At 40.1% G+C, this 40,503-nt stretch carries 35 protein-coding genes and 1 pseudogene; 30 read left to right on the top strand and 6 right to left on the bottom strand.

What is annotated here, in order from left to right; translation table 11 throughout:
- Window positions 1–40: 40 nt before the first annotated feature.
- The 4 genes and pseudogenes from ACEW8U_RS20885 to rplS form a co-directional block, all read left to right on the top strand.
- A pseudogene (locus ACEW8U_RS20885) lies at window positions 41–604 on the top strand (30S ribosomal protein S16); the annotation flags it as partial.
- A gap of 297 nt (window positions 605–901) precedes the next feature.
- A complete protein-coding gene (gene rimM / locus ACEW8U_RS20890) occupies window positions 902–1,432 on the top strand; it encodes a ribosome maturation factor RimM (RefSeq protein WP_373523993.1) in 531 nt (176 codons plus the stop codon).
- On the top strand, window positions 1,432–2,139 hold the full coding sequence (gene trmD / locus ACEW8U_RS20895) for a tRNA (guanosine(37)-N1)-methyltransferase TrmD (protein ID WP_373523994.1): 708 nt from the start codon (window positions 1,432–1,434) through the stop codon (window positions 2,137–2,139). Before rimM ends, trmD begins: the two co-directional genes overlap by 1 nt.
- A 64-nt stretch (window positions 2,140–2,203) precedes the next feature.
- A complete protein-coding gene (rplS, locus tag ACEW8U_RS20900) occupies window positions 2,204–2,575 on the top strand; it encodes a 50S ribosomal protein L19 (RefSeq protein WP_373523995.1) in 372 nt (123 codons plus the stop codon).
- Window positions 2,576–2,715: 140 nt separating this feature from the next.
- Here the strand turns inward: rplS and ACEW8U_RS20905 are convergent, their stop codons facing one another.
- Complete coding sequence (locus ACEW8U_RS20905; protein WP_373523996.1) at window positions 2,716–3,201, bottom strand: hypothetical protein; 486 nt, start codon at window positions 3,199–3,201, stop codon at window positions 2,716–2,718.
- A 350-nt stretch (window positions 3,202–3,551) separates the two neighbouring features.
- Here ACEW8U_RS20905 and gltX point away from each other — a divergent pair, with 350 nt between their 5' ends.
- The 6 genes from gltX (at window position 3,552) to ACEW8U_RS20935 (ending at window position 10,643) form a co-directional block, all read left to right on the top strand.
- The gene (gene gltX, locus ACEW8U_RS20910) at window positions 3,552–5,090 is read left to right on the top strand and encodes a glutamate--tRNA ligase (RefSeq protein ID WP_373523997.1); all 1,539 of its coding nucleotides are present in this window, start codon (window positions 3,552–3,554) and stop codon (window positions 5,088–5,090) included.
- Between the two features lie 5 nt (window positions 5,091–5,095).
- A complete protein-coding gene (locus ACEW8U_RS20915; RefSeq protein WP_373523998.1) occupies window positions 5,096–5,302 on the top strand; it encodes a hypothetical protein in 207 nt (68 codons plus the stop codon).
- A 134-nt stretch (window positions 5,303–5,436) separates the two neighbouring features.
- Window positions 5,437–8,202, top strand: coding sequence for a carboxypeptidase-like regulatory domain-containing protein (locus tag ACEW8U_RS20920; protein ID WP_373523999.1), 2,766 nt, complete (start codon window positions 5,437–5,439; stop codon window positions 8,200–8,202).
- Window positions 8,203–8,256: 54 nt separating this feature from the next.
- Complete coding sequence (locus ACEW8U_RS20925; RefSeq protein ID WP_373524000.1) at window positions 8,257–8,919, top strand: porin family protein; 663 nt, start codon at window positions 8,257–8,259, stop codon at window positions 8,917–8,919.
- A gap of 67 nt (window positions 8,920–8,986) precedes the next feature.
- Complete coding sequence (locus tag ACEW8U_RS20930) at window positions 8,987–9,568, top strand: NifU family protein (protein ID WP_373524001.1); 582 nt, start codon at window positions 8,987–8,989, stop codon at window positions 9,566–9,568.
- Between the two features lie 4 nt (window positions 9,569–9,572).
- On the top strand, window positions 9,573–10,643 hold the full coding sequence (locus tag ACEW8U_RS20935) for a DUF3810 domain-containing protein (protein ID WP_373524002.1): 1,071 nt from the start codon (window positions 9,573–9,575) through the stop codon (window positions 10,641–10,643).
- Window positions 10,644–10,812: 169 nt separating this feature from the next.
- Here ACEW8U_RS20935 and ACEW8U_RS20940 read toward each other — a convergent pair whose 3' ends face one another.
- Together ACEW8U_RS20940 and ACEW8U_RS20945 are read right to left on the bottom strand one after the other, a co-directional pair.
- Window positions 10,813–10,977: a hypothetical protein gene (locus ACEW8U_RS20940; RefSeq protein WP_373524003.1), complete on the bottom strand. Its 165-nt coding sequence runs from the start codon at window positions 10,975–10,977 to the stop codon at window positions 10,813–10,815.
- Between the two features lie 161 nt (window positions 10,978–11,138).
- Window positions 11,139–11,855 (bottom strand): pyridoxine 5'-phosphate synthase, encoded by a 717-nt coding sequence (locus ACEW8U_RS20945; protein ID WP_373524004.1) that lies wholly within the window; start codon window positions 11,853–11,855, stop codon window positions 11,139–11,141.
- Between the two features lie 61 nt (window positions 11,856–11,916).
- On the opposite strand from ACEW8U_RS20945, the gene ACEW8U_RS20950 reads away from it, so the two are divergent.
- The 11 genes from ACEW8U_RS20950 to trxA all read left to right on the top strand — a co-directional run bounded on the left by ACEW8U_RS20950 (window position 11,917) and on the right by trxA (window position 21,146).
- The gene (locus ACEW8U_RS20950; RefSeq protein WP_373524005.1) at window positions 11,917–12,366 is read left to right on the top strand and encodes a GatB/YqeY domain-containing protein; all 450 of its coding nucleotides are present in this window, start codon (window positions 11,917–11,919) and stop codon (window positions 12,364–12,366) included.
- A 12-nt stretch (window positions 12,367–12,378) separates the two neighbouring features.
- Window positions 12,379–12,921: a CvpA family protein gene (locus tag ACEW8U_RS20955; RefSeq protein WP_373524006.1), complete on the top strand. Its 543-nt coding sequence runs from the start codon at window positions 12,379–12,381 to the stop codon at window positions 12,919–12,921.
- Window positions 12,902–13,492 (top strand): aminodeoxychorismate/anthranilate synthase component II, encoded by a 591-nt coding sequence (locus tag ACEW8U_RS20960; RefSeq protein ID WP_373524007.1) that lies wholly within the window; start codon window positions 12,902–12,904, stop codon window positions 13,490–13,492. The genes ACEW8U_RS20955 and ACEW8U_RS20960 overlap by 20 nt, the downstream gene beginning before the upstream one ends.
- Window positions 13,493–13,582: 90 nt before the next feature.
- Window positions 13,583–14,248, top strand: coding sequence for a CBS domain-containing protein (locus ACEW8U_RS20965; protein WP_373524008.1), 666 nt, complete (start codon window positions 13,583–13,585; stop codon window positions 14,246–14,248).
- Window positions 14,249–14,262: 14 nt separating this feature from the next.
- Window positions 14,263–15,138: an NAD kinase gene (locus tag ACEW8U_RS20970; protein WP_373524009.1), complete on the top strand. Its 876-nt coding sequence runs from the start codon at window positions 14,263–14,265 to the stop codon at window positions 15,136–15,138.
- A gap of 128 nt (window positions 15,139–15,266) precedes the next feature.
- Window positions 15,267–16,019 (top strand): DUF6089 family protein, encoded by a 753-nt coding sequence (locus ACEW8U_RS20975; protein WP_373524010.1) that lies wholly within the window; start codon window positions 15,267–15,269, stop codon window positions 16,017–16,019.
- Between the two features lie 82 nt (window positions 16,020–16,101).
- Window positions 16,102–16,839, top strand: coding sequence for an isoprenyl transferase (locus ACEW8U_RS20980; RefSeq protein WP_373524011.1), 738 nt, complete (start codon window positions 16,102–16,104; stop codon window positions 16,837–16,839).
- A gap of 5 nt (window positions 16,840–16,844) precedes the next feature.
- Complete coding sequence (locus ACEW8U_RS20985) at window positions 16,845–19,544, top strand: outer membrane protein assembly factor (protein ID WP_373524012.1); 2,700 nt, start codon at window positions 16,845–16,847, stop codon at window positions 19,542–19,544.
- Complete coding sequence (locus tag ACEW8U_RS20990; protein ID WP_373524013.1) at window positions 19,544–20,080, top strand: OmpH family outer membrane protein; 537 nt, start codon at window positions 19,544–19,546, stop codon at window positions 20,078–20,080. The genes ACEW8U_RS20985 and ACEW8U_RS20990 overlap by 1 nt, the downstream gene beginning before the upstream one ends.
- A 17-nt stretch (window positions 20,081–20,097) precedes the next feature.
- Entirely contained in the window at window positions 20,098–20,643 is a 546-nt protein-coding gene (locus ACEW8U_RS20995) for an OmpH family outer membrane protein (protein WP_373524014.1), read from the top strand.
- Window positions 20,644–20,837: 194 nt separating this feature from the next.
- The gene (gene trxA / locus ACEW8U_RS21000) at window positions 20,838–21,146 is read left to right on the top strand and encodes a thioredoxin (protein WP_373524015.1); all 309 of its coding nucleotides are present in this window, start codon (window positions 20,838–20,840) and stop codon (window positions 21,144–21,146) included.
- Here trxA and ACEW8U_RS21005 read toward each other — a convergent pair.
- Both ACEW8U_RS21005 and ACEW8U_RS21010 read right to left on the bottom strand, forming a co-directional pair.
- Window positions 21,136–21,519, bottom strand: a complete 384-nt coding sequence (locus ACEW8U_RS21005; RefSeq protein WP_373524016.1) for a DUF2784 domain-containing protein — start codon at window positions 21,517–21,519, stop codon at window positions 21,136–21,138. The genes trxA and ACEW8U_RS21005 overlap by 11 nt on opposite strands.
- Window positions 21,520–21,615: 96 nt before the next feature.
- Window positions 21,616–25,194 carry a hypothetical protein gene (locus ACEW8U_RS21010; RefSeq protein WP_373524017.1) on the bottom strand — a complete coding sequence of 1,193 codons (3,579 nt, stop codon included), beginning with the start codon at window positions 25,192–25,194 and terminating at the stop codon, window positions 21,616–21,618.
- 378 nt (window positions 25,195–25,572) lie between these two features.
- Between ACEW8U_RS21010 and ACEW8U_RS21015 the strand changes: the two genes are divergently transcribed.
- Window positions 25,573–26,166: a hypothetical protein gene (locus ACEW8U_RS21015; RefSeq protein WP_373524018.1), complete on the top strand. Its 594-nt coding sequence runs from the start codon at window positions 25,573–25,575 to the stop codon at window positions 26,164–26,166.
- 111 nt (window positions 26,167–26,277) lie between these two features.
- Here ACEW8U_RS21015 and ACEW8U_RS21020 read toward each other — a convergent pair whose 3' ends face one another.
- Window positions 26,278–26,589 (bottom strand): hypothetical protein, encoded by a 312-nt coding sequence (locus ACEW8U_RS21020; protein ID WP_373524019.1) that lies wholly within the window; start codon window positions 26,587–26,589, stop codon window positions 26,278–26,280.
- A 242-nt stretch (window positions 26,590–26,831) separates the two neighbouring features.
- Here ACEW8U_RS21020 and polA point away from each other — a divergent pair, with 242 nt between their 5' ends.
- From polA to ACEW8U_RS21060, 8 genes are all read left to right on the top strand, one after another.
- Entirely contained in the window at window positions 26,832–29,648 is a 2,817-nt protein-coding gene (gene polA, locus ACEW8U_RS21025) for a DNA polymerase I (RefSeq protein WP_373524020.1), read from the top strand.
- A 167-nt stretch (window positions 29,649–29,815) separates the two neighbouring features.
- The gene (gene radA, locus ACEW8U_RS21030; protein ID WP_373524021.1) at window positions 29,816–31,201 is read left to right on the top strand and encodes a DNA repair protein RadA; all 1,386 of its coding nucleotides are present in this window, start codon (window positions 29,816–29,818) and stop codon (window positions 31,199–31,201) included.
- Between the two features lie 707 nt (window positions 31,202–31,908).
- Window positions 31,909–33,234, top strand: a complete 1,326-nt coding sequence (locus ACEW8U_RS21035; RefSeq protein WP_373524022.1) for a S8 family serine peptidase — start codon at window positions 31,909–31,911, stop codon at window positions 33,232–33,234.
- A gap of 199 nt (window positions 33,235–33,433) precedes the next feature.
- Window positions 33,434–33,661 carry a hypothetical protein gene (locus ACEW8U_RS21040; protein WP_373524023.1) on the top strand — a complete coding sequence of 76 codons (228 nt, stop codon included), beginning with the start codon at window positions 33,434–33,436 and terminating at the stop codon, window positions 33,659–33,661.
- Window positions 33,662–34,421: 760 nt separating this feature from the next.
- Window positions 34,422–37,553: a WD40/YVTN/BNR-like repeat-containing protein gene (locus ACEW8U_RS21045; protein WP_373524024.1), complete on the top strand. Its 3,132-nt coding sequence runs from the start codon at window positions 34,422–34,424 to the stop codon at window positions 37,551–37,553.
- A gap of 249 nt (window positions 37,554–37,802) precedes the next feature.
- Window positions 37,803–37,997, top strand: coding sequence for a hypothetical protein (locus ACEW8U_RS21050; protein ID WP_373524025.1), 195 nt, complete (start codon window positions 37,803–37,805; stop codon window positions 37,995–37,997).
- Between the two features lie 445 nt (window positions 37,998–38,442).
- Entirely contained in the window at window positions 38,443–39,399 is a 957-nt protein-coding gene (locus ACEW8U_RS21055; protein WP_373524026.1) for an NAD(P)-dependent alcohol dehydrogenase, read from the top strand.
- A gap of 400 nt (window positions 39,400–39,799) precedes the next feature.
- Window positions 39,800–40,201, top strand: coding sequence for a hypothetical protein (locus ACEW8U_RS21060; protein ID WP_373524027.1), 402 nt, complete (start codon window positions 39,800–39,802; stop codon window positions 40,199–40,201).
- The last annotated feature ends 302 nt before the right edge of the window (window positions 40,202–40,503 follow it).

Consider the following 40,503-nt stretch of genomic DNA (forward strand, 5'->3'; position numbering starts at 1 on the left):
GATGGACGGGATCCATCAATTCACTAAATATCAAATTTATATGGCAGTAAAAATCAGATTATCGCGTAGAGGCAGAAAAAAAATGGCCATCTATGACGTAGTAGTAGCTGATGCTAGAGCTCCACGGGATGGACGCTTTATCGACAAATTAGGGACTTACAATCCCAACACTGACCCTGCATCCATTAACATCAACAATGAGCGCGCTCTTAAATGGTTGTTGAATGGTGCCCAGCCTACAGAAACTGTAAAGGCAATGCTCTCTTACAGAGGTATCTTGTTGCAAAAACACCTTCAGATAGGTGTCTTAAAAGGTGCTATCACCCAAGAACAGGCAGATGAAAAATTCGAAGCTTGGAAAGAAAGCAAAGAATCTACAATTACAGGAAAAGTTGACAAACTTACTCAGTCCAAAGCTGATGCACGCCAGAAAGCAATGGACGCTGAAACAGCTAAAAATCAAGCCCGACTTGATGCTATTAAGAAAAGAGAAGCTGACGCAATTGCCGCAGCAGCTCCACCGGTAGCTGAAGCACCTGCAAAGGAGAAAGCTCCAGCGGCACCCGCTGAAGAAGAAGCTCCTGTAGCAACTGCTAAAGAAGAAGCTCCAGTAGCAACTGCTGAAGAAGAAGCTCCAGTAGCAATTGCTGAAGAAGAAGCTCCAGTAGCAATTGCTGAAGAAGAAGCTCCAAAAGCATCAAAAGAGGAAGAAGCTCCGGCCGTACCCGCTGAAGAAGAAGCTCCAAAAGCATCTGCCGAGAAAGAAGCTCCAGTAGCAACTACTAAAGAAGAGGCTCCAAAAGCATCTAAAGAGGAGGAAGCACCTGCAGCACCTGCTGAAGAAGTAGCTCCAGAGGCATCCGCTGAAGGAGAAGAGCCTAAAGCATAATTAAATCCTACCATGAACAAAGACAGTTGTTTTCAATTGGGCTATGTAGCCAAAGTTCATGGGCTTTATGGAGAAGTGAGTATAGTACTGGATGTCGATTATCCAGAGGATTATGAAGATCTCAAGCATATCTTCATCGAGCAAAAATCCAGATTGGTCCCTTTTTTTATCGAGCATTTTGTATTGCAGCACAATAACAAAGTCTTGGCAAAATTTGAAGATTTCGATTCGGTGGATGATGCAAATAAGTTAGTGGGGTCAGCTTTGTTTCTCCCATTAAAAGAACTGCAGGAGTTAGATGAAGATCAGTATTATTATCACGAACTCATTGGGTTTGAAGTGTTGGACGAAGCACTTGGAAATATAGGGGAAGTCAAAGTCATTTATGACCTTGAAACCCAGGATTTATTGGGTGTTGACCATCAGGGTAAAGAAGTTCTGATTCCTATCAAGGACGGAATTATTCAGAAGGTTGACAAAGCAGAAAAGAAAGTTTACTGCTCATTGCCCGAAGGATTGCTTGACATATACTTGGAAGACTGATGCGGATAGATATCATCACAGTTGTTCCGGATTTATTGGAAGGTCCTTTTTCTCATTCTATACTCAAAAGAGCAGAAGAAAAAGGACTCGCAAAGGTTCGGATACACAACATAAGAGATTATTCCAGCGGCAAACAAAAGCAGGTTGATGACTATGCTTTTGGAGGTGGCGCAGGGATGGTCATGATGATAGAACCTATTGCAAAATGTATCGAAGCACTGAAAAGCGAAAGAGATTATGATGAGGTCATTTATATGACCCCCGACGGAGAAACATTCAACCAGCCAATGGCCAATGAACTCTCTCTCAAAGGTAATATAATCATTCTCTGTGGACACTATAAAGGCGTGGATGAGAGAATCAGACAAAAATGGATAACCAGAGAAATCAGCATAGGTGATTATGTCTTATCTGGGGGAGAATTAGCAGCAGCTGTAGTAGCTGATGCAATTATCCGACTTCTTCCCGGTGTCTTAAATGATGAGACCTCAGCATTGACAGATTCCTTTCAGGATGGGCTTTTGGCCCCTCCAGTATATACCAGACCAGCGGAATATGATGGAATGAAAGTGCCTGATATTTTATTGTCAGGTCATCAGTCCAAAATTGATTCATGGAGGTTTGAAGCATCGGTTCGCCGGACAAAGGAAAGAAGGCCTGATTTATTGGAAGGCAATGAATTCCAAGGCGATTTAAAGTTTGAATGAAATAATTGAATCTATCAAAAATAGCTCTGTGGTAGCGAACCACAAGCACATAAAATATACAGCTATGAGCGAACTAATTAAATTTGTAGAGGCGGAATACAGTGAGGCTAGAACCAAACTTCCATCTTTCAAAGCAGGAGATACCATCAATGTCCACGTGAGAATCACCGAAGGAAACAAAGAGCGTATTCAGCAGTTCCAGGGAACTGTCATCCAAAGAAAAAACCCCAATTCAAATGGAGAGACCTTCACTGTAAGGAAAGTATCCAACGGAATCGGTGTTGAAAGAATTTTCCCTATCCTTTCTCCATCCATCGAAAAAATCGAATTGTTGAGAGAAGGTAAGGTAAGAAGAGCGAGGTTGTTCTACTTAAGAGGCCGTCAAGGAAAAGCAGCCAAAATCAAGGAGAAAATCAGACACAGAAAAGACGCTTAATTGTCTTTATCTCAAAAAAAGGAACCCAATCGGGTTCCTTTTTTTGTTTTGCATTAAATGAAAAAAATCCTTGTTTTAGTATCCCTGCAATTCTTCCTAGGACATGGTTTTGCAATTGCTCAATGGAAGATCTCTTTTTATCAAAAACTTTCTGACTTATTGGGACAGGTTTCAAATGAAAACTTTGTAATCACTATTACCGGTATCCCTAAATTTTCATAAACTTCAATACAGTTAGGATCATTATTTCTAATAGCTGCTATCTCTACATCAGATGCAATCCTATAATTAAAAAATATAGAAGAAGCTTCCAAGCCTTCCAAAATATTTTCATCTATGGGATAATCCGGTATTATGGCTTCTACCACATTTTTGTATTCTATTGGAGGGCGTGGGTGGAGTACAGGTGCAGCCATAGGAATGCTAACATTCTTTCCGATTTTGATTGACTCAGAAAATTCAATCCAAATGGATTTTTTATAACAGTCAGTAAACCTTAGTCTATAATATCCCCCTGGTATCCTACCTTCAATACATTGATCCGCAGGATCTGTTTCATGGTTTAGGCAACCACAAGCCAATACGAACAGTATCCCAAGACAAAAGTTTTTCAATAATCCTTTCATGGCAGTAAATTGACAAATTACGATTTCTATTAAAGACGTAATTCTGAATACAAATGCGACAAGAGTGAATTAATTTTTACCATCTTTTAGTAAGCTGATAGAATTTCTCCAAATGAAACTTAGAATCACTCATAGGGGGCCGCTTTTCCCTGGACAATAAATATTTCATTTTATTGTTATATTTAACAATTTCATGAAAAATAATTGGTTAATCAAAATTCATTATTCTTTGCCAATATCAATGGCCATAATTAAGGTATCCTCATCTTTTCCTATCTTTGCAGCCTTAATCCAATAAATAATATTTACATGTGGAAATATTTCGCATGATACAAGAATAAATCAATACCATGACCAAGGAAGTACGCGTAAGATTTGCACCTTCTCCTACCGGAGCATTACATATCGGTGGGGTGAGAACCGCCCTATACAATTACCTTTTTGCAAGAAAAACCGGCGGTAAATTCCTGCTGAGAATCGAAGATACGGATCAGACACGTTTTGTACAGGGCGCTGAGGAATACATCAAAGAAGCCTTGGATTGGTTGGGAATAGGTCCTGATGAAAGTCCCTGGAATCCGGGAGATTGTGGGCCTTACCGTCAGTCGGAGCGCAAACCCATGTACATGCAATATGCCATGGACCTGATCGAAAAAGGGCATGCCTATTATGCTTTTGATACTTCAGAGGAACTCGAAGCGATGAGAGAAAGATTGACCGCAGCCAGGGTAGTTTCTCCCCAGTACAATTCTATTACCAGGACCCAGATGAAAAACTCTCTTACCCTTCCTGAAGATGAGGTCAAAGAAAGATTAGCATCTGGAGAAGCATACGTCATCAGGGTCAAGATCCCAAGAAAGGAAGAAGTAAGGTTAAATGACATGATCCGCGGTTGGGTTATGGTGCATTCCAGTACCTTGGATGACAAAGTTTTGATGAAATCAGACGGTATGCCGACTTATCATTTGGCAAATATCGTGGATGATCACTTAATGAAAATCACCCATGTGATCAGAGGAGAGGAGTGGTTGCCTTCTGCGCCATTGCATGTGTTGTTGTATAAATATTTTGGATGGGAGGATACTATGCCCCAGTTTGCACATCTTCCGCTTTTGTTGAAGCCTGATGGAAATGGAAAACTTTCCAAGAGGGATGCAGATAAGCAGGGTTTTCCTGTTTTCCCCATGGATTGGACTGATCCAAATACAGGAGATAAAGCAATTGGATTCCGTGAACAGGGTTATTTACCCGATGCTTTCCTCAATTTCCTTGCGTTTCTAGGTTGGAATCCAGGTGACCACAAAGAACTGTTCTCATTGGAGGAGTTGATAGAAGCTTTTTCTATCGAAAGGATAGGCAAATCAGGTACAAAATTTGACATCAATAAATCGAAGTGGTACAATGAACAATACCTCAGGGCTAAATCAGATGAGGAACTTGCAGCATACCTCTTGTCAGATCTTGAAAAAGAGGGTATAAGTTTGGATTTGGCTAAAGGTGCCCAAATTGCTCACATTATAAAGGAAAGGGCAACTTTTCCGGCTGATCTTTGGAAAGAAGGAAAGTTTATGGTCAATGCCCCAACGGATTTTGACGAAGAAGTGGCTTCCAAAAAATGGAACAATGAAGCGGTAATCGTGTTGGGTACCTACAAAGAAAAACTGAATCTGTTCGCAGGAGAATTCACTCCAGCATCTGCAAAATCCATGTTGGAGGAAGCAGCGGAAAAAAACGGCATCAAATTGGGTAAAATCATGCAGGCGGTAAGATTGGCTGTGACAGGGGTTGGTGCAGGTCCGGACCTGATGGCTGTTTTCAGCATCATTGGTAAAGAAGAATTGGCCAAACGGATTGGTTTTGCGTTGAAAACTTTAAAAGTAAACAGTTAATTATCATGGCAAAGAAATCCAAAAAAGAAGAAAACCCAAAAGTACATAAGGATCTTGATGGTTTTAAGATGAACATCAACTCCTTTGGAGAGATCTCAAGTAGCTTTCCAATAGATAAAATCAACGAATTCCTCAATCAGAACGTAGAAGACAAGAAGCTGAAGGATCGAGAAGATATTGAGGATATTAAAGATGGAAAGAAGAAAAAGTAAAATTTTGTTAAAAATCCATAACGAAAATAAAAAAGCACAATTTCAATAAGATTTTGTGCTTTTTTTTTAACTAAACTTGACGATTAAAAATAATATGAGTATAATTCAGACTTAATTATTAGTACATTATTTATATGAAAAAGCTGACCTGTATTTTATTTTTGTTTTGTATTCCTTTTTTAGGTTTTGGACAAACTGGAACCATCATAGGAAAAGTGACTGACTATCAGACAGGGGAACCGCTCCCTTTTTGTAATGTCTTTATCAATAATACCACTATTGCTACTACAACGGATTTTGACGGAAATTATGAATTGAAGGACTTGGCGGAAGGAGAGTATGAAATTGGGTTTTCCTTCATCGGTTATCAGGCTATCCAAAAACCGGCTTCCCTCAAACCCGGGGGACAACTGACCATCAGTGTAGCCTTGGTGTCTCTTGAACAGGAGCTTTCAGATGTGGAAATCAAAGCTTCAAGAGACAGGGCATGGGAAAGGGATTTAAGAAAATTTAAAAATTATTTTTTGGGTAATGATAATATGGCTGCCCAATGTGAAATTCTTAATCCATGGGTAATTGATTTTCCGGATGACAATAGCAATAACAATTTCAAGGCCGTTGCATTTCAACCTATTGAGATCAAAAACAACGCCTTGGGTTATTCACTGACTTTTGACCTCAAAGAGTTTGCCTTTACCCCCCAGTACAGTATCATTTCAGGTGCTACGAGATTTGTGGAAATGGAAACCGATGATGCCAAAACCCAACAGCTTTGGCAAAAAAATAGGTTAGATACCTACCTGAAATCCCCTGCGAACATGTTCAGGGCAATGATCCAAAACAACCACAATCAAGAGGGATTCTATCTTTATGGAGACAAGCCGGGAGGCTCCGCAAGTCAGAATATGAGATCGGATGTTTTTTCCAGTGAACTTGGAAAATCCATAGTGGAATACAAACCTGAAAACCTGGTAAGTGCAGGCAGAAAGCCGGGTGAATACCGAATTCTGATGAAAGGAAGGATTGAAATTCACTATGAAAAAGGCTATTCAACGGTCAATACTTATAAAGATGCTCCTTATCCAATCTCCTGGCTTGAAGTAAAGGGTAATTATGTGAATATATCTTCTAATGGCATGGTGCTAAATCCACAGGATGTAACCTTCTCCGGGGATATGGATAAAAGAAAAGTGAGCGCTTTACTGCCCATGGACTATAAACCTACGCTTGCTGATAGGATTGATGTCCAAATTGCAAAAGATGCCAATAGCTTACAAGAAAAAGTCTATTTGCATACTGATAGACCATATTACTACCAGGGTGATCAATTGCTGTTTAAGGCTTATTTCCAATATGCCAATCCTGAATTGAAAAGGGAACTGAGCAAAATTCTATATGTAGAACTCATATCAGGGGATAGGGATTTGATCATTCAGAAAAAATTCAAAATAGAAAACGGACTTGCTGTTGGAGAAATTTTTCTTCCGGATACTTTGAAGCAAAAGGAATATTACCTTCGGGCCTATACTTCCTGGAACAGAAACTATGGACCTGATGCCTATTTTGTAAAAGCTCTTCCAGTGCTCTCTGCTTATGATAGAATTTTGTCATCTGAAAATCCCCAAGATCTAAACCTTCCGATAAAATCAACTTTTGTTTCAGAAAAGGAAAGTTATGGAAAAAGAGAGAAAGTGTCTTTGCAGGTTTCTTTAAAAGATGAAAGTGGCAGACCGGTTTCTGCCAATCTTTCAGTTTCTGTTAGGGATACTCATTATGCTTCTGTTATTCCTGAATCATCTAACCTTGAGAATAGCCTGAAGGTGATGGAGGTTCCTAAAAATATCACAACAGAGAAATTTACTTATCCCCTTGAAAGGGAATGGAATGTTTTTGGAAGATTTTTGAACGAGAAAGCAAAGCCTGCTGCTACGCCATTTACCGTTTATTTTAATAATTTTGAAGGGACAATGGAGAAGGAAACCGATAAAGACGGCACCTTTGTCCTTGAAGAAATGGATTTTTATGGACCGGTTGATTTTGCCTTTTTGGCTTTGGACAAAAAAGGAAAAGCATTTGGCACTTTTGAGCTCACCCCAAGACTTAACCCACCTTTTTTTGTTCCTTCTCACATTACCTTTCCCAAGATCACTACCACCAATGAATCAATTTTTGAAGGACTAGAGGATGAAGAAGAAACTGTAACTCTGGAACAGGTAACCATAGAAACCGAAAAAGAGGACAATACGAGGCGGGCAATATATGGGAAAGCAGACCATGTGGTCAGTGGAGACAAACTTAACAAAAACGGTACTGTCAGTGATTTGCTCAACAGTCTTAAAACTCAGATTCCTGGCATGTCAGTCACGACCACTTTACAAATTCGGATAAGGGGAGGTGCCACTTCTGCCAACCTTTCCATGGAACCTTTGGTGATGGTCGATGGTGCCGTGATGCCTTCGGGGCTAGGGACAAGGGCTGCAGATAATATTGCTGCAATCAATCCCAACGACATAGAAAGGATTGAAGTGGTCAGTAGAATGAGTGCTATGATGGGTGATTTGGGAAGAAATGGTATAATTGCCATTTACCTCAAACGTGGAGGCTCACAAATGCCGGTTTTAACTGGAAATACCCCGGGATTGAACAGTCTTGAGATTGATGGGTTTGGCTATGGAGGAAGTTTTGTTCCATTTGATTATAGTTTAGAAGAGGAACACCCCGAAATTGACCAACGGGTGACACTTTATTGGAATCCTTATTTGGTCACAGACTCAGATACAGGACAAATCAATTTGGAGTTTCATACCAATGATTCTGAAAGTCCAAAAATTGTGGTTATAGAGGGTTTGACCATTGATGGTAAGCCTGTCCATGCTACTCATCTAATTCTCTCAAAATGATAAATCCTGAGTACTTCAGGTTGAAAAGATTGATAAACAATCCTAATTTTGGAAATGCATCATAAAAGCTTGTTTCTTTTGTTTTTGATTTTATTGGGAGTCTCGGAAGCTTCCGAGGCCCAGACAAGTTTTGGGATTAGAGGAGGATATTCTTCTTCAAATATAACTTACAGGTATGCACCTGGTAGACCACCGGTCCGGACTTCTGGCATTACTGCACCGACATTTGCATTTGTCATGGAGCATTTTACCAATAAAAATGCAGGAATACAGATTGAACTTCAGTATTTAAAGTTGGGCTACACCCAAGAAGATGAAGTTTCTTTAGCTGTCAACCAATCTGAATGGGAATATCTAAAAGTTCCATTCCTATCCAATTTTTATGCAGGAAGAGGTGGCAGATTCCATATCAAACTGGGGCCACATTTTGGATATCTGTTAAATGCCACCGACACCCAAAGGAATTTTGAAGGGCCGACATTATTACCTACTTATGGAGGGCCACAAGATGATCCGAGGAAATTTATGTACGGACTGACCGGTGGGGCTGGATTATCTAAATTGTTTGGAAAAAGTACCTTGGAAGGAGATGTTAGGTTTTCCTATGAATTTGGTAGACCTGAAAGACAGGACAGGATTTTTGATATGAATTCCACCAATATTGAGATTACTTTGACCTACCTTTTTCAGGTAGCAAAAACAAAACTTCAAAATTAAACCCGAAAGGAACTTATCTACTGCTTTGTTGGTATAAGGAGGTAAGTATCCAAACAATTGACCAATCATGTTACAAGCACAGAAAAGACCCGTTCATATTTACTTAGAGGCTAATCCAAATCCTAATTCTTTGAAATTTGTAGTGAATTTTATGTTGGCAGATGAAGGGGTGAGTTTTGATTATCCAGATCAGGCCAGCACTGAAAATTCTCCTTTAGCCCATGAGTTATTCAATTTCGCTTCTGTAGACAGGGTATTTATTGCTTCAAATTTTGTCACTGTTACCAAAAAAGGAGATTTGGATTGGATAGAGATCCAGGATTTCATCAGAGATCATATCAAAAAATATCTTGAGGCAGGTAAAGCCGCTGTTCAGTTCAATTTTGATAAGGACCCTCTTTTTGATGAAAATGATTCTGAAACTGTTAAAAAAATTAAAGGCATTTTGGACGAATATATCCGTCCAGCTGTGGAACAGGACGGCGGTGCTATTGTATTCCATAGTTTTCAAGATGGAATTGTTAAAGTATTGTTGCAGGGAAGCTGTTCAGGATGTCCTTCGAGTACGGTAACCTTGAAAGCAGGTATTCAAAACCTGTTGACCAGAATGCTTCCTGAAGTCAAAGAAGTGCAGGCAGAGGGAGTTTAATTTGATGTTTCGAGGGAATTGGACGTGGACGATTTTGGGCCTGATCAGTATTTTGATCAGGCATTTTGCCATTAAATACCCTGAGAAGACCGAGGTAATATATTCCAGAACCCTATTCCCAGGAATCAGAAATCTGGTGGACAAAACCATTTCCCAATTGCCTTTTGCCACAGTATACATATTTGTTGCTTTTGTTTTTGTATTTATTGGGATCTATATCTTTTATCTTATTGGAAAAGAGGGTTGGAAAAACAAATTGGGATATTCCATTAGGTCTTTGAGCAATTCCCTGGGCGCACTTATATTTCTTTTTTTGATCCTGTGGGGATACAATTATCATAGGATTCCCATTTTTGAGCAAATAGGGATGAAACCTTTGCCCCTAAATCAGGAACAACTTATGGGTGAATTGCAGCTGACCCGAAATATCCTGAACCAATTGCGGTACAATATTGAGGAGGATACTGTCGCCATAGAAAGTATCATGGACTATCCCGATCTGGAAAAACTGGTTAGGGCCAATATGAGAGAAAACCTCTATTTGTTGGGGCTGAATTTTACCGGAGAACCTCGAACCAAGCAATTCTATCCTGCTGGCTTTATGAGAAAGATGGGGATTTTGGGTATTTATTTCCCATTTACTGCCGAAAGCTATATTGACCCAACCTTGCATCCATTGGAAAAGCCTTTTACCATTGCGCATGAAATGGCGCATAGCTATGGCGTGACGGATGAGGGAGAGGCTAATTTTATCGGATGGGTGATTTGCTCCAATTCTGATGACCCCTTGTTGCAATATTCGGGACAGCTGAGGTTGCTTCGCTATCAGATGAATGACATATATAGAATATCCAAGGAAGATTATACTGCTTTTTATAAAACTTTATCCGCAGGTATCCGAAATGACCTGATTTCCATTCAGATCGCCCAACAAAAAATCAAACCCTTCAATCTGGACATTAGCCGTAAATCCAATGACCTTTTCCTCAAAACCCAAGGCGTAAAAGCCGGCGTCAACAGCTATCAGCAATTGCCTATGTTGGCCTTTGCATGGAGAAATAGTTTGAATGAGTAGATCAGAATATAAATGGAGGCAATGGGTTTTTGAAAAAATTTAACTAATCATTTCCAAATTTCAGGATCTTGGCTTGTAGATAATACAGCTAATACTATAACCCTGCTTTCTTCAACTGTAAAATGAATAGCATATAGGAACCGATAGACCAATCCAAATCTAGATTTTTTTACCTGATTTGATAATGTAGGGGATTTACTTGGATCAGACTTAATTTATGATCTATTTCTTCAATAAATTCTATCCCTAAAAATTCTCTTTTTTGTTCATACCACTTCGCATATTCTAAAATATCATGTTCCGCTTCAGGTTTGATGATTAATTCAAACTTCATAGCTGCTTTTTCACTCGGGATTTAACAACTTCATAACTTTCGCCCGAAGTTGTCATCTTTCATAAACCAACTGTTTTAATTAATATTTCTTGAATTTCTCAAATTCCTTAAGGTATTGAAAACCCAAATCTAAAATCTAAAATCTCACGTCTCAAATCTCCTCACTCCTCCAACTGCCTCCTATACATCTGAATTGTATTCTCCAATCCAAAGTACAAGGCATCACAAATCAAGGCATGTCCTATCGATACCTCCTCCAAAAACGGAATGCTTTTTTTCAGAAAGTTGAGATTATGCAGATCAAGGTCATGTCCGGCATTCAAGCCCAAACCTAGTTCCTTGGCAAGGAGCGCTACCTCAACATAAGGTTTGACAGCGGCATTCCTGTCTTTTGGAAAAAGGCTTGCATATGGTTCCGTGTAGAGTTCCACTCGGTCAGTCCCCGTAGTTCTGGCAGGCTCAAAATACTTGGTCTCCGGATTGATAAAAATGGATACCCTTGTACCGGATTCATGAAGTTCGGCTACAATGTCTTTGAGCATTTCTTGATGGGTAATGGTATCCCATCCATTATTGGAAGTAAGTACATGGGGAGGGTCTGGAACCAAAGTAGCCTGTGCAGGCCTGATCAAGCGGATAATTTCCATAAACCTCTTGTCAGGATATCCTTCAATGTTGAATTCGGTGGCCACAAGTTTGGACAGGTCGATTACATCCTGATAGCGGATATGTCGTTCATCAGGTCTAGGGTGGACAGTTATCCCTTGGGCGCCGAATCTTTCACAGTCTAACGCAACCTTTACAACATCCGGATTATTGGCTCCCCGTGCATTTCTAAGGGTAGCTATCTTGTTAATATTTACACTCAGTTTGGTCATTTTCCTAAATTAAAAGATAATTTTGTGACAAATTTACACCTATAACACAAACAACAAGACAATGAGTTTAAAGCCAAGTGTAGAAAGTGAAATCAAAAAAGCCATGTTGGCCAAAGACAAAGACAGATTGAGAGCGCTTAGGGCCATCAAGTCTTTGATTTTGTTGGAGGAGACCAAAGGCGGAAGTAAGGGAGAGATCACCTCTGAGGATGAAATGAAACTGCTCACCAAAGCAGCCAAGCAAAGAAAAGATTCCGCTGACATATACAAACAACAAAACAGAGAAGATCTTTATGCAGTGGAAATGGCGGAGCTTGAAATCATCAATGAGTTCCTTCCAAAGCAGCTGACCGATGATGAACTGGAAGCAGCCTTAAAAAAAATAATCAGCGAAGTTGGTGCCGATGGTCCAAAAGACATGGGCAAAGTTATGGGTGCTGCCACCAAGGAATTGGCAGGAAAGGCAGATGGGAAAGCCATTTCCCAAAAGGTAAAGGCCTTGTTGGGCTGATTTTCAAATAGGATGCTGGATCTGATTATCATCGTTTTTCTCGCTATGGGGGCCTATAGTGGCTACAAGCAAGGGTTGTTCATCAGCATCCTTTCCATTGTTGCCTTTATTATCGCCGTCATACTCGCTTTCCATTTTATGGACTGGGGGACGGCTTTATTGGCAGAAAGAGTGGACCAACTTACTTTTTTTCTACCTTTTGGAGCTTTCCTGATGATATTTCTTGGGGTGATATTGATCATCCGAGGTTTGGCTTTTCTGGTCAAGAAGACTTTGGATTTCACCATTCTGGGGTCTGTGGACAGTATTGCGGGAGGAATTCTCGGAATATTCAAAACAGCCCTTATCTTAAGTCTTCTACTATGGATAGCCAATTCTTTTGAGTTTTTTGTTTCTCAGGAATGGGTTGAAAACTCAAAATCCTATACCTTTATCCAGCCTATTGCTCCTTTCGTAATCATGTATTTGGATCAGTTTACCCCGATTATCAAAGATACCATTTCAGGTATTCAGGAGTTGGTAAAATTAGCGGCAGATGGTACTGTTGATCGATAATTTTGATTCCTTTTCCCATATTTTAGCTGATTATTTCAGACAGGCTGGCTTGGATCTGGAAATTTTCAGAAATGATGTTGACCTCGAAATTCTTAAAAAGAGAGACTGGGATGGTTTGATTTTGTCACCAGGGCCAGAGATTCCCACTAGGGCAGGAAACTTATTACAGATTCTGGAATACTACCATGACAAAATACCTGTCCTCGGAATATGTTTGGGACATCAGGCCATTGGAGAGTTTTTTGGTGGGAAGTTGGTCAAATCCCAAAAACCGGTGCATGGAAAAGTCCACACTGTTTTCCAGATCAATGACCATGAAATGTTGAAAGGAATTCCAAAAACTTTTGAGGTGACCCGGTATCATTCCTTAGAAATTACCGAGATACCGGATACACTAGAAATACTTTTAGAAACTAGGAATCATGAGATCATGGCAATAGTCCATAAATCATTTCCGATAGTTGGGATTCAATACCATCCTGAGGCAGTAGTGACCCAATATGGTCCTGAAATTATAGGGAATTGGATCAGACATTATCGAATAGGTCTTCCAACATTTCATTCAGCATAAAAGAATTTTTTCGGTAAAAAGGGTTTTATCCAAACTAGCTTAGTCCCGAGAACGTTTTATTATTCGGAACCAATTTAATATATTTAGACCATGCAGGCTTACGAATTTATCAATAACCTTATTCCGCCCTTGAAACCCAAGGACAAGGCAAAGATGGCTTTGACATGGATGGAGGAGATCAGGACGAATATGCTGCCTGTTGTTGAAAATAATAGGTTTATGGGTTTTGTAACCGATAACCTCATTTACACATTGAATAATCCCGAACTTCAAATCAGCAAAATCGCTTTGGAATTCAGCGCTTGTTTTGTGTATCAGGAAAAACACATTTATGATGTGATTAAAGTTGCTTCCGAGTATCACTCCCATATGGTGGCCGTCATCGATAAAGAAACCAATTACTTAGGTGTAGTGACCATGGAGGATGCTATTGGAGCTTTTGCAGACTCTCTTTCCATACAATCCCAAGGAGCAGTTTTGGTTTTATCCATGTTTATGACGGATTACAGTCTTTTTGAAATTGCTAGAATTGTTGAATCAGAAAATGCCAAAATTCTCAGTAGTTTTATTTCCAACGATCCTTTGGATGATAGCAAGATCAAAGTCACACTTAAATTAGACAAATCGGAATTGAGACATATCAAAGCTACTCTGGAAAGATTTGGTTTTCGGATCATTGACCATTATCAGGAAGAGGATTCAGGAGGTGAAGAGCAAGAACGAATTGATAACCTGTTGAGATTTTTGCAGATATAACCCAAAACCCAAAAATGAATATTGTCATCCATGGGATTGGATTTCAAATAGAATTTATCCCTATTATAGAGCGCTTGTTTCAAATTCTTGAATCTAAGAAAATCAAATTTTCGCTTACCGAATCCTTTTCCAAATCCCTTAAAAAAATTGACTTTGATACCAAAGGGTTTCATGTACTTCCCAAAAATCCATCTTTTTCGGGGATTGATTTTATAATATCTGTTGGGGGAGATGGGACACTTTTAGACTCAGTCTGTTTGGTAGGTACAGCTGAAATCCCCATCATTGGTATCAATACAGGTAGACTTGGATTTTTGGCGACTGTTGCCAAGGAAGATATTGAAAATGCCATCATTGGATTATTGGAGGGCGACTATTCCATTGAGTCCCGGTCGTTGTTGAGTTTGGATTCTGACCATTTGCTTTTCAACGGACTTAACTTTGGACTGAATGAGTTTACAATTCATAAAAGAGACACCTCTTCTATGATTACTGTACATACATATATCAATGGGCAATATCTGAATAGTTATTGGGCAGATGGTCTGATAGTCTCTACACCAACAGGTTCGACAGGTTATTCTTTGAGTTGTGGAGGTCCACTAATTACCCCGGGAGCAAGAAATTTTGTCATTACTCCGGTCAGTCCACACAATCTTAATGTCCGGCCTATCGTTGTATCAGATGAAAGCGAAATCAGTTTTGAAATTGAAGGAAGAAGTGAGAAATTCCTGATTTCCTTAGATTCAAGGTCTACAGCAATTGATGCGTCCATAAAATTGAAGGTTAAAAAAGCAGAGTTCTCAGCTAAATTGGTCAAATTCGCGGATTACGGTTATTTTGATACGCTTAGGAATAAGCTCAATTGGGGTTTTGATATGAGAAATTAGATCAAAAATTTTACAGATTAAGATGATCTGGAAATAAAATTTAACACTTATTTGCATTAACAAAAATTAACCCTGCAAATACTTAAAGGGGTTTTTATATCGTTTGGTTGTTCATAAATTGCAGCGTCTTGAAAAAGAAAAAATTCTGGTTCTTATCCACTTTATTTATTTTGGTTCTGTCATGGGTCATCATTTCACCACAGGCAGTCGCCCAAAAATATGAGTTCGGTGGGGGACTGGGAGTAGCGACCTATTCGGGGGATATTATCAGAAGATTGGACCCCGAGCAGATTGGAATTCAAGGAACGTTGTTTGGCAGACGAAATTTTGACAATGTGTGGACATTGCGTGGCGGGGTCTCTTTTGCGAGACTCAATGCTGCTGATAGCGTCCGTCCCATTGATCCTGTGATGGCATATAGAGATGCTGGTTTTAGAGGCTCATTATTTGAGATTTCTGCAGTGATGGAATATCATTTTCTGGATTTTACCCATCCGCAGGCCCAGTTTAGGTTCTCACCTTATGGATTTCTGGGGTTGGGTTTTGCAGGATTTGTTGGTAATGGAAGAAAATTTAGAGATGATCCCAATCCTTCGGGATATACCGTAGGAACACCCGTAATCCCCTTTGGAATTGGCATCAAATACAAATTATCACAGAAGTGGCTGTTGGCAGCAGAGTTTGGAGCAAGAGCAACATTTACCGACGCACTCGACAAGCTATATGGAGATGAGCCCATTATTCCCCGCATTTCCGATCCGATATTTCCAAGTTCAGGTTCAGGTTACAACTACGGCAACTACAGCGACAAAGATTGGTATTATTTTATAGGTGTTACCATCAGTTATTCCTTCAGTTCAGTAAAGTGTTATGCTTATTAAATTGGGCGATAAGATAGATTATTGAAAAAGAAATAGCATTTTTGTACCTCCAAAAGCGAAGGTGCTTTCGTATAGATACGAAATGAAGGAATTACTAGACAAAACCAAAATCCCCAATCACATAGCAATAATCATGGATGGCAATGGGCGCTGGGCCCAGAAGAAAGGTGCCATGAGGATTTTTGGGCATAAAAATGCCATCACTGCTGTAAGGGAAACCATCGAAGGGGCCGCAGAATTAGGTCTCAAATACCTTACCCTATATGCCTTTTCAACAGAAAACTGGTCAAGACCTCAGGACGAGATCAATGCATTAATGGAACTTTTGGTGGATACCATTACCAAAGAAGTCCCAAATATGATGGAAAACAACATCAGGTTGGTGACAATTGGACACTTGTCCAGTCTCCCAGGTGGATGCCAGCATAAACTTCAGGAAACAAAGGAATTGACCGCCAATAACACCGGACTTACCGTAGTATTGGCAATCAGCTATAGTGGAAGGTGGGAAATACAGGATGCGATTAAGACCATTGTCAAAAAAGTAGTAGACAAAGAATTAAAAATAGAAGAGATCACGCAGGAAGTAATTGCTGCAAATTTGAATACAAAAGATATACCTGATCCGGAACTCTTGATCAGGACCAGTGGAGAGATTAGAATCAGTAATTTTCTCCTTTGGCAATTGGCTTATACCGAACTGTTTTTCACAGAGGTATTGTGGCCGGATTTTAGAAAAGAGCATTTGCTTGAAGCCATTCTTGACTATCAAAAGAGAGAAAGGCGGTTTGGAAAGACAGGGGCTCAGATTAAAACTTGATTTTGATGAAAAAAAGTACCATTATCCTATGCCTAATGTTGTTGGCCGGTAGCCTTCAAGCCCAAATCAGATTGGGTCAGAGCCGCTATTCGACCGCTAGGCCTGTGGATATTTTAGAGTTGAATTATACCAAGCCCCAAAAATTCAGAATAGCTGAAATCAAAGCAGTTGGATTAGCTACCTTAGATGAAGTAGCCATTGTTTCATTGTCAGGCCTCAGAGTAGATGATGTGATTTCTGTTCCGGGAGATAATATTTCCAATGCATTGAAAAGACTTTGGGGCCAAGGTATTATTGGTGATGTTAAAATTCTTGTAACAAAAATTGAGGGGGATGATATTTACCTATTGCTGGAGTTGACCGAAAGGCCAAGATTTAGTAGGGTAGAGTTCAGCGGAGTCAATAAAACCCAGGAAAGTGAACTCAAAGACAAAATCAAAATCCGTGGCCGTGTTGTCAGGGATGATGTTTTGAATACATCTCAAAGAAACATCCGTCAGTATTTTATGGACAAAGGTTTCTTAAATACTGAAGTAAAGGTCGTGCAGGAGAGAGATACCACCTTACCAAATAGTGTAAAGTTAAGATTTGAAATTGATCAGAAGTCAAAAGTGAAGATCAATGAAATCAAGATATATGGTAATGAAGAGGTGCCTGATGGAAAAATCAAAGGCAAATTAAAAGGAACAAAAGAACATCCAAGGATGCACTTTGTCCGTGATGTAACCTCCAGAATTACCAATACAACACCCAAAACGGCTAAGGAAGCATTTGTATACAGAAACCCTGTTACTCCGGAACAGGTAAAGGAATATATCAATAAGAATTTCAAACTGAATTTCTTCAATGCATCCAAATATGTTGCAAAGGATTTCAGAGAAGATAAGGAAAAAGTAGTTGCTTATTATAATTCCAAAGGATACAGAGATGCTGAGATTCTTCAGGATTCCGTTTACCGATTCTCTAATAATACTGTCAATCTTGACATTTCATTGGAGGAAGGACAAAAGTACTATTATAGAAACATCACCTTTGTAGGTAATTACCTGCATCCCGATAATCTCCTACTTTCCAGATTAGGTATTGAGAAAGGTGACGTTTACAATAAGGAGAAATTGGATAAGCGATTGAACTATGATCCACAAAAAGGTGATGATGTCAGTTCACTTTATCAGGATAATGGATACCTTTTTTTCCAGATAGATCCAGTAGAAATCAAGGTTCAAGCGGATTCCATAGACATTGAAATGAGGATATTTGAAGGTCCTCAAGTAACTGTAAACTCTGTATCCATCCAAGGAAATGAAAGAACCTCTGACCACGTGGTCATGAGGGAAATCAGAATCCTTCCGGGGCAGAAGTTCAACAGAAGTTTGTTGGTAAGGACCATCAGGGAATTGTCCCAATTGGGATACTTTGATCCAGAAAATATCGAGCCGGACATGAAACCCAATTTCGAGGATGCCACCGTGGATATTGTTTTCAAATTGGAAGAAAGGCCAAACGATCAGATAGAATTGTCCGGTGGTTGGGGAGGTTTCTTTGGATTTGTTGGAACTGTAGGTCTTGTTTTCAATAACTTCTCGATTAAAAATATTGGTAATTTCCAAAAATGGAGGCCACTCCCTGTAGGAGATGGTCAGCGGCTTTCTCTCAGGGTACAAGCCAATGGTCGGTCCTTCCAGAACTATAGTGTTTCCTTAACAGAACCTTGGTTTGGTGGAAGAAAACCAAATGCCCTAAGTTTAAGTTTTAACCATTCCGTACAAAGACAGCTTGATTTCTTTAACCAGACAAATCCCGGAAGGGAAATCGGTTACTTTAAAATAACCGGGGCTACTTTGGGTCTTTCCAAAAGAGTAACCTGGCCAGATGATTATTTTATGGTTTCCAATGCCCTACAATTCCAGATTTATGAATTCAACGAATTCGGAAGAAGCTTTGGATTGAGTTATGCAACTGGAAAGGCAAACAGTTTAGCTTTGAATACCACCATTGCCAGAAACAATGTCGATAATCCGATTTATCCTAGGTTGGGTTCCAACATTTCATTGGTAACATCGTTTACTCCACCTTATGCATCACTTAACTCTAATATCAACCGTGAATCTCCTGATGAAGAAAAATTCAGGTGGTTGGAATATCATAAGTGGATGTTTGATGCTACTTTCTACACTCCTGTATTCGGTTCATCTAAATGGGTTATCAGTGCCCGGACGCATATGGGCTTCTTGGGATCTTATGGGGATAGGATCGGAATTATTCCTTTGGAAAGATTCGTGATGGGAGGAGATGGTATGAACATGAACAACTTTGCATTAGGTCAAGAAATCATTGGCTTAAGGGGTTATGAGAATCAGGTTATTACTCCAGGTAGAGATTCAAGGTTTGATCCAAATTCTACTGAAGGATATGGTGGTATAGTTTACAATAAACACGTCATGGAACTTAGATTCCTGGTATCCCCAAATCCATCTGCAACGATTTTCCTTTTGGGATTTGCTGAGGCAGGAAACAACTGGGGATCTTATGCGGAATTTAATCCGTATAACCTGAAAAAATCAGCAGGTGTGGGCGCAAGGATATTTATGCCGGCTTTTGGATTACTTGGTCTTGATTGGGGTTATGGATTTGATCCTGCCCCGGGTCAGGTCAATCCTAGTGGTGCTCAATTCCACTTTACTATTGGTCAGCAATTTAGATAATGATGAAAAGATCGATTATATTATTATTTTTGCTTCCTCTATTTAGCTCGATGCTGCTTACACAGCGTGCAGAGGCACAAAAGTTTGGTTATATCGACTCAGAATTTCTGTTGAATAAGCATCCTGATTACAAGTTGGTACAGTCCGAATTGGAAGCCCTCAGCTCCGAATGGAAAAAAGAGGCACAAAATTTGGAAAAGAATATCAAAGAAATGTATGCCAACCTAAAGGCGGAAGAAGTTTTACTTACTGAAGAGATGTATCAGGAAAAGTTGGCAACCATCAAAGAAAAGCAAAATGCAGCTGTGGCCTTTAATAATAGGGTTTTTGGCATGAATGGACAATATTACCAAAAACAAGCAGAGTTACTTCAGCCTCTACAGTCCAAGATTTATGATGCCATAGATAGAGTTTGTAAAAGAAATAATTTGGCAGTGTTGTTTGACAAAGCGTCAGGCCCATTGATGATTTATACAGATCCAAGACATGATTATTCAGAATTTGTTTTGGAAGAATTAGGATTAGAAAACAAGTAAATTAAATAGAAACGAAAATGATGAAAATTAAAGTTATCCTATCCGCAATAACTTTGTTTTGCGTAGGATTTGTAGCCCAGGCCCAGGAATTGAAAATTGGCTATACCAATGTAGAGTTACTGATGGACCTGATGCCGGAAATGGAGCAGATCTCTGCCGATATTCAGGATTACCAGTCTCAGCTTCAGACTAATATTCAGACAAAAGCGCAGGATTTCCAAAGAAAAGTTCAGGCTTACCAGCAGGCAGCCCAAACTATGACTGAAGATGCAAGAGCTGCAAAAGAAGGAGAACTTCAAAAGTTACAGCAAGACCTCCAAAAGTATGAACAAGATGCTCAGACTTCTTACCAAAGAAAACTTGGTGAATTGTTGGAGCCTGTACAACAGAAGGTGTTCAATGCGATCAACGCAGTAGCCGCAGAAAACAATTACACCCATGTTTTCTCAGAAGCAACAGGTAACTCTCCTATCTTGTTATACACCAAAGATGATGACAAGTTCACTGAATTGGTTTTGACAAAATTGGGAATTCCAATTCCTGCTCCAAATCCCGCTAACTAATATTCCTAATATAAATTAGGTTCTAAACCCTGCTTCTTAACAAGCAGGGTTTTTTTTATTAAAATATCAGAACTGATAGAGGTGATTTTTTAAATTTCCCACTCCAAGTATCCATAAATATCCATCAGTATCAAATATCAATGATTTCGATTTAATAGAGATATTAGCAACAGCATAATCTAAAAGAATAAAATATGGCAAAGAAAAAGTTCAAAGAAATCGTGCATCAATCAGATGAAGCCATATTGGTTGATTTTTATGCAGATTGGTGTGGGCCCTGTCAGACAATGAATCCGGTCTTGGAGCAAGTAATCAGTGAGTTGGATGGGAAAATCAAACTCTATAAGCTGAACATAGACCGAAACCCACAAGTCAGTCTTCAATTTGGGGTAAGGTCTATTCCACATTATATACTTTTCAAGAAAGGAAAGATTCTCTGGAGAAAAGGAGGCGTGTTGACTAAGCGGGAATTGCTGCAGGCTATGAAGGGATTTATTGGATGATTTTTTTGGAAGTTTTTTTAGGGAAGAAATTAACTTTAATAGAGATAAAGAACGCCAATAATGCCAAGGATAAGGTCATGATGTCCACCAAATTTGGATCAAGATTCAGACCGGATAATCTTTTGATGATAAATGTGATATACGAATTGGGAAGGTCGGTATTACCCAAATGCCTTAGAATATCCCAATGCCAGTCTGTCAATGGACAAAATCCCCAACCATACCAAATTCCCAGGATTACCCATGAGGCCAAAGTCAAAGAAATGGTCGCAAAATGCCACTTTCTCAACGGTTTCCAGATCCAGGCAAAAAGGTTGAAAAGAATCAAAAGCGAATGAAAAACGGTGAAGAATATATCCGCTAATTGGAGCATTGTGTTTATAGTCTTTTTTTAAAAGCTGACATTAATAGCCTTATTGGCAACATCAAATGTCAGCAACTTTTCCAATTTCATAAATTTAATTGACTTTTAACTTTTATTCTTTCCAGTGGATGGCAGTGAATTTCTGATCAAGGAATAAATGCCTCCCAATGCCCCGGTAATGCCTGCAACAAAAGTAGACGCCTGATCAAGGAAATTCTTGTCAAAGTAACTGATCAAAGCTACAGACAATAATATAAAACTGAAAACAGCTATTTGGATGGAACTGGCATTTCCATGCTTATCTTCATCCCTTTTGAATGCTTGCATTTCCTCCTCGGAGACATTGTTCAATATAAAAAGCCTGAAGTGCTTATCAAATAATATTGGAAATAGCTCTTTGGAATCTTTACCTCCCAAAATACTCCTAGGTACCAGTATGCCCTTTTGTATCAATTCAGTGATGATAGGCTTGTTGGTGAAATTGAAAAATCCATGCTGACTGAAGTAATAACAGATTTTTTTCTCATCGAAGCTCATTTCCGACCAGATATTATAAAAATATGCTTTTCGTGACCGTATTAGAATCCCGGCTTTTTCATCATTTGGAGATATGATTTTGAGGTTGGGATCCAATTCGATCTGTACATACTCAAAGTGAAAAGAACTGAATAACTGTGAAAAAATCATTTTTTGTTTTGGGTCCTCCAATTGATAGAGCAATTGTTTCCAGGAAACACCCGAACTGATAATCAGGTACAAATTATCATTAAGTGAATTGATTATATGGGGTAATCTTTCCAAAAGGAGGGTGATTTCAGGTAGACAATGCACATTTTTGATGATCCAGATATTTTTATCTTTAAGCTCGGGTAGAAGAGATTCCTGCCATTTTAATTCAGGGTTAGATGTACAGTCAGTTATTTCATGTTTTCCGAGGTCTATGAGATCTTTAATCCATTTGGGGTAGTTTTCAGAATCCAATCCACATAAAAACACTTTTTGACTGAGTGTAGAGGTATTGGGATTTTGGTGATGGTATAAAAAACCTTCAAAATCCAAAAAATATATTTTTTTGGTAAGCGTATAAACCATCCAAATGAACAAAGCGAGTATCGTCAGGAATAATAATGTTACTGACAAGGACCACAATAAACTTTCGTTTATTTTTTCGAAAGGTCTGATCAAACTTTTAAAGTCGATTAATTTTATATCTTCCAATTTGGGCTGAATCAATCCACGGTCAGCATAAATAAACGCTTTAACTTGTGAGGCATTTTGATTGTTCAAGGCCCCGAAAAACAGTCTTCTTCCCTCATCATAAGTTTGCCAAAAATTATCAGGAGTACTTTCAAAATCCTTACTGTTTTTTTGTGGCTCCCAGTTTTTGGATTCATATTGATGGACTTTAGAATAGATGATATAGCCAGGGACAAATCCGATCATAAATATCCACATGATAAAAAAACTGGTATAGATATAATGGAAGAAAGTCAAACTTGGATTGTGGTTTGTATTGCCTTTTGACATAGACCCATTTGAAGGAGTGATCTTTGGAATACTATTTTCCGCGATTTTCAACCTTTTTTTGAAAGTAAAATAGGATGAGCCAACAACCCAAATGAACAAAATAGAATATTGAATGAGGGGTATTAGACCGAATAAAAACCCAAATGATATTGCTATTATCACTCCCATTATCCAGAAGAACCTACCTATCTCAATGTTTCTGGAATTTCTGATAATCTTCCTGTTTTCCTCAGGTGTAAGTTGATTGTTGCTTTTTTGCCAACTTGGACCCAACATCATGTACATAATGACCTTGAAGTGAAAGGTTGCAATAATCAGAATCGTAAAAATTCCAAAAAAATGAATGGCCGGGAGGTGGTAAAAATATAGAATAATGAAAATATAAATGACCATAAACCAAATCAAATATTCGAAATTTTTGACCCTTGATTTTTTCGGATATAAATAATTGTAAGCGAATTTCTCCAGTGTTTTATTTTTGGATTTTGATTTATTCAGTTTGTTGGCCAATGAAATAATGGCAAGCATCAAGAGGTAGAAAAATATAAAGAGGGTCGTTTCAAATGTCACCAAAGAAGAGTATACATGTTCCAAATGTTCATCTTGGAGGTATAACATCCATAAGGGTTGATCAAATGCTAAAGTATCTGTTTTGCTGATCATCGTCAGGTAACCATTAAAAGCATTGCCATCGAGGTACAAAGGAATTTCCCACTCAAATTTTGAGCTTTGAATACTATTTGATATCATAATACCCTCGATTTCCTCCCATTTTTTGGTTGAAAGTAATTGGGAAAGACTGTCAGCTGCAATTTTTATTCTTGGGCTTTTATGTATCAATAAACCATTTTCCTTAAAAAGTAAAAACTCCCGATCTAGATCATATTTGGTCAGGCTATCCTTCCAAAAGAATGTAATGGCCTCAACATGATTTGAATCTTTTTTGAATCGGCTGATTACTGATTCCTGCTTAGAATTCGCTAAAGAATAATGTGATCCGATATAATAATTTTCAGATTTTGGACCCTTAAGATTTTCATCATCTTTAAATTCAAATTGTTTCAAAAAATACCTAAAATATTCCCTATGCCTTAATGAACGAAAAATTTGATTGGAATTATCCCTTTTTCCATCACCATAGAACTCTTTAATCCCACCACTATTATTTATTTTAATCAATTCATTTGCACTGCTTGTAACCCTACCCTGAGGCAAAGCGGTTGCAGAAGTATCCCACTGATTTAAGAAAGCAATTTTGCTCTGAAGGGTTTTCTGAATGGTGTCCTTGATTTCCTGCCGGATATTCTCATGGTCTGCAGCTTTTATGGGATGGTGGTTTTTGAAAAATGAAAATCCAAATCCGACAATAACCAGAATGCCCACAAGAGAAAGGCCCACACTAAAAACACCAAAACGGGTTAGTTTATCACTTTTAGTCAGTCCAAAAAAAGAAAAAATGGGAAGCGAAAAAAGCATTAATCCTAATAGGAATACCAAAATAGTAAGATTTGTAAAGTCCACCTTCCATCCGATAGACTCAAAATCTGTGAGTTTGATGGCACCTATCAAGAAAAACTTGTAGTTTCCTATCAACACAGGTGTATAATATATCAAGTGCTTTTCATCATGATAAATGATTTCTTCTTTATTGGTTGGTAAAAGTATAGAATCAACATCTGCTTCATCAAATTGCCCAAAAGATTTTCCGATCTCTGATCGGGGATATAGAACTTTCCCGGTTTGGTCTGTTAAAAATACAGGCTTAAAAAAATCCTGATTATTGATTTTAGCAAAAAGTTGGTCTAAGCTGATGGTATCCTGCTTGGAAGATGAATTATTCAAAATTAGAATGGGAACTTCTTGTGCATTTTCTTGAACCAGATCGACAGAATCAACTTTGACGAAGTTAAAGTCTTCAAATTTTTGAAATTTTGATTTCGGCGCTTCCTTTAAAATCCTTCTTCTTTCTTCTTGGAGTTTTTGATTGGCATAAGATTGAAACGCCACCTGAAAATTTCCCTTCACCAATTCCATGTTACGGATAGCTTGTTGGTCCAATTCCCTTTTGTTGGTATTGGACTGCTGAAAAAGCATGAATGCCACAATAATTATGGCCACCATGAAGATTCCCCAGATTTTGAAATTTTTGAATCCCATAAAAGTATTGATTTAAAAATTCAATTAAATATACAAAAACTACTGATTATCATAAAGATATGATAAAGAAAATTCTATAAAATTAATTTTGAGGTAGCAATTAAGGTATATTTATTTCATTTAGGAACCCTTGTCAGAGTAAGTAATTTTTATATAAAAAAATAATTTTCTTGGATTTTCCCTTATTCAAAAAATACAATTTACATTTTAATTTTGCTTCCTAACCCGATCTTTTTCAGTCAATTCACCCTGAAAGTATATTTTTTTAATACTGATTTTTGTTAATCTCATTTTATACAGGCATATTTATTGCTCTCGCAATAAAAGTACCGAGTAGGTACAAATTGAATACGCTTAGGTTTAAAACTACCAATTCCAATGAAAAAAAATTTTATCTCACTGTTTCTTTTAATATTCCTTGGGTTTCAGGTGTCGGCGCAGGAAGCAACGGAAACAGGTTCACTCAATGAAGGAACTATTACCAGTCAATTTGATTATCTCAACAGGATATCCAATAATTTTCAGGATTACAAAGTAGTCAAAAAGACCCATCTCGAAAAAATCAGGACAAATGTCCTAGATTCCCTTAATGTATTCAAAAGCCAATTGGTGACAGTCAATCAGGAGTTGGGCACTAGGCAATCCAAAATCGGTGAACTCGAAAAGCAAGTAACCGAGACCAATAAGCAGTTGGAAGTCGCCGAAGCAGCGAGAGACAACTTTGAGTTTTTGGGAATGGCTATCCACAAATCAGCTTATGTCACCATGATGTGGACGATAGTTGGTATTTTAACCGCAGCTTTTCTCTTCTTTTTGTTCAGGTACAGTCAAAGCCATAGGGTGATATCCCGAGCCAAAAAAGACTTGGCCGAAACTATCGAGGAATTCGAACAGCATCGGAAAAATACCCTTGAAAGAGAAAGAAAACTTAAAAGAGAGTTGGTTGATGCTATGAACGGCAAAATCCATTGACATCCTATTGCTAAAAAAGAAAAACCCCTGTAAAAAGTTTTTACAGGGGTTTTTTCTTATTTAAGCTTTTATCAAATTTTAGCTGAATGACCCATTCAAATAACTTTTCAATTAAGTAAGCAGGATAATTAGCAACAAAATAATGATGATTGCCCCTACAGAGATATAAACACCATTTCCAAGGTCTTTGACTTCTTTCTTCATCTCTCTGAGCTCTTCTTTTACATTACTACGTTCCTCACTACTGAGATCTGAAAGATCCATGGATTTGATTTCGGCTACTCTGATTTCAATTTCAGCCACTCGGGCTTTTTCTTCAACAGTCAGCTCTTTTTTATCTTTTTTAGACTCTTTTGCCATGGCGACAGGCGCTGTCGCAGCAAACATAAACATAACGGACAGAAATATTGCAATTTTTTTCATAGGGAAATAATTTAGGTTTATTGTATAATAATTCTGAAAATTGGGTTTCGGAAAACCACTATGTATGACTAAATTACCAATAATCAGACCAAAGCCGATTACAGGTATGTTAATGTAAGGAATTTTATCAGTATTTGTCAGATTTTCGGTCCATGGGTAGGATTATTATTTGTAATTTCGTCCATAAGGAAGAAAGCCAAAATTTTCAAATTCTATTTAATTCAATAAACATAACCTATACCATGTCCCCAAAAGGAGATAAGAAACTTTTTCTACTCGATGCAATGGCTCTGATTTACAGGGCCCATTTTGCCTTCAGCAAAAATCCCCGCATCAATTCCAAGGGTCTCAATACCGGAATCATGCTCGGTTTTACCAATACGCTTTTGGAGGTATTGGAAAAGGAAAAGCCGACCCATATAGCAGTGGCCTTTGATACCAAAGCTCCCACATTCCGACACGTGCAGTTTGAAGCCTACAAAGCCAACCGGCAAGAACAGCCCGAGGATATCGAAGTGGGTATTCCATGGGTAAAGCAAATCGTCAAAGCCTTTAACATTCCACTCTTGGAATTGGATGGTTTTGAAGCGGATGACATAATTGGAACCATTGCAAAGAAAGCTGAAAGAACGAGTTTCGTAGTATATATGATGACTCCCGACAAAGATTATGGGCAATTGGTGGAAGATCATATTTTCTTATATAAGCCAGCTTTTATGGGCAATGGGGTAGATATCATGGGCCCCAAAGAAGTCTGCGCCAAATGGGACATAGAACATGTCGATCAGGTCAGGGATATTCTTGGATTGATGGGTGATGCTGTGGACAATATTCCCGGAATCCCAGGAATAGGAGAAAAGACTGCGGTTAAACTGCTGAAAGAATATGGTACCATTGAAGAGCTTCTCAATAATACAGACCAACTTAAGGGAAAGCAGAAAGAAAATGTTGAAAACTTTGCGCAACAGGGATTACTTTCTAAAGAATTGGCCACCATCAGTTTGGAAGTTCCAGTAGAATTTGATGAAGTAGATTTGCGCTACGATGGTCCAAATGAAGAAAAGTTGAAAGCATTATTTGCGGAATTGGAGTTTCGAACTTTGACCCAAAGGGTATTTGGGGAGAAAATCAAAAAACCTCAGATCAAAGTGAGCGAACAGTTGGGCCTGTTTACAGGTGTAGCAGAAAACAAAGTGGAAGAAGAGGAATTGGTGGAGGAAAATCCAATACCGGCCATTCAATTGCATGACAGCATCTTGACTTCTGCCCATGATTACCATAAAGTAGATGGTGAAAAAGCCATCAAAGAATTGATCGGATATTTGGAGTTGCAGGATGAGTTCTGTTTTGATACTGAAACCACTTCCCTGAATCCTAATGAAGCTGAGTTGGTCGGATTATCTTTTTCCTATGTACCTGGTGAAGCTTTTTATATTCCTTTTCCAGCCAATCAGGAGGAAGCCAAAGTGAAACTGGAATTATTTAGGGGAATCTTTGAAAATGAAAACATTACCAAAATAGGCCAAAATGTAAAATATGACCTTTTGGTTTTGAAAAACTATGGCATGGATGTCAAAGGCAAACTCTATGACACCATGTTGGCACATTACCTGATCGAACCCGAGGGAAAGCATTCCATGGATTGGTTGGCCCAGCAATATCTCAATTACAGACCGGTATCCATTGAATCCCTGATTGGTAAAAAAGGCAAAAACCAAGGAAATATGCGTGATGTGGAAGTGGATGAGGTGGTAGCCTATGCAGCCGAAGATGCAGACATCACTCTAAAACTCAAACAGGAATTTGATCCCATCATCAAAAGCAATGGACTTGAAAAATTACTTCATGAAGTAGAAAATCCATTGATCCGGGTTTTGACAGATATGGAATTTGAAGGAGTGAGGATAGATACCGAAAGCCTTGCAGAGATGTCGGTTATCCTTGAGGAGGAAAGCAAAGAGATTGAAAAAAGAGTCTATGAACTAGCCGGTGAGGAATTTAACCTATCCTCCCCAAAGCAATTGGGAGAAATATTGTTTGTGAAATTACAGTTGGATCCAAAAGCAAAGAAAACCAAAACAGGTCAGTTTGCTACCGGAGAAGAAGTTTTGAGCAAGATGGCCGGAGAACATGAAATTGCCGAGGCCATTCTGGATTTCCGTCAGATGGTGAAACTCAAATCCACCTACGTGGATGCCCTACCCACCATGATCAATCCCAAAACAGGTAGGGTGCATACCACCTACAATCAGTTTGTGGCGGCCACAGGCAGACTTTCCTCAATTAATCCCAACTTACAAAATATCCCTATCAGGACTGCTAGAGGAAGGGAAATCAGAAAAGCATTTGTTCCGAGGGATGAAAACCATGTTTTATTGGCAGCGGATTACTCTCAGATAGAATTAAGGATCATGGCAGCATTTTCACAGGATCAATCCATGATCGAAGCATTCAAAAACGGCAGGGACATTCATGCCACCACAGCAGCAAAGATTTTCCAGGTTCCTTTAGTAGAAGTGACTTCGGATATGAGACGAAAAGCCAAGACCGCCAACTTTGGGATCATATACGGCATCTCTGCTTTTGGACTTTCTCAGCGTCTCAGCATTTCAAGGACCGAGGCTAAGGAAATCATTGATGCTTATTTCAAAGAATTCCCTGCAGTTAAAGAATATATGGATAACGCCATAGAAAAAGCAAGGAAAAACGAATATGTGGAAACCATCCTCGGACGCCGTCGCTACCTCCGTGACATCAACAGCCGAAATCAGACCATGCGGGGCTTTGCAGAGCGCAATGCTATCAATGCACCCATACAAGGTTCCGCGGCCGATATGATCAAGGTAGCCATGATCCATGTCCATGAATGGATGAAAAAAGAAAACCTGAAATCCAAAATGATCCTTCAGGTTCACGATGAATTGGTTTTCGATGCCCACAAAGATGAGGTTGAACTTCTCCAAAAAGAAATCCCCAAACTCATGGCCAATGCCGTCACGATCGAAGTTCCACTTGAGGTTGAAGTTGGGATTGGCAGTGATTGGCTACAGGCACATTGATTGATTTTAGATCTTAGATTTAAGATTTAAAATTGAGTCATATCCGGATGTAGAAATTAATCTTTGATTGTTACATATTTAAAATCAAACCTTTTAAGGTATAAAGAACTCTAATCCAAACTCAACCCAATCTCAAATCTTACGTCTCACGTCTCACGTCTTTATTCATGTCCAAAACAAAAACCACCTTTTTCTGTCAAAACTGTGGGGCGCAAAGTCCAAAATGGATTGGTAAATGTCCATCTTGTGGGGAATGGAATACCTATGTAGAAGAGGTTATCCAAAAAGAGGAGGCAGGGAAAGGCAATTGGAAGCAATCTATAGGTGGCACAAAATCCAAAAGGGTTGCTACTCCAAGAAGGCTGACAGAAATCAATTTTGAAGAACAGCCAAGAATCGTAACCCATGATGCAGAATTGGATAGGGTTCTGGGTGGGGGGATCGTTCCGGGATCATTGGTTTTGATAGGAGGTGAACCTGGAATCGGCAAATCAACCTTGATGTTGCAGATTGCATTGTCTTTACCTCAGCTCAAGGTGCTGTATGTTTCCGGTGAGGAAAGTGAATCCCAGATCAAAATGCGTGCAGAGCGGATGGCTTTTCATTCTGATAATTGTTATGTCCTTTCAGAAACCAATACCCAACAGATTTTTCAGCAGATAGGAATTCTCGAACCTGATCTTTTGGTCATCGACTCCATTCAGACTCTGCACAGTCAATATGTCGAATCAGCAGCAGGTTCTGTTTCTCAAGTAAGGGAATGTAGCGCCGAACTCATGAAGTTTGCCAAGGAAACGGGCACACCGGTATTCCTGATTGGACATATTACCAAAGAAGGTTCTATTGCTGGACCAAAGGTTTTGGAGCACATGGTGGATACGGTATTGCAGTTTGAAGGGGACAGACACCTTTCTTACAGAATCTTACGGACTTCCAAAAACCGCTTTGGCTCCACCAACGAATTAGGCATCTATGAAATGCGGGCCGAAGGCTTACGACAGGTTGCCAATCCTTCAGAAATACTTTTAACCCAAAGGGAAGAGGTCTTAAACGGTGTGGCTATCGGCGCCATGATGGAAGGGAACAGACCCTTGCTGATAGAAATCCAATCCCTTGTCAGTCCTGCGACCTATGGCACTCCTCAACGCAGCAGTACCGGGCATGATGCTAAGAGGCTCAATATGCTTTTGGCTGTTTTGGAGAAAAGAGGTGGTATGAGACTTGGGCAACAGGATGTGTTTCTCAATGTGGCCGGTGGCCTGAAAGTAGATGACCCGGCATTGGACCTTGCCGTATGCGCCTCCTTGGTATCCTCTTATGAGGACAGCCCTGTTCCAACTGATCTTTGTTTTGCAGGGGAGGTTGGATTAGGTGGTGAAATACGGGCAGTCCACCGAGTAGAAAACCGGATTGCAGAAGCAGAGAAATTGGGATTCAAAAGGATCATGGTGTCCAAATATGCCATAAAAGGCCTGGACCTGAACAAATACAAAATCCAGGTGATTCCAGTGAGTAGGCTTGAGGAGATGTATCAGGGGTTGATTGAGGGCTAATGTCAGATGTCGGGTGACCGATGTTTGGGGAGACGGGAAACAGGATATCCGTCATTGCGAGTCCCCAACATTTTTAAAAAAACATTCAGAAAAGGTAATGACAACAGGTTACTCATACCTACGGTACGCAGGCGTCATCCCGAGGTACGAAGGATCTCCAGCGGTACAATAAGACGGTTGAATAACTGGAAAAATATTTAACCCTTTTGGTCAAAATAATCCTTTTCCTGAACCTCGGGAGATGCTTCTCCCGATAGTCCCGATAGCTATCGGGGGGGTCAGCATGACGGCCTCTCCGATTACGTCATTGGTAGGAGCGCTTCAAATTTCCTTTTAATTTAAGTACAACCCTCCGTGCGAAGTGGCAATCTCTGGGTGGAGTTTAAGGATGTATTTGGACTGCCCCTTTATAAGAAAACTGAAATTCTTAATCAATACCCTGAAATAGGACAGATTTAACTCAGATTATTAAACCGAAAATTTGATTACAGATATTTGATTTTTAGCCATTACAAAATAATCTATTTTCTAGATGGGAATATTGTGATAATTGCAATGGTATTTGATTGTAGAAAGAAACCATCAAAATTAAAAATCGAGTAAATCAGACCCAATGTCCTTTTTATTCCATTGAAAATCAACATTATAATATTTTTGTTGTAAATTAGGTCTGTTTTTATTTTCATTCACTTTTATCCTTTAAGACCATGACAAACCAATCAGAAGAACAGGATCCAAAACCCGAATTTACAGGAAAACGCTTGGTGATGCTTAGCCCAGACTCCAAGTTTAAAGACATCGAAGAAGGGGCAGAAGGGGCTTCACTCAGGCTTGCACCATCCAGCGATTACAAATCCCATGAGGAAGATTATGCCGAAGCTTTTGACGATGCAGATGGGATTGTTTTTGAGAATTTTGGGGTAGCCGTTATAAACGATAACCATCAAGCGGAAATCAATGTCCTCACCAGTTCTGCAAGAACGAATAGTATATTCCTGTATGATGAACCAGAGCGATATTTATATGCATTGACTGCTTCAAATGTTTCAGGCGGCGGTGGATTTTGGCAGTGGCTTTGCAGATTATTGGGAATTGGAAGACCTCCAACAACTCCTATAATTCCCGATCCCGGAAATCCCAATCCCAATCCAAATCTTCCTGATTCTTTTTCAGACAATGCCCAAGCCTATTGGGGTGTTCATGCTGTCAGGGCATTGACCAGTCCATATACTGGCAAAAATATACCTGTTGCCATTTTAGATACAGGCTTCTTATTGGCACATCCCGATTTTCAAACCAGAGGTATCAACAGTAAATCATTTATTACCGGAGAGGATGTCAATGACCTCAATGGTCATGGCACACATTGTACAGGAAATGCCTCAGGAGGTATCCGTGGTTCCAATGGGGTGCGATACGGAGTATCGCATGAATCAAATATCTTTATTGGCAAAGTATTGTCCAATTCAGGTTCAGGTTCCGATAGCGGAATCTTAGCAGGAATGGATTGGGCCATGACCAATGGCTGCAAAATTATTTCCATGTCTTTGGGTGCTCCTACCCGTCCGGGACAGTCACATTCCCGTATTTATGAGGACATTGCTAAAAATGCCCTCGATAAGGGCACATTAATCATAGCTGCTGCAGGTAATGAAAGTAGAAGATCGAGTGGAGCGATTAATCCTGTGGGTCATCCTGCCAATTGCCCATCCATCATGGCGGTGGCTGCCCTGGATAGGTTTCTGAAAGTAGCGGACTTTTCCTGTGGCGGGATCAACCCCAATGGAGGGGAAGTGGATATTGCGGGACCGGGTGTCGCGGTGATGAGTTCCTACAAATCTCCGCAGAATTATGCTTCGCTCAGTGGTACCAGTATGGCCACACCCTTTGTATCCGGTGTTGCTGCCCAATTATGGGAAAAGAATCCAACAGCCACACCCAAACAAATTTGGGAGGAGTTGGTCAATACCGCACGTCCTTTAAACCTGCCTTCCAGTGATGTGGGTGCAGGATTGGTGCAAAGTCCGCAGTAGAGTTCATTTGGTAATATTATCTGCTTTCTCCAGGTTCTGATATTGATCGATGACTTCTCCCGATTTTTTCGGGATTGGATATTGATTGATATTTGATATTAATAGATATTGGGTGCAGTAGCAAATATTTAACATCAAGAAATAATGTGATTTTGTATTCTACTGGCAGAACTCTTTATTTATATAATTAGATAAACAAATGGCTAACGATCCTATAAAATTCATTGCCTCGGTGGAGGATGAAGAAATCAAGAACATTCAGCAAATTGCTGAAAAGCTGCGTGAAAAGGGCTGTATAATAAATAATGTCCTTTCCTTTACCGGAGTGATTACCGGAGAGACTTCCGGAAAAGAAGATAGCCTACAGGACATCAAAGTCAAAGGCATAAAGCATATTGAGGAGGATGGGGAGGTGAGGGCTTGTTAGACGTGAGATGTGAGACTTGAGATTTGAGAAGCGAGAGACGAGAACGGAGAGACGAGAACCGAGAACCGAGAAACGAGAACCGAGGAACGAGAGACAAGAATCAAGAACCAAGACCAAAAATCAAAGCCTGCACTGAGTATCGGGGAAGCAAGATCGGGTATGTTAAAGTGGGAGATCCGGTTTAAGAAATGGGATTTGAGAAGCGAGAAACGAGATGCGAGAGACGAGTACCAAAGCCTGCCCCGAGGATCGGGGAACCAAGAGACAAATGGGTATTGTCATCCGTCACCCTTCTTCGTTTGACATTCGTTTTTTCCAAAAATTGATCCCATTTTGAATCAGCCCTGTAAGGGCTAAATATGGGTAGCCCCTCCTGCTTTTAGCTGTAGGGAAAAAAAATTCAAAGCTCCAACGGCTTTAGCCAAAATAAATCCATTTTCTTTAATCCAACCTTTCATTTTTGGCTAAAGCCTTTTGTTTTTTGGAATTCTTTGTGAATGGGCTGAAGCCCAATCCTATTGATAAATCCCGCTGTCGAAGATGGGACTCTTATTCCTTAGAAAACTATTATCTGTCACCTTTCCTTCATCCTTCATCCCTTCTCCTTCATCCTTCATACCCTCCCGTTCAACCAGTCCGACAGGCTTCTACATTTTCTTTGTACATTGTACTTCGTGCAATCCCCCATCTTTTACACCAGCGAAATCAAAACCCATAATATTTTTTCTATCTTCAAGGCCTCTTTAATCCTTGTCTAATTATGAGAAAAATTTTCCTCTTTTTCCTTTTTATTGGTGCACTTTCACTGTCTGCCCAAGATCTTCAACAAAGTAAAATTCCTCTCAAATACCGCAACATTGGTCCATTCCGAGGAGGGCGATCGGTTACTGCTTCGGGTGTAGTGGGAGATCCTTTGACCTATTATATGGGAACTACCGGAGGAGGTGTTTGGAAAACCACCGATGCAGGACAGCATTGGCACAACATTTCAGATGGTTATTTTACCACAGGTTCTGTTGGGGCAATTGCCGTTTCGGAAAGCCATCCTAGGATAGTTTTTGTAGGAATGGGGGAACATGCTCCTCGTGGCGTGATGACCTCCTACGGAGATGGGGTGTACAAATCCTCAGATGCAGGAGCCACTTGGAAGAAATTGGGACTGGAAAAAACCCAGCACATTTCCCGTATCATCATTCATCCCGAAAATCCTGAAGTCGTTTATGTTGCCGCACAGGGTGCATTGCATGCGCCGAACCCGGACCGTGGTGTTTACAAATCCATCGATGGAGGAGAAACTTGGGAAAAGGTGTTGTTCGTGGATGACAAGTCAGGTGCTGTCGAACTTTCTATGGACATGAATTTTCCGGATGTACTCTACGCTGCCATGTGGGAGCATCAAAGATTGCCTTGGAAGGTCATCAGCGGAGGTCCTGGAAGTGGACTGTACAAATCTGTCGATGCAGGCAAAACCTGGAAGAAACTGGAATCAGGCTTGCCCAAAGAAATGGGGAAAATGGCCATTGCCGTATCCAGAGCCAACTCCAATAAAGTATATGCCCTGATTGAAAGTGATTCCGATAAAAGACAGGGAGGCCTGTTTGTCTCCGAAAATGGAGGCGATATTTGGTTGAAAGTCAGTAGTGATAACAGACTGGTTCAGCGTGCCTGGTACTATATAGAGTTATTCCCGGACCCACAGTCCGAACACACCCTTTATGTCCTGAGTGCTCCTGCCCTGCGATCTATTGATGGGGGAAAAAGTTGGGAAGTACTTCCCTCAGCCCATGGAGACTATCACGACCTTTGGATCAATCCCAAAAACCCAAAAAATATGGTCATGGCAGACGATGGTGGCGCAGCCATTTCCTTTGACCATGCGCAAACATGGGCGAGGCAGGACAATATGCCCACTGCCCAAATGTACCGCATCAACACAGACAACCAATTCCCCTATCGCATCTACGGCGGACAGCAGGACAATACTTCTTTGGTCATCAATAGCCTTGCCCTTGGCAGGGGAAGTATCACCCAAGAGCATTGGAATTATTCCGCTGGGGGTGAGTCTGCCTTTTTGGCCTTTGATCCTGATAACCCCAGATATGTGTTGGGCGGAAGTTATCTCGGGACTATTGAAGTATTGGACATGAAATCGAATGCCACTACCAATATCATGATCGCACCTATTCAATACTTGGGCAGGGATGCTTCGGATATGAAATACCGCTTCAATTGGAATGCACCCATTATCTGGTCCCAGCATGAACCCAACACTTTTTACCACACCGCCCAACATGTGCTCAAAACCCAGGACATGGGCAACTCATGGGAAGTAATTTCCCCTGACCTGACCAGAAATGAAAAGGAAAAACAGGGTAAAGGTGGCGGACCTTATACCAATGAAGCAGTAGGAGCGGAAAATTATGGTACCATTGCTTATATCATTGAATCCCTGCATGAGAAAGGAGTCTTCTGGACTGGCAGTGATGATGGCTTGGTCCATCTGACACTTGATGGTGGAAAGACCTGGACCAATGTCACTCCCCAAGGAATGCCTGAAACCTTAGTCAATGCCATTGAGGTTTCTCCTCACGATCCTGCTTCAGCATATATTGCCACGACAAGATACAAGTTCAATGATTATACCCCGGCGCTATATAGGACCACCGATTATGGAAAAACTTGGACCAATATCAGCAAAGGAATTCCCTATGGAGCCTTTACCCGAGTGGTCAGAGAAGACGATAAGGTTAAGGGTCTACTTTATGCAGGAACTGAAACAGGAATCTATATTTCCAGAAATAGCGGAAATAGTTGGGATTCTTTTCAGCTGAATCTTCCCGTGACCCCGATTACCGACCTCAAGCTTGCCCATGGTGACTTGGTGGTCGCAACATCTGGCCGATCTTATTGGATTTTGGATGACCTGAATGTGGTCAGGGAAATGAAAGCATCGGTAGAAAAGCCTTTGTTATACACTCCCGATGATGCGATTATCGGACAGTGGTATTCCTCTATGAACAACAATGCAGCTTCCGGCACAGATCTCTTAACCGGTGTCAATCCTGCCAATGGCGTGGTGCTGTATTATCACCTACCGGAAAACATTACAGATTCAACTGCCATCAGTTTGGAAATCAGGGACAGCAATAGAGAATTGGTCCGTACCATTTCCAGCAAAGCTGATCCAAAGTTTCAGACATATGATGGAGGGCCATCACCTGAACCGGTATTGCCAGTAAAAAAAGGGATCAACCGTTTTGTTTGGGACATGCGTTACCCGACCATGCCGGGCATTCCGACGGCATATATTGAATCGAGCTTTAGAGGTCATAAAGTAATTCCCGGAGAATACACCTTCCACCTTAAATCCGAGCTTGGTGACTCCCAAGTCAAAGCCAAAGTGACCGAAAACCCGCTTTTCGAAACAGATCAACAGACTTATGTGGAGTACCACAACTTTATGTTGGGAATGGAAAAGGAACTGACAGTCATGCACAACATGGTCAACAAAGCCATGGATTATCAGCAGCAGTTGAAAGGTTTTCTGGAAAGAATCAAAGAAGATTCAGACCGCAAAGTACTTGCCGAAGCAGGTCAGCAACTGCTCAAAGAGATGCAGGCCTGGGATGAGGACATGGTGCAGCGAAAGTCCCTTGCTTATGATGATGTGGAAAATTTTCCCAATAAGTTTACCGCCAATTACCTGTTCCTGATCAATCAGACCGAAAGCGCCATTCCAAAAGTCAATCAAGGTTCCCGTGAACGTCATCAAGAACTGACCGAACAATGGCAAATCTTAAAATCCGAAGGCGAAAGAATCCTGAACAACGCCATACCTGCCTACAACAACCTGTTAAAAGAAGCTGGTATAGGGTTGTTGTTTGTTAAATAAATGATTGGGTAATAATTTATTTTCGGGCTTTCTATATACTTGCCTTTAAAGAAGCATAACTTATCTAAAAGCCGGCTAAAGTATCAAAACCATCTTCGGACTTCCAACTTCCATATGTCCGATAATATTTTTTAAACTGTTCATTTTTGGGACAGTAAAGATTTGATTGGTTTCTAAATCATTCAAATCCAATCCCTTATATTTATGGAATGCCTCTTGTCCTATATTTCATACAATAACCAAACGAAAATGATGAGCTTCCTTATTTGGTGTATCCTGCTGGTATTATGTTGGCCTTTGGCCCTAATTGCCATCATCCTCTATCCATTTATCTGGTTGATTTTACTGCCTTTCCGCCTCTTGGGCTTTGCCGTCGACCTTAGCTTTTCCTTTATCAGGAATTTGGTGATGCTGCCCTTTACTTTGGTGGGGAGAAGGATTTAAAGGAGGAAGGATGAGGGATGAGGGATGAAGCGGGGCCGAGGGGTATTTACATTTATGTCATTGGTAGTTTTCAACATTTACAAAATGTTCAGAATGGGTAATGACATTGGGTTTCTCGTCATCCCGAGGCACGAGGGATCTCAAACGGTTCAATTAGACGGTTGAATTACTGGATAAATTTTAATCCCTTTGGTTAAAATTAACCTTTTCCTGAACCTCGGGAGACCCTTCTCCCGATAGCCATCGGGAACAGGGTGACGGCTGCTCCGATTTATGTCATTGGTACGTAGAAGCCTGTCCGACGTGGCGAAAGAAGTCTGTAACTTCCCAGGGAAATTGAAACCCTAAGGATGTGAGTGGAGACACTCACATCGGCGAAGGGGAGAGACCCTTACATTGCCAATGGCTGAAGCGGTAATCATACACCCTCCAAACAAATACAACCATGAAAGCATTTACTAAAACAAAATACGGCGGACCGGACGTGCTTCGGTTGGAAGAGGTGGAAAAGCCAAGTCTGAAAGAAGGCCATCTTTTGGTGAAGGTGTATGCCAATTCCGCTAATCCTGCAGATTGGCATATCCTGCGTGGAAAACCTTTTTTTGCTCGCTTCTCCTTCGGACTTTTCAATCCAAAAGATAAAATCCTGGGGGCAGATTTTGCCGGTGTCGTGGAGGCAGTAGGGAAGAATGTCAGCGGTTTTAAAGTTGGTGATCGGGTCTTTGGAGAGACACTTCAGGGCGGTGCTTTTGCGGAATATGTCTTGGCACCTGCTGCGGTCTGTGGGCATATGCCAGCAGGAACTGGCTTTGATGTCATGGCTGCTGTACCCATCGCGGGTGTTACCGCCTTACAAGCCATCGTGACTCATGGAAAACTCCGAAAAGGAGAATCTGTTTTGGTCAATGGTTCCTCAGGTGGTGTAGGTCATTTTGCTGTGCAGATCGCCAAAGCCTATGGTGCTGAAGTTACCGCTGTTTGCTCCAATCGCAACATTGATTTTGTGACATCCTTGGGTGCCGACAAGGTACTGGCATACGACAGGGAAAATATCCATCAACATATTGGGAACTATGACCTGATTATCGATACCAACGGCAATCTAACTTTCAATGATTACAAGCGCCTCGGAAAACGGGGAGTGATGGTGGGTTTTACCACGATTGGCCATATGATTTCGGTATTGCTAAAAAGGGCTTTCAGCAAATTCCCCTTGGCACAATTTACCGCTGAAGCAAATACAAAAGATTTGAATACATTGGCCTCACTGATCCAAGAAGGAAAAATCCAACCCCATATATTTAAGACCTATCCATACCAAGATATCCCCCAAGCCATTGGTTATATTGAATGCATGCGGACCAAAGGGAAGGTGGTGATGGTTTGGGTGGGGGAGATTTGAGAATTTAGAATTTAGAGGGTAGATTTTAGATTTGGGAATGGTATCGGATAGGCCTCTTCATTTCGTAGTTGTAATAAATGAAACTGAATTTTTTACCACATAGGACATATAGACCAAAAGGATGTGAGTGGAGACACTCACATTGGCGAACCTTGGCCAAGTTTACAAAGAATAAATCGGATTGAGTTGGAGATTGGAGTTTGGAAACTCCATACTCTGAGGTCAAGAAGCCAGAGTCTTCGGACAAAGAACAGCGTAACAATATATTAATCGTCTAAAACATGAATAAACAAAACTTTCGTTTTTAAATTTATTCATATACAGAAATTTATTTTTTCAGTTTGTTTTTAAATCGGTAAGAAACGTTTATTTTTAATCTAAACTTTTACCCAAACAACTTATGAAAAATTTCCGCCTAATTGGAATAGTGCTCTTCATTTTAATGATGGGCAATGCTTGCAAATCCTATAAAAGCCTGGAAAGGATACAACCAAGAACTGATTCCGCTTCCATGTCTGAGCAAGTTCAAAAATTAAAGCCCGGAGATTTAATAAGGGTCTTTGAAAAAAGCGGAAGCATCAGAATGATGGAATATGTCATTACAGAAGAGGGGGTTTTGAGGGGATTTGGGGCAATGGGAAACGCAGGAGATCCGATTTCAATAAAGCTTGAGGACATCGTAAAAATAGAAGTCGAAAAAATTAACGTGGGAAAGACATTATTAATAACAGGCGGTGTAGTTGCTTCCGTCTACCTTGTTTTGGCACTTGTTGTTTTAGTGGCATTATTATCATCTTGGTAGATTTGGAAGTTAACTTTAAAGATTTTTTGGTGATTGGAAATTATCGTTGGCTGTATTTTTATTTTAAGCAAATTCCGGACAGCGGGGTCGATTAGTGAGGAGTACCTGTTTCCCATTGAATAATAGATTTTTTGTTGAATTGCTTTTTATAAGCATTAGGGAAAAATATTCCGACAGTATTCGTCAATCACTTGTACTATACTTTTAAGCTGTGCACTTTGCTGGCATGGAGATGCTGGGGGAAATCGAAATTTTGGAGGACTACTTAGGTGAGGTAGAAACTTAAGCTGATAGTTTCAAAG

The sequence above is a fragment of the Aquiflexum sp. genome (assembly GCF_041751335.1).
In the GTDB taxonomy this organism is placed as follows: Bacteria; Bacteroidota; Bacteroidia; order Cytophagales; family Cyclobacteriaceae; genus Aquiflexum.

Coding starts and splice junctions, on each gene's coding strand:
- rimM (WP_373523993.1), top strand. CDS start 902: ATGAACAAAGACAGTTGTTTTCAATTGGGCTATGTAGCCAAAGTTCAT.
- trmD (WP_373523994.1), top strand. CDS start 1,432: ATGCGGATAGATATCATCACAGTTGTTCCGGATTTATTGGAAGGTCCT.
- rplS (WP_373523995.1), top strand. CDS start 2,204: ATGAGCGAACTAATTAAATTTGTAGAGGCGGAATACAGTGAGGCTAGA.
- ACEW8U_RS20905 (WP_373523996.1), bottom strand. CDS start 3,201: ATGAAAGGATTATTGAAAAACTTTTGTCTTGGGATACTGTTCGTATTG.
- gltX (WP_373523997.1), top strand. CDS start 3,552: ATGACCAAGGAAGTACGCGTAAGATTTGCACCTTCTCCTACCGGAGCA.
- ACEW8U_RS20915 (WP_373523998.1), top strand. CDS start 5,096: ATGGCAAAGAAATCCAAAAAAGAAGAAAACCCAAAAGTACATAAGGAT.
- ACEW8U_RS20920 (WP_373523999.1), top strand. CDS start 5,437: ATGAAAAAGCTGACCTGTATTTTATTTTTGTTTTGTATTCCTTTTTTA.
- ACEW8U_RS20925 (WP_373524000.1), top strand. CDS start 8,257: ATGCATCATAAAAGCTTGTTTCTTTTGTTTTTGATTTTATTGGGAGTC.
- ACEW8U_RS20930 (WP_373524001.1), top strand. CDS start 8,987: ATGTTACAAGCACAGAAAAGACCCGTTCATATTTACTTAGAGGCTAAT.
- ACEW8U_RS20935 (WP_373524002.1), top strand. CDS start 9,573: ATGTTTCGAGGGAATTGGACGTGGACGATTTTGGGCCTGATCAGTATT.
- ACEW8U_RS20940 (WP_373524003.1), bottom strand. CDS start 10,977: ATGAAGTTTGAATTAATCATCAAACCTGAAGCGGAACATGATATTTTA.
- ACEW8U_RS20945 (WP_373524004.1), bottom strand. CDS start 11,855: ATGACCAAACTGAGTGTAAATATTAACAAGATAGCTACCCTTAGAAAT.
- ACEW8U_RS20950 (WP_373524005.1), top strand. CDS start 11,917: ATGAGTTTAAAGCCAAGTGTAGAAAGTGAAATCAAAAAAGCCATGTTG.
- ACEW8U_RS20955 (WP_373524006.1), top strand. CDS start 12,379: ATGCTGGATCTGATTATCATCGTTTTTCTCGCTATGGGGGCCTATAGT.
- ACEW8U_RS20960 (WP_373524007.1), top strand. CDS start 12,902: ATGGTACTGTTGATCGATAATTTTGATTCCTTTTCCCATATTTTAGCT.
- ACEW8U_RS20965 (WP_373524008.1), top strand. CDS start 13,583: ATGCAGGCTTACGAATTTATCAATAACCTTATTCCGCCCTTGAAACCC.
- ACEW8U_RS20970 (WP_373524009.1), top strand. CDS start 14,263: ATGAATATTGTCATCCATGGGATTGGATTTCAAATAGAATTTATCCCT.
- ACEW8U_RS20980 (WP_373524011.1), top strand. CDS start 16,102: ATGAAGGAATTACTAGACAAAACCAAAATCCCCAATCACATAGCAATA.
- ACEW8U_RS20985 (WP_373524012.1), top strand. CDS start 16,845: ATGAAAAAAAGTACCATTATCCTATGCCTAATGTTGTTGGCCGGTAGC.
- ACEW8U_RS20990 (WP_373524013.1), top strand. CDS start 19,544: ATGATGAAAAGATCGATTATATTATTATTTTTGCTTCCTCTATTTAGC.
- ACEW8U_RS20995 (WP_373524014.1), top strand. CDS start 20,098: ATGATGAAAATTAAAGTTATCCTATCCGCAATAACTTTGTTTTGCGTA.
- trxA (WP_373524015.1), top strand. CDS start 20,838: ATGGCAAAGAAAAAGTTCAAAGAAATCGTGCATCAATCAGATGAAGCC.
- ACEW8U_RS21005 (WP_373524016.1), bottom strand. CDS start 21,519: ATGCTCCAATTAGCGGATATATTCTTCACCGTTTTTCATTCGCTTTTG.
- ACEW8U_RS21010 (WP_373524017.1), bottom strand. CDS start 25,194: ATGGGATTCAAAAATTTCAAAATCTGGGGAATCTTCATGGTGGCCATA.
- ACEW8U_RS21015 (WP_373524018.1), top strand. CDS start 25,573: ATGAAAAAAAATTTTATCTCACTGTTTCTTTTAATATTCCTTGGGTTT.
- ACEW8U_RS21020 (WP_373524019.1), bottom strand. CDS start 26,589: ATGAAAAAAATTGCAATATTTCTGTCCGTTATGTTTATGTTTGCTGCG.
- polA (WP_373524020.1), top strand. CDS start 26,832: ATGTCCCCAAAAGGAGATAAGAAACTTTTTCTACTCGATGCAATGGCT.
- radA (WP_373524021.1), top strand. CDS start 29,816: ATGTCCAAAACAAAAACCACCTTTTTCTGTCAAAACTGTGGGGCGCAA.
- ACEW8U_RS21035 (WP_373524022.1), top strand. CDS start 31,909: ATGACAAACCAATCAGAAGAACAGGATCCAAAACCCGAATTTACAGGA.
- ACEW8U_RS21040 (WP_373524023.1), top strand. CDS start 33,434: ATGGCTAACGATCCTATAAAATTCATTGCCTCGGTGGAGGATGAAGAA.
- ACEW8U_RS21045 (WP_373524024.1), top strand. CDS start 34,422: ATGAGAAAAATTTTCCTCTTTTTCCTTTTTATTGGTGCACTTTCACTG.
- ACEW8U_RS21050 (WP_373524025.1), top strand. CDS start 37,803: ATGATGAGCTTCCTTATTTGGTGTATCCTGCTGGTATTATGTTGGCCT.
- ACEW8U_RS21055 (WP_373524026.1), top strand. CDS start 38,443: ATGAAAGCATTTACTAAAACAAAATACGGCGGACCGGACGTGCTTCGG.
- ACEW8U_RS21060 (WP_373524027.1), top strand. CDS start 39,800: ATGAAAAATTTCCGCCTAATTGGAATAGTGCTCTTCATTTTAATGATG.